Annotated in this window: 60 protein-coding genes and 2 pseudogenes; 7 read left to right on the forward strand and 55 right to left on the reverse strand. The window is 40.3% G+C overall.

The genetic code is table 11. The features are described from left to right. The first annotated feature begins 286 nt into the window (after positions 1 to 286). Entirely contained in the window at positions 287 to 406 is a 120-nt protein-coding gene (locus DXD06_RS17595) for a putative holin-like toxin (protein WP_226948254.1), read from the forward strand. A 311-nt stretch (positions 407 to 717) separates the two neighbouring features. On the opposite strand, the gene DXD06_RS14840 is transcribed toward DXD06_RS17595, so the two are convergent. The 16 genes and pseudogenes from DXD06_RS14840 to DXD06_RS14910 all read right to left on the reverse strand — a co-directional run. Further along, positions 718 to 1,104: an IS200/IS605 family accessory protein TnpB-related protein gene (locus tag DXD06_RS14840; protein WP_117832827.1), complete on the reverse strand. Its 387-nt coding sequence runs from the start codon at positions 1,102 to 1,104 to the stop codon at positions 718 to 720. A 286-nt stretch (positions 1,105 to 1,390) separates the two neighbouring features. Further along, positions 1,391 to 2,683, reverse strand: coding sequence for an ATP-binding protein (locus DXD06_RS14845; protein ID WP_117832829.1), 1,293 nt, complete (start codon positions 2,681 to 2,683; stop codon positions 1,391 to 1,393). Positions 2,684 to 2,954: 271 nt separating this feature from the next. After that, positions 2,955 to 4,058, reverse strand: a complete 1,104-nt coding sequence (gene tnpB / locus DXD06_RS14850) for an IS200/IS605 family element RNA-guided endonuclease TnpB (RefSeq protein WP_117832832.1) — start codon at positions 4,056 to 4,058, stop codon at positions 2,955 to 2,957. 67 nt (positions 4,059 to 4,125) lie between these two features. Then, entirely contained in the window at positions 4,126 to 4,275 is a 150-nt protein-coding gene (locus DXD06_RS18200) for a transposase (protein WP_442969670.1), read from the reverse strand. After that, positions 4,262 to 4,408 carry a transposase gene (locus tag DXD06_RS18205; RefSeq protein WP_442969671.1) on the reverse strand — a complete coding sequence of 49 codons (147 nt, stop codon included), beginning with the start codon at positions 4,406 to 4,408 and terminating at the stop codon, positions 4,262 to 4,264. Before DXD06_RS18205 ends, DXD06_RS18200 begins: the two co-directional genes overlap by 14 nt. 301 nt (positions 4,409 to 4,709) lie before the next feature. Beyond that, the gene (locus DXD06_RS14860) at positions 4,710 to 4,859 is read right to left on the reverse strand and encodes a Fic family protein (RefSeq protein WP_278308222.1); all 150 of its coding nucleotides are present in this window, start codon (positions 4,857 to 4,859) and stop codon (positions 4,710 to 4,712) included. A 184-nt stretch (positions 4,860 to 5,043) separates the two neighbouring features. Continuing rightward, positions 5,044 to 5,364, reverse strand: coding sequence for a type II toxin-antitoxin system RelE/ParE family toxin (locus tag DXD06_RS14865; RefSeq protein ID WP_314733830.1), 321 nt, complete (start codon positions 5,362 to 5,364; stop codon positions 5,044 to 5,046). Further along, positions 5,351 to 5,641, reverse strand: a complete 291-nt coding sequence (locus tag DXD06_RS14870; RefSeq protein ID WP_055068768.1) for a type II toxin-antitoxin system Phd/YefM family antitoxin — start codon at positions 5,639 to 5,641, stop codon at positions 5,351 to 5,353. The genes DXD06_RS14865 and DXD06_RS14870 overlap by 14 nt, the downstream gene beginning before the upstream one ends. Positions 5,642 to 6,186: 545 nt before the next feature. Next, positions 6,187 to 6,921 (reverse strand): MerR family transcriptional regulator, encoded by a 735-nt coding sequence (locus DXD06_RS14875; protein ID WP_117832834.1) that lies wholly within the window; start codon positions 6,919 to 6,921, stop codon positions 6,187 to 6,189. 127 nt (positions 6,922 to 7,048) lie between these two features. Next, entirely contained in the window at positions 7,049 to 7,246 is a 198-nt protein-coding gene (locus DXD06_RS14880) for a hypothetical protein (RefSeq protein WP_117832836.1), read from the reverse strand. 27 nt (positions 7,247 to 7,273) lie between these two features. Further along, on the reverse strand, positions 7,274 to 7,609 hold the full coding sequence (locus DXD06_RS14885; RefSeq protein ID WP_117832838.1) for a DUF3784 domain-containing protein: 336 nt from the start codon (positions 7,607 to 7,609) through the stop codon (positions 7,274 to 7,276). A gap of 59 nt (positions 7,610 to 7,668) precedes the next feature. After that, a complete protein-coding gene (locus DXD06_RS14890) occupies positions 7,669 to 8,202 on the reverse strand; it encodes a hypothetical protein (protein WP_199535233.1) in 534 nt (177 codons plus the stop codon). Positions 8,203 to 8,318: 116 nt separating this feature from the next. Beyond that, a complete protein-coding gene (locus tag DXD06_RS14895) occupies positions 8,319 to 9,407 on the reverse strand; it encodes a sensor histidine kinase (RefSeq protein WP_117832840.1) in 1,089 nt (362 codons plus the stop codon). Continuing rightward, on the reverse strand, positions 9,400 to 10,062 hold the full coding sequence (locus DXD06_RS14900; RefSeq protein ID WP_117832842.1) for a response regulator transcription factor: 663 nt from the start codon (positions 10,060 to 10,062) through the stop codon (positions 9,400 to 9,402). The genes DXD06_RS14895 and DXD06_RS14900 overlap by 8 nt, the downstream gene beginning before the upstream one ends. Beyond that, the gene (locus tag DXD06_RS14905; protein WP_117832844.1) at positions 10,062 to 10,703 is read right to left on the reverse strand and encodes a nitroreductase family protein; all 642 of its coding nucleotides are present in this window, start codon (positions 10,701 to 10,703) and stop codon (positions 10,062 to 10,064) included. The genes DXD06_RS14900 and DXD06_RS14905 overlap by 1 nt, the downstream gene beginning before the upstream one ends. 128 nt (positions 10,704 to 10,831) lie before the next feature. Beyond that, positions 10,832 to 11,134, reverse strand: a pseudogene (locus DXD06_RS14910) (DapH/DapD/GlmU-related protein); the annotation flags it as partial. Between the two features lie 339 nt (positions 11,135 to 11,473). On the opposite strand from DXD06_RS14910, the gene DXD06_RS14915 reads away from it, so the two are divergent. Continuing rightward, the gene (locus DXD06_RS14915; RefSeq protein ID WP_117832846.1) at positions 11,474 to 11,938 is read left to right on the forward strand and encodes a DUF2798 domain-containing protein; all 465 of its coding nucleotides are present in this window, start codon (positions 11,474 to 11,476) and stop codon (positions 11,936 to 11,938) included. A 141-nt stretch (positions 11,939 to 12,079) separates the two neighbouring features. Here DXD06_RS14915 and DXD06_RS14920 read toward each other — a convergent pair whose 3' ends face one another. From DXD06_RS14920 to DXD06_RS14970, 11 genes are all read right to left on the reverse strand, one after another. Beyond that, a complete protein-coding gene (locus DXD06_RS14920) occupies positions 12,080 to 12,565 on the reverse strand; it encodes a GNAT family N-acetyltransferase (RefSeq protein ID WP_055068759.1) in 486 nt (161 codons plus the stop codon). Between the two features lie 322 nt (positions 12,566 to 12,887). Further along, complete coding sequence (locus tag DXD06_RS14925) at positions 12,888 to 13,475, reverse strand: cytidylate kinase-like family protein (protein WP_117832848.1); 588 nt, start codon at positions 13,473 to 13,475, stop codon at positions 12,888 to 12,890. A 2-nt stretch (positions 13,476 to 13,477) separates the two neighbouring features. Then, entirely contained in the window at positions 13,478 to 14,857 is a 1,380-nt protein-coding gene (locus DXD06_RS14930) for an MATE family efflux transporter (RefSeq protein ID WP_117832850.1), read from the reverse strand. A 157-nt stretch (positions 14,858 to 15,014) separates the two neighbouring features. Continuing rightward, the gene (gene cytX, locus DXD06_RS14935) at positions 15,015 to 16,208 is read right to left on the reverse strand and encodes a putative hydroxymethylpyrimidine transporter CytX (protein ID WP_117832852.1); all 1,194 of its coding nucleotides are present in this window, start codon (positions 16,206 to 16,208) and stop codon (positions 15,015 to 15,017) included. Between the two features lie 51 nt (positions 16,209 to 16,259). Further along, positions 16,260 to 17,054 (reverse strand): bifunctional hydroxymethylpyrimidine kinase/phosphomethylpyrimidine kinase, encoded by a 795-nt coding sequence (gene thiD / locus DXD06_RS14940; RefSeq protein ID WP_022045137.1) that lies wholly within the window; start codon positions 17,052 to 17,054, stop codon positions 16,260 to 16,262. 250 nt (positions 17,055 to 17,304) lie between these two features. After that, positions 17,305 to 18,393, reverse strand: coding sequence for a GGDEF domain-containing protein (locus tag DXD06_RS14945; RefSeq protein WP_117832854.1), 1,089 nt, complete (start codon positions 18,391 to 18,393; stop codon positions 17,305 to 17,307). A gap of 52 nt (positions 18,394 to 18,445) precedes the next feature. Continuing rightward, positions 18,446 to 21,073: a sensor domain-containing phosphodiesterase gene (locus DXD06_RS14950; protein WP_117832857.1), complete on the reverse strand. Its 2,628-nt coding sequence runs from the start codon at positions 21,071 to 21,073 to the stop codon at positions 18,446 to 18,448. 4 nt (positions 21,074 to 21,077) lie between these two features. Further along, positions 21,078 to 22,553, reverse strand: coding sequence for a TRM11 family SAM-dependent methyltransferase (locus DXD06_RS14955; RefSeq protein WP_117832859.1), 1,476 nt, complete (start codon positions 22,551 to 22,553; stop codon positions 21,078 to 21,080). A 67-nt stretch (positions 22,554 to 22,620) separates the two neighbouring features. Further along, positions 22,621 to 23,334 (reverse strand): peptidoglycan recognition protein family protein, encoded by a 714-nt coding sequence (locus DXD06_RS14960; protein WP_117832861.1) that lies wholly within the window; start codon positions 23,332 to 23,334, stop codon positions 22,621 to 22,623. Between the two features lie 274 nt (positions 23,335 to 23,608). Beyond that, positions 23,609 to 23,788 (reverse strand): transposon-encoded TnpW family protein, encoded by a 180-nt coding sequence (locus tag DXD06_RS14965; protein WP_055263562.1) that lies wholly within the window; start codon positions 23,786 to 23,788, stop codon positions 23,609 to 23,611. A 566-nt stretch (positions 23,789 to 24,354) separates the two neighbouring features. Beyond that, on the reverse strand, positions 24,355 to 25,119 hold the full coding sequence (locus DXD06_RS14970; RefSeq protein ID WP_023924069.1) for a class I SAM-dependent methyltransferase: 765 nt from the start codon (positions 25,117 to 25,119) through the stop codon (positions 24,355 to 24,357). Positions 25,120 to 25,458: 339 nt separating this feature from the next. Between DXD06_RS14970 and DXD06_RS14975 the strand changes: the two genes are divergently transcribed. Continuing rightward, on the forward strand, positions 25,459 to 25,698 hold the full coding sequence (locus tag DXD06_RS14975; RefSeq protein WP_003505342.1) for a DUF6061 family protein: 240 nt from the start codon (positions 25,459 to 25,461) through the stop codon (positions 25,696 to 25,698). A 208-nt stretch (positions 25,699 to 25,906) separates the two neighbouring features. Here the strand turns inward: DXD06_RS14975 and DXD06_RS14980 are convergent, their stop codons facing one another. The 12 genes from DXD06_RS14980 to DXD06_RS15035 form a co-directional block, all read right to left on the reverse strand. Next, positions 25,907 to 27,148 carry an ABC transporter permease subunit gene (locus DXD06_RS14980; protein ID WP_117832863.1) on the reverse strand — a complete coding sequence of 414 codons (1,242 nt, stop codon included), beginning with the start codon at positions 27,146 to 27,148 and terminating at the stop codon, positions 25,907 to 25,909. 1 nt (position 27,149) lies between these two features. Continuing rightward, positions 27,150 to 28,037, reverse strand: a complete 888-nt coding sequence (locus DXD06_RS14985; protein ID WP_117832865.1) for an ABC transporter ATP-binding protein — start codon at positions 28,035 to 28,037, stop codon at positions 27,150 to 27,152. 140 nt (positions 28,038 to 28,177) lie between these two features. After that, on the reverse strand, positions 28,178 to 29,242 hold the full coding sequence (locus DXD06_RS14990; protein ID WP_117832867.1) for a sensor histidine kinase: 1,065 nt from the start codon (positions 29,240 to 29,242) through the stop codon (positions 28,178 to 28,180). Positions 29,243 to 29,255: 13 nt separating this feature from the next. Beyond that, complete coding sequence (locus tag DXD06_RS14995; RefSeq protein ID WP_015526351.1) at positions 29,256 to 29,765, reverse strand: VanZ family protein; 510 nt, start codon at positions 29,763 to 29,765, stop codon at positions 29,256 to 29,258. 16 nt (positions 29,766 to 29,781) lie between these two features. Next, positions 29,782 to 30,477: a VanR-ABDEGLN family response regulator transcription factor gene (gene vanR, locus DXD06_RS15000; RefSeq protein ID WP_003505360.1), complete on the reverse strand. Its 696-nt coding sequence runs from the start codon at positions 30,475 to 30,477 to the stop codon at positions 29,782 to 29,784. Positions 30,478 to 30,625: 148 nt separating this feature from the next. Next, on the reverse strand, positions 30,626 to 31,489 hold the full coding sequence (locus DXD06_RS15005) for a nucleotidyl transferase AbiEii/AbiGii toxin family protein (RefSeq protein ID WP_003505363.1): 864 nt from the start codon (positions 31,487 to 31,489) through the stop codon (positions 30,626 to 30,628). Then, positions 31,490 to 32,083 carry a type IV toxin-antitoxin system AbiEi family antitoxin domain-containing protein gene (locus DXD06_RS15010; protein WP_003505367.1) on the reverse strand — a complete coding sequence of 198 codons (594 nt, stop codon included), beginning with the start codon at positions 32,081 to 32,083 and terminating at the stop codon, positions 31,490 to 31,492. Between the two features lie 88 nt (positions 32,084 to 32,171). After that, on the reverse strand, positions 32,172 to 32,882 hold the full coding sequence (locus DXD06_RS15015; protein ID WP_117832869.1) for a DUF6040 family protein: 711 nt from the start codon (positions 32,880 to 32,882) through the stop codon (positions 32,172 to 32,174). Beyond that, positions 32,860 to 34,581 carry a MobA/MobL family protein gene (locus DXD06_RS15020; RefSeq protein WP_117832872.1) on the reverse strand — a complete coding sequence of 574 codons (1,722 nt, stop codon included), beginning with the start codon at positions 34,579 to 34,581 and terminating at the stop codon, positions 32,860 to 32,862. Before DXD06_RS15020 ends, DXD06_RS15015 begins: the two co-directional genes overlap by 23 nt. Beyond that, the gene (locus DXD06_RS17600; RefSeq protein WP_117832874.1) at positions 34,557 to 34,862 is read right to left on the reverse strand and encodes a hypothetical protein; all 306 of its coding nucleotides are present in this window, start codon (positions 34,860 to 34,862) and stop codon (positions 34,557 to 34,559) included. Before DXD06_RS17600 ends, DXD06_RS15020 begins: the two co-directional genes overlap by 25 nt. Further along, positions 34,862 to 35,176 (reverse strand): hypothetical protein, encoded by a 315-nt coding sequence (locus DXD06_RS15030; protein ID WP_041254741.1) that lies wholly within the window; start codon positions 35,174 to 35,176, stop codon positions 34,862 to 34,864. The genes DXD06_RS17600 and DXD06_RS15030 overlap by 1 nt, the downstream gene beginning before the upstream one ends. Before the next feature lie 144 nt (positions 35,177 to 35,320). Then, complete coding sequence (locus tag DXD06_RS15035) at positions 35,321 to 35,551, reverse strand: helix-turn-helix domain-containing protein (protein ID WP_003505382.1); 231 nt, start codon at positions 35,549 to 35,551, stop codon at positions 35,321 to 35,323. A 174-nt stretch (positions 35,552 to 35,725) separates the two neighbouring features. On the opposite strand from DXD06_RS15035, the gene DXD06_RS15040 reads away from it, so the two are divergent. Together DXD06_RS15040 and DXD06_RS15045 are read left to right on the forward strand one after the other, a co-directional pair. Continuing rightward, positions 35,726 to 36,355 (forward strand): helix-turn-helix domain-containing protein, encoded by a 630-nt coding sequence (locus DXD06_RS15040; protein ID WP_015520978.1) that lies wholly within the window; start codon positions 35,726 to 35,728, stop codon positions 36,353 to 36,355. A gap of 160 nt (positions 36,356 to 36,515) precedes the next feature. Continuing rightward, complete coding sequence (locus DXD06_RS15045) at positions 36,516 to 37,811, forward strand: tyrosine-type recombinase/integrase (RefSeq protein WP_117832876.1); 1,296 nt, start codon at positions 36,516 to 36,518, stop codon at positions 37,809 to 37,811. A gap of 141 nt (positions 37,812 to 37,952) precedes the next feature. On the opposite strand, the gene DXD06_RS15050 is transcribed toward DXD06_RS15045, so the two are convergent. From DXD06_RS15050 to DXD06_RS15105, 12 genes and pseudogenes are all read right to left on the reverse strand, one after another. Next, complete coding sequence (locus DXD06_RS15050) at positions 37,953 to 38,285, reverse strand: DUF3784 domain-containing protein (protein WP_109257666.1); 333 nt, start codon at positions 38,283 to 38,285, stop codon at positions 37,953 to 37,955. 66 nt (positions 38,286 to 38,351) lie between these two features. Further along, positions 38,352 to 39,170 (reverse strand): nucleoside phosphorylase, encoded by an 819-nt coding sequence (locus DXD06_RS15055; RefSeq protein ID WP_330410251.1) that lies wholly within the window; start codon positions 39,168 to 39,170, stop codon positions 38,352 to 38,354. A 125-nt stretch (positions 39,171 to 39,295) separates the two neighbouring features. Next, positions 39,296 to 39,511 (reverse strand): annotated as a pseudogene (locus tag DXD06_RS18035) (hypothetical protein); the annotation flags it as partial. A 201-nt stretch (positions 39,512 to 39,712) separates the two neighbouring features. Next, positions 39,713 to 40,495, reverse strand: a complete 783-nt coding sequence (locus tag DXD06_RS15065) for an SGNH/GDSL hydrolase family protein (protein ID WP_055238832.1) — start codon at positions 40,493 to 40,495, stop codon at positions 39,713 to 39,715. Positions 40,496 to 40,497: 2 nt separating this feature from the next. Continuing rightward, entirely contained in the window at positions 40,498 to 41,937 is a 1,440-nt protein-coding gene (locus DXD06_RS15070; RefSeq protein ID WP_055263540.1) for an MFS transporter, read from the reverse strand. Beyond that, positions 41,921 to 42,787 (reverse strand): TrmB family transcriptional regulator, encoded by an 867-nt coding sequence (locus DXD06_RS15075; RefSeq protein ID WP_055263538.1) that lies wholly within the window; start codon positions 42,785 to 42,787, stop codon positions 41,921 to 41,923. Before DXD06_RS15075 ends, DXD06_RS15070 begins: the two co-directional genes overlap by 17 nt. A 491-nt stretch (positions 42,788 to 43,278) precedes the next feature. Next, on the reverse strand, positions 43,279 to 44,187 hold the full coding sequence (locus tag DXD06_RS15080) for a radical SAM mobile pair protein B (RefSeq protein ID WP_117832878.1): 909 nt from the start codon (positions 44,185 to 44,187) through the stop codon (positions 43,279 to 43,281). Continuing rightward, on the reverse strand, positions 44,175 to 44,864 hold the full coding sequence (locus DXD06_RS15085) for a radical SAM mobile pair protein A (RefSeq protein ID WP_117832880.1): 690 nt from the start codon (positions 44,862 to 44,864) through the stop codon (positions 44,175 to 44,177). Before DXD06_RS15085 ends, DXD06_RS15080 begins: the two co-directional genes overlap by 13 nt. Further along, positions 44,861 to 45,298, reverse strand: coding sequence for a radical SAM mobile pair system MarR family transcriptional regulator (locus DXD06_RS15090; RefSeq protein WP_117832882.1), 438 nt, complete (start codon positions 45,296 to 45,298; stop codon positions 44,861 to 44,863). Before DXD06_RS15090 ends, DXD06_RS15085 begins: the two co-directional genes overlap by 4 nt. A gap of 123 nt (positions 45,299 to 45,421) precedes the next feature. Continuing rightward, positions 45,422 to 45,874: a hypothetical protein gene (locus DXD06_RS15095; protein ID WP_117832884.1), complete on the reverse strand. Its 453-nt coding sequence runs from the start codon at positions 45,872 to 45,874 to the stop codon at positions 45,422 to 45,424. A 183-nt stretch (positions 45,875 to 46,057) separates the two neighbouring features. Continuing rightward, positions 46,058 to 47,356 (reverse strand): tyrosine-type recombinase/integrase, encoded by a 1,299-nt coding sequence (locus DXD06_RS15100; protein ID WP_012744117.1) that lies wholly within the window; start codon positions 47,354 to 47,356, stop codon positions 46,058 to 46,060. Between the two features lie 84 nt (positions 47,357 to 47,440). After that, the gene (locus tag DXD06_RS15105) at positions 47,441 to 48,061 is read right to left on the reverse strand and encodes a helix-turn-helix domain-containing protein (RefSeq protein WP_005604344.1); all 621 of its coding nucleotides are present in this window, start codon (positions 48,059 to 48,061) and stop codon (positions 47,441 to 47,443) included. 175 nt (positions 48,062 to 48,236) lie between these two features. On the opposite strand from DXD06_RS15105, the gene DXD06_RS15110 reads away from it, so the two are divergent. Together DXD06_RS15110 and DXD06_RS15115 are read left to right on the forward strand one after the other, a co-directional pair. After that, positions 48,237 to 48,467: a helix-turn-helix domain-containing protein gene (locus DXD06_RS15110; protein ID WP_005604346.1), complete on the forward strand. Its 231-nt coding sequence runs from the start codon at positions 48,237 to 48,239 to the stop codon at positions 48,465 to 48,467. Between the two features lie 351 nt (positions 48,468 to 48,818). After that, complete coding sequence (locus DXD06_RS15115; protein ID WP_005604347.1) at positions 48,819 to 50,345, forward strand: MobA/MobL family protein; 1,527 nt, start codon at positions 48,819 to 48,821, stop codon at positions 50,343 to 50,345. 85 nt (positions 50,346 to 50,430) lie between these two features. Here the strand turns inward: DXD06_RS15115 and DXD06_RS15120 are convergent, their stop codons facing one another. From DXD06_RS15120 to DXD06_RS15140, 4 genes are all read right to left on the reverse strand, one after another. Next, entirely contained in the window at positions 50,431 to 51,117 is a 687-nt protein-coding gene (locus DXD06_RS15120; protein ID WP_005604349.1) for an SdpI family protein, read from the reverse strand. After that, on the reverse strand, positions 51,114 to 51,383 hold the full coding sequence (locus DXD06_RS15125; RefSeq protein WP_005604351.1) for an autorepressor SdpR family transcription factor: 270 nt from the start codon (positions 51,381 to 51,383) through the stop codon (positions 51,114 to 51,116). The genes DXD06_RS15120 and DXD06_RS15125 overlap by 4 nt, the downstream gene beginning before the upstream one ends. A 257-nt stretch (positions 51,384 to 51,640) precedes the next feature. Next, positions 51,641 to 51,880 carry a DUF6061 family protein gene (locus DXD06_RS15130; RefSeq protein WP_005604353.1) on the reverse strand — a complete coding sequence of 80 codons (240 nt, stop codon included), beginning with the start codon at positions 51,878 to 51,880 and terminating at the stop codon, positions 51,641 to 51,643. A 302-nt stretch (positions 51,881 to 52,182) separates the two neighbouring features. Then, on the reverse strand, positions 52,183 to 52,656 hold the full coding sequence (locus DXD06_RS15140) for a GNAT family N-acetyltransferase (RefSeq protein WP_055261844.1): 474 nt from the start codon (positions 52,654 to 52,656) through the stop codon (positions 52,183 to 52,185). Between the last annotated feature and the right edge of the window lie 260 nt (positions 52,657 to 52,916).

The raw sequence follows: 52,916 nt of genomic DNA on the forward strand, positions 1-52,916 counted from the left end.
GAAAAAGAAATTTTTTGCTAATTTATGGTTGACTTTTCATAGCTGGTCTCCTTCGATTTTTATTCTTATTATTAATATGTGTTTCCCATTTTTATGATAGAGCACTTTTGTTTCACTATTAATATGTGTTTTTATTTGGAAAAAATGAAAAATCACGCTGTCGAATATTGTTGAAACCCTTATGTTGGTATGATACAATTTTCTTACGGAAAGCCCATGACAGGGGTGGTAGCCTCCCGAGCTTAATGACAGTTTACTGGAATACATAAGAAGGGAGGTGGCGCATATGACAGCTTATGAAATCATTACGATTTTCATTGGGATATTAGCTTTGTTGATGTCTTTTGGTAGTTTGATTATTGCGTTTCTTACCTTTCTCGATAAGAGAAATAATAAGAAGAAATAAAAATGCCTTACCTGTCGGCAAACAGGTAAGGCTGTGCTCATAAGAGCAAAATGCATACTTGGGAGCATCCACTTTTGGAATGGATACTATCCGAACTGAAAGGCATCTGTTCCAGCAGGTGTCTTTCTTTATATTCAATATAGCATAAAGCATTTGATATTTCAAGAAATTTTGGAGACTGTTTTAAATAAAACACCTTATACAACGAGTGAACTACATCGGTAATTGAATTACCGAGCATCCGATATATATGGCTTCGCCATACAGATTCTGGGTGCGTCCATGACACCTTTACTGCTACCTTTTGGGGGTTACACAGCTACTTTTATGATCAGGGGAGAAGATAATCCGGTAACGGATATCTTTTTCTCTTTGTCGCATCCGGCAAAATATTTTCTCATAATGTTATATGCCCCTACTGCATCCGCATTATATACTGATAACTGGTCCTTATACAATCCCCTGTTCGTTCTGTTACATTTCTTTGCATATTCTTTTGTTACTTGTGGTGCATGAAGTTTTTGATTTGTCACTTTTCCCAGATTCTTATTCCTTCGAATATTTGTGATATCGCCAATAATAACCGTGTGGATATCATTTGCTTTACAATAATTCACTACTGCTCTGGTCACTTTATGAAGATAGTCGTGAATACAGTTTCGCCTGTACTTTACCGACCAAACCACATGGTAATTAATGTTGTATACGCAAGTGCGTGAATGACGCTTAGAATATTATTCACATGTAGGTTTATCCTCCGGGGATGACGGAAATAAAAATTAGAATATCATTCACTTGTAAAAAGCCACTGTAAAAGGTGGCTTTTGGTTTAGGTAAGAGATTAAATACTATAGAAGAAAGAAGGTGTCTGCTTGGCAGAATATACACTTTACATAGACGAAAGTGAAACATTTAATAAATCTTTTTCCCAGTAATAACTGGTACTGTTTTTCAAATGATTCATTTGTAGTGAAGCCTCGTATATCAAGTGCAAAATACACTATATAATGGCACAGACTTTATCCCCTTTACCATTCCAAAATTTCTTGTTGAAATCCTGATGGCATAAACCGGATCATATTTTTCCATATAAACCATCATACTTTTCGCTTTCACATGATTTCCCGCTTTACATTCAACCGGAATTACATGACTGTCTTTTTGTATCAGGAAATCTACTTCTGCCGTATTATCTGACTCCCAATAATGAAGATCATAGCCATTCGTTTTCAATGCAATCGCAACGTAGTTCTCTGTCAATATACCACGAAAATGCTCTGTTTCCTTACTCCTCAATGCTTCCAGCGTCATTCCCATTCTGGCAGACATAATACCCATATCACTATAGTATAATTTAAATGCACTCACATCCTGATATGCTGCAACCGGATAAAATCCCTGACTACATTTCATACACTTATTTACAATTCCAGCCCGAATCAGCCAGTCAATTGCATCTCCATATTGAGATGCACGCGCGCCCGATTTTATCAACTTATACTGGAACTTTTTAGCGTCTTTTGCCAACTGCGCCGGAAGGGAATCATATGCTTCAAAAATGCGCACTGTATCTGACTTATTCGCATATTTTGTCATATCCGCAATATAAGAGTTTAATAACATCTGTCTGATTTCCGTCTGCTCTATAGGACTGTCTTTTGCAAGGTCGGCTTTCACCGCTGCCGGCATCCCCCCAACAATACAATAATGATAAAATTCCTGCATAGCCTCCTCATGGAGCATCTCATTCAACGGCTGATTATTTTCATAATGTTCCCGGATCGTGTCTGTAAGCATCTGTTTCCCTTTTGCCCACAACACCTCTTCCAAATCCATTGGATACATGGTCAGCATCTGAACTTTCCCAACCGGAAATGAATATTTTTCCCGGTTCACCGCCACACCAAGCAGGCTTCCGGCAGCCATTACATGATATTCCGGAGCTTCTTCTGAAAAATATTTTAGCGAAGTTAATGCTCTTTCACACATCTGAATTTCATCAAAAATTATGAGTGTATTTTCAGGTACAATCTTTACCTGATAGTATTTTTCCAAAACAGCTATCACATGATCTGCATGAATATCTGTTTCAAAATATTTTCCAATTCTTTCGTCTGTTTCAAAATTTACATAAATCGTATTCTTGTAATATAATGATCCAAACTCACGCATTTCAAATGTTTTTCCAACCTGACGTGCACCATAAATAAGCAATGGCATTCTTCCATCTGACATATTTTTCCACTCATATAACTTAGACGTTATTTTACGTTTCATGCGTATGCATTCTCCTTTCCCAAAATATTTTGGTGTATTTTAATGTATTATATTACATCTTTTCATATGAATCAATGTGTTTTTTCACATTTTTATACAATATCACATAAATCATACTTACGCATGCGCAATAGCCTGAAACATAAATTTATCATCCCCGATTGTGTGAACTACCCATTGTCTTAAGCCAATGGGCTTCCTGCTTCATCGACCTCGTAACCTACTATCTCCACAGGCGTTAATTTGGGCAGTCCCTGCCCTATATATTTCTTTATGCTATTTGTCTTAATCCTTCTGTCAGTATATTTTTCGCGGCATTGATATCCCTGTCATGTTCTGCTCCGCATTTCGGACATATCCATGTCCTCACTGACAAATCTTTTGTATCTGGATTCTGATACCCGCAAACAGAACATAATTGACTACTAGCATAAAATGTATCTATTTTGATGTATTTCCTGCCATTCCATTTTGCCTTATACTCTAACTGTCTTGTCAGCTCATACCATGATACATCACTTATGGCTTTTGCCAGATGATGATTTTTTACCATGTTTTTTATCTGTAAATTCTCTGAAACTATCACTTGGTTTTCGCTGATAATCTCATGTGAAACTTTATGTAGATAATCTTTTCTTATATTCCTTATTTTCTCATGGCATAATGCTATCTTTTTCTTTGTTTTATAATAGTTCTTACTTCTCTTTCCTTTATGTGACAGTTGCCTTTGCAGCTTTACAAGCTGTTTCTCGTATTTTTTTATAATTTTTAGATTCTCATATACCTTCCCATCGGAAGTAATACATAAATCTTTAATTCCTAAATCGATTCCTATGTTATGATTTGTATGTGCCAGTTCCTTATGCTCCGTTTCTGCAAGTATGGACACATAGTATTTTCCACTGGAAACCTGCGAAACGGTCGCTGACTTAATCTGCCCACTATATTCCCTGTGTAACCTTGCTTTTACCGCTTTTAATTTTGGCAATTTTATCTTCCCTGTCTCAAAATCTACCGCAATATTTCCATTTGTGAAGTTTGTTGTGTATGATTTATGGTTATCGTGTTTGCTCTTGAATTTCGGATATCCTGCATGCTCCTTAAAGAATTTTTGATATGCAGCGTCCATGTTATAGATTGCGTTGGTCAGAGCAAATTTATCTATTTCTTTTAACCATTCATAGTCTTTCTTTAATTCTCTGTTACAGTAATTATTACAATCCGTTTTACTAACTGACTTTTTCTCTTTCCCGTATATTTCTTTCCGATATGCCAATGTCTGATTGTAAACAAAACGGCAACAGCCAAATGTTTTTGCAATCTGAATTCTTTGTTCGCTATTAGGATATATCCTGTATTTATATGCTTTTAACACCTACTGTCGCCACCTTCCTACCCTTGATTTTCTATATATTTTTGTGGCATCTCTTCTGAAACATTTCCTACACTGCAGACAAAATATGATATGTTGTATAACTCTTCATCAGATTTACTATTTTACTGATAGACATTGTTGGTTCTGTTTCTATCATGTAATGAATATGATCTTTATCTGTCTCCATATATCTGATAATGACTTTATCTTTTGACATATCTCATAAGAAACTGCTTTATATCATCTGATATTTGTTTTGACATCAGCAATTTCTTTCTATACTTGCATACGAAAATAATATGATACTGTAACAAATATTTGTGTCTGTTTTTTGATTTCCACGTTCCCATAACGCAAGTATCGCACAAACCTCCGCTTCCGGCTACCTTAACCCGCCGTCTAAAGCCAGTGGGATTGCGGTAGCCCTATTTCAAATATCGTACCGGATTTTTCTATGAAAAGCATAGGACTGTGATGACTATAGCTGAAAATGTCCTTGCAATCAAAGATGACCAGGCCACCCCGGCAACTCCCGCATAAGGTACAAATACACCGATACAACTGCCAATTCTCTGCCCCTGGCAGTCTGTTTCAGTTCATGGATAATACGGCTTCCCACGCATTAAAGTTCACATTTCTATATTAATCCTTTTATTTTCTCACATATCTCTGATTCCTGCTATTCGGTTTATCCGGAATTGTCATTTGCACAATTCCAAGTTCCAGCGCCGGGTTCATGTAATTCTTTCGAAATGTTTCCCTTAATTTTAGTCCTAACTTCTCCATAAGCCATATATGCATTTTTTACTTCCTGAATCTCCTGCCTGTCCCCCAAAACGATTCTTCCGTTTATAACATCTCTTACCTCTGACAGTGATAATGAATTTGCCTCTATTTTTATTCCAACATTTTATTTGTAATTGTATATGGTGGTTTATAATTCGCCATATTACTTCCTTATCTTGCTTATTATCTTACCACATTTTTATAACCCTCGTATTATATTTAAATAATCCTGTCGTTGATCTACAATAGCATATACAACTACTTTTTTATTACCCTCATCAATTTTGTAAAAAACAAGATCTTTTTCTAAAACAAGGACTTTATATCCCTGCCTCTTAAGAACCAAATATCTTGGATCTGTTCCAATATACGGATCATCTCCCAAATCAAGAATTCGTTTCTCAATCTGATCAAGCTTCTCAAGTGCAACTGTATTTCCAAAATTCTGAGCAACGTACAAGATTATTTTTCTAATGCCGGCATCCGCTGTATCAGTTCTAATTATCTCATACTTCATCATTATCCTCCTGAAGCATTTTTCTCAAGTCATCAAATGTCTCAGTTATCGGGGCTACTCTTTCATTTTTCACATCATCTTCCGCCTCGGCTAATACTTCTAATAGTTCTATTCTCGCTTTCATATTTTTGTATTCTTCATACGAAAGTGCAACGGTATCGCCTCTACCATTTACTGTAATAATAACTGCTTCTTTGTTTTCCTTACATTGCTTTGATATTTCAGCATAATGATTTCTCAAATCAGCAGATGGTCTTATAGATTCTTGTAATGTTAACATATTAGTCACCTCCGCTTATAGTATATGCAAATTATATCATAATTTACATATGGCAACAATATCTTTTTTCAAACTTAACATTCAAAATAAAATTTATTTTACGAATCACTTTACACGGAACTCCCGACGCAACCACTTCTGCTGCTGCCAAAGCCAATACAAAATGGTACTTGCCTATTTCTCTTAAATATTTGCTCGATTCTTTTGCGCTTTCTACAAATTCTGTCGAGGATGTATTCAACAACACTGATAAAGGGATGAACCAACCGCTACAAAGACCGGCTCAATCCCCTCAATGACTGCGCCCTTAAAGCTGACCGGTGACTGTCCAAGCATTGCAAAGACCAGGGATATCTGATTGTTTCAAAACCCAAACACAGCCTCAAGAAGTGCCAGGATCTTGTCACCAGGTTTAAAAATATCAATACTTGTTGTTCACCTCTTTCCTTTTACTGCAGGGCATGAAAAAAAGCACTCTAACCTGTTGTGGCTAAAGTGCTTGTAATCCTGTTATTAAATTATTTATGAGTCAGACAAACCTGAAGTTATTTTTTGCTCATATAAAATATATCAATGGCTTTACTTGCAAACTCCGCAGTGCCTGTACCACCAACATTGTCAATATTTTCCGTAAATTCTCCTCCACCAGCATACATTCTTCCAAGACCACATAAAATCTTATCAGAACATGTATAAAAATGATTCGTAATGTAATCCTGAAGTTTCTTTACCTGCAACTGCACCTGCTCATCTGCCGGGTTCATTTCCTTCATTTGTCCAAATTCAACAAATAATTGCATAAACTCATTGGCGGCAGTAGCTTCGTCATCTTTCGTCCAGTTCTTTGTTTTCTCTTCAAACTCCTTGAACTCAGAGGTTTGTCCCCATTGTTCTTTTGCTCGTTTAGAATACTCATCAATCTTTCTTGTATCAAATACTTTAAAATCCATATATTTCACTCCTATTCCTTTTATTCCTCGAGCGAAACTAATAAGATTTTCAAGATGCTCCTTTTTCATCGTAAGCAATGCAATCTGCTGCTCTAATGCTTTGTTCCTGTCAAAGTTAGGAGCATCGATTATCTTTTTAATCTCCTTAAGCGGAAATTCCAATTCTTTAAACAGTAAAATTTGTTGCAGCCTTTCCAAGGATGTATCGTCATACAACCTATAACCTGACTCTGTATATTCAATAGGTTTTAAGAGTCCAATGGTGTCGTAATACTGCAGAGTGCGTATACTCACTCCTGTTAATTTACTTACTTCATTCACCGTCATCATTGTCATTTCCTCCTCTCGATAAGCATACTCTAAACTATTACGTTACGTAGGAGTCAATAGTTTTTCAAAGAAATTTTCAAAATTAAACAGCTTGGTAAATATCGATTTTCCAGCAATACACAGGAAATTATTTATCATCTGTATTTGTTTTATTGTTTTCCTTTTTCTTATAAGCCGAACCTAAGCAAAGAAATGCGGAACCAAGGCTTAACCATACTATAGCCATAGTATTTTCATTTCCACTCGTTAAGCCTATAGCTGATACTATCAAAAACAGAGCTGATACAACATAAAATAAGATTGATTTGTTTATTCCTTTTTTCATAAATAAGCATCTCCTGCAAACAATAATTTATTTTAATAAATATTTTTTAAACGCTTTATGATTATCAAAGTGGACTTCTCTAAAAAACAGAACTAACCAAATAATATAAGTTGGTATAGCCATATACGGGGTTAAAAAGCAGGATAATATCGCTCCTACCAACATTATAACAGTCCATATGAAGCACTGATTTCTTATATCACGAGAGATCTGAGCTTTATCATACATTGCCTGTTCTTCTTTAGAAAATGAATTAAATCCTGAAACAAATTTAGCTGCTTTTCCCTTAAAAATCGCAAACAACACACCTATAATTACAAATGGTATAATCAAAATTATACATGACCAAAATCCTATATTCATAATACATACCTCCTCTTAAAATACCAATTTCTCAGTTTCAAAAACTGGAATCTGTCGTATTAGAGATACCAAACCAATCCATTTTCTGTTGCCTGAATCATTGCCCCCTTCGGTACCTTTCGCAATATGATTAAAACATCCATAAAAGAAATACTGTTGTGCGTAATCCTGATTTTATCCCCCGGCTGCAAATGATTTTTCTCCATAAAATCACCGGTTGCATATGCATGCCCCGGCTTGATCTGGGTAATCTGCTTATTCTCTTTATCAAAGAATTTAAGCCGGCTATCCTCGATGGACTGGTAAATAACAGAATTCTTTGCCTCCAGTTTTTCTCCGTGCATATCTTTCAGATTGGATTTTTCTCCGAATACAACCGGCTCAATGCGATAATCCCGGATGGATTCCATCTCATGCAGGATCTCATCGATGGACGCTTTGCTGTCCGCACCCATCGAGATGACCACATAATCGCCGATCCCCGCCTTATCCAGATAGGAATCCGTTCCGTTCATGACGGAAACAACATTGCTGATTCCGCTCGCTACGAACATCGTTGCCAGCAGAATAAAACAAAGCAATATTGCGTTCATTACTTTTTTTCTTTTCAAATCTTTTTTCAAAATACGAAAAAGCATTTTAACGTTCCTCCCCTCGTTTGATGTACTCATCTTACAGGAGAAATTATTAAACAATCCTTAAATGCACATTATGCCTTTCGCACAACAACTGTCGCGCAGAAATCATCTTCCTTAATTTCCGCAAATACTTCCCCATCCATTTTTTGCATCAACTGCCGGCTGATATACAGTCCGAGTCCCGAACCATCCGCCGAGCCGACATTGCTTCCGCGATAAAAAGAATCAAACAGATTTATGAGTTCTTCCTGCTTTAAGCTGCATCCGGAATTTCTTACCGTGATCAGTCTGCAGTCCTCTTCCTCCGAAAAGTCGATGGAAATACGCTTGCCGTCCCCGTATTTGATCGCGTTTTCCAAAAGGTTCTGCAACACCTCGATCAGCCGGTCCGCATCCCCTTTCAGCAACAGATCCGTGTAGGATGCAATCTGAAATCCGGTATGTAAATTATGCAGTTTTTCCTCATAAAGTCCCCGGATCGCATCGATCACATGGGACAGATACACTTCCCCCGGATTGACACTCAGTTGCAGGAAATCCTCTCTCGATGCAAGTGTGATCTCATTGACATACTCCTCAATCTCTTTTACGTTTTTTCCAATCCCCTGACATGCTCCGACACACTGCTCCCCGGTCGTATAAAGATCCTCTTCCAGTGCCTTCGCATACAGCCGGATCGCAGATAACGGTGTCCGGATGTCATGTGTCAGAGAAAGAACCAGCGTCTTTTTTTCTTTTTGCAACGCGAGTTCTTTTTCTTTGTTGTTCTCCAGTGTTTCGCGCAGCATATCCATTCCCCATAGGAATCTGCCTAAGAATTTGCTTTTTTCGGCTTTGATCGGCACCGAAAGATTTCCTTTCGCCAGCTCCTCGGTCAGCGATTGCATCTGTTCAAACGGCTTTATGATCTTCTTTCCGATATAACAAATCAGAAAAACAGACAGCAAAAACAGAATTCCCAAGGCAATATCCATGAGAATCCAGGTTCTGTCGTCTGTCTGTGTATAAATGATCCTGTAGATTGTTCCGGTTTTATCCTGCACACGCGAAATGCACGGTTCCTGATTATTTGCTGTCACATAATAAACGATATTCGCAAGTGCAATAATAAGCAGCTCCACTCCACAAAACTTTGCTGCAATTTTTTTGTAATTATTCATATCGGTATCCCGTTCCCCAAACCGTAATAATGTGTTTCGGCTTCTTCGAATCCTTCTCGATCTTTTCCCTCAGCCACTTGATATGTACCGTGAGCGTCTGCGGCTCCGATTCACTGTCGCTTCCCCAGATGCGGTTGAACAGGTATTCTTTCTTCAATGTCGTTCCTTTATTTTCGACCAGCAGTTTCAGCAGCTGGAATTCCTTTTCCGTGACATTGACCGGTGTTTGGTTCACGGTGAGTGTCTGCGTGACATTGTTCAATTTCAGATTGTCGCATACGATTTCGTCCAATGCATATTTTCGTTTGAAAATGCCGTTGATCTTGGCAATCAGAATATCGATATCATAAGGCTTACAGATGTAATCATCCGCGCCGATCTGCAAGCCTTTTAATGTGCTTTCCTTGTCGTCTCTTGCAGTCGCGATCATAATATGTGCGTTTGAAGTCTCCCTTATTTTGCAACAGACGGAATAACCGTCCACCCCCGGCAGACCGATGTCAATCACAACAAGATTGGCACCGTACTGCTCAAAGATCTGAAGTGCCTTCTCCCCGGTGTCCACAAGGCTCACCGTATAATTTTCTTTTCGCAGGAAATCGCACAAAAGTGTTCCGATCTCCCTGTTGTCCTCTACGATAATAATGTCCGGCATTATTTTACCTCATGTCCTGTCACGGCCTCAAAGTGATATTTTACAATTCCAAGGTCAATCCTGGAATAAAAACCACCAAGATTTTTGGCTGTTACAATTCCGTTTTTCAGTTCAAAATAAAACTTCTGCTGATTGACAGCAGTTGGTGCAAGACTTACCGCTTCCATACCTTTTTCAAAACATTCGTTCTTCTGATCCGCCTGTCCAAGTTCTGCGATACTTTTGCTTTTATGTGGAACTCCCTGTGTTTCTCCATATCCCAGTGAGATAATAATGAGTAGCTTCTGTCCTCTTTTGATCTGCGCTTTTGATTTTCCATGCGTCATTGCCACCCAGCAGGTATTAAGCCCAAGTTTCTGACATTTCAGCACAATCTTCTCGCCATAATATCCTGCCTTTTCCTGATCATTCTTATTTCCGACAATCGCGATATAATTCTTTACATTTTCAAATTTTCCGTAATGAGCCATAAATGAATCAAAACATTTCGGTTCATCGTAAAAAACCTGTATCGACAGTTTACTTTCCGCATTAACATCTTTTATCAACGCATTGATTTTTTCTCTCTTTGAAGATTCAATTGCCTGATTTTTATACTGTCTTACGCTGTGTCGCGCTTTCATGGTCTCTAATATATCCATTTTAATATCCTCGCTTTCGTTCAACTGATTAAACCGAGTATACCATATCTTTAAAAAAAAAATTCAATGGTAAAGAAAATCGAGACCATTATAACTTTTTAACTTTCTTTGTTAGTTTTATCATAGTTCTACAGATTTTCCCAGTCAATCTTTTCATTTTTATAAAAGAATTCATGATCATGTTCTCCGATTTTACGCAGCACACGACATGGATTTCCTACCGCAACAACATTATCAGGAATATCTTTTACAACAACACTTCCTGCGCCAATTACTGAATTTTTTCCAATTGTAACTCCCGGAACTATAATAGTCCCTGCGCCGATCCAGACATTTTCCCCAATATGAACGGTCTTGTTATACTGCATCGCATTTTCACGAAGTGATGGCTCAATCGGATGATTCGCAGTTGCTATCGTAACGCTTGGACCAAACCCATATGATTTTCCTCCATTGTTGCTGTTCTTATCCTCGTTACTCTTACCTCACTCCTACCAATATAGCATGCATAGAATTTATTAACAACCGGAAACGCCATAGAAAACAACCGTAAAAAATTTTTTACTTGACTTTAATTTCATTTTTCTGCTAAAATGCAAGAGTTGTAAAAACAAATTAAATACAAGACACATATCAGACAATAAATGTCACCTGTCCACTGTCAGACGGACGGGCAGCATTTGTTGTCTTTTTTTGTTGTCGGAAAGGAAACACTATGGTTATGAAACTCATTCTTGATGCGATTCAAAAATACAACGGAGGAAAAGAAAATGCCTAGAACACGAGGAGAATCCATATTTTTTACAGCGATCACCGCATGGATGATGGTCTATGTCATGACAGTCTATAACACGGTACTCGCAACAGGAAGCTTTACAAATACGACCTTTCTTATTGCATTGAAGGGAATGTGGATAGAGTATATCATCATCGGATTGCTTGCCTATTTCGTGTCCGGTCATCTCTCAAAAATGTGCACCTTCCGCGTTGTCCAGCCTGGCGACCGGCCGATTTTTATCATCTTTGCGATCCAGACTTTCACGGTAATCTGGCAGGTTGCATTCGCCAGTGTGATCGGTGTCTATCACGGACATGGATTTACCGCCAACTTTATACCGGATTATCTTATGACCTATTGCAAAAATTTTATCATGGCATTTCCGCTGCAGCTTATTTTTGTAGGACCGCTTGCAAGACTGATCTTCCGGACATTATTTATCAATCATAAGAAATAAAAAAGCACCAACGAGATTCAGAATGACGATGAGAAAATCGTTGCAAAAACAATGTAAGCTATTTATATGCAAAAGCAATCAAAAAATCAATCGTAAAAAAATACGATTGATTTTTCGATTACTTATACGCATTACAATGAATTAAAAAGTCAGCCGCATCTGATGCCACACAGCGTTTCCGTGTGTGGATTTATCGGACACGCCTTCATCAACAAAACTAAATTTTGCATAATACTTGATCAGTTTTTCCTTGCAGGTCAACACAAGACCTTTTCTGCCCTGCTCTCTTGCATCCTTGATTGCACATTGGATCAGTTGTCCTGCATATCCGTGTTTACGATAATCCGGAAGTGTATTGACACCGAATATCATCTGCCATGCACCATCCTCGTTGTGCATAGCAGCCTTCTCATACATTTCATCTGTCAAATCTGCCTCATCGGTTACAAAACCATCTACAAATGCGATCAGTTTGTCTTCCTCCAACATAATCCAGAAGTGATTTCCATAATACCGGATTCGACCGGCAAATTCTTCTTTCGTTGCAGCCTCCGCTGCTGGGAAACACTCTGCCTCTACATTTGCAATCTCGTTAAGATCATCCATGGTTGCTGTTCTTATCTTCATTTCTCATTCCCCTAATTTTCATTCTTTCCCTTAAATTTTACCGCATTTTAAGGACAAGTCAATCCAACAACACTCCCTGTGCTCCACTAATATATAAAGTGTGTATCAACGAAGCCAGTTCATCTGTTTGTTGGTTGATAAACGTTTCTCTAACTTTTATAATATTGTACAACACAGTGTTGGATAATGAAAGGAAGAGTTATATGAATGCAATTATCATTTATTATTCCCGTTCTGGAAATACTGAAAAAATAGCAAAACAACTTCCGTCAGATCTGGGTGTCACATGTATGGTATCTCTTAATTGCACATTTGTTTTCTTCTATTTCTTGCAATCCATTATGATCTTCTCACACAGATCATATCCAAGCTCGGAACTGTTCAGTGACAATGTATAATTCTTTGCCATCCCCCACTTCTGATCCGTATAAAATCGATAATTTGTCATACGCCTTTTATCGATATCTGCCATCATTTTTTCTGCTTCCTCTTCGGTAACATTATACAGTTTACAGATACGCGCCACCTTTTCCGGCATATCCCCATGTATAAAAATATTCAGCACATTATCTTTGTCTTTTAAGATAAAATCCGCATTCCGTCCTATGATCACACAGCTTTCCTTTTCCGCAATCTCCAAAATCACTTTTCTCTGCGCTTCATACACCATATCTTCCACGGATTTTCCGGTGATGTCACGTCCTGCAAACGCATAGGCAAGCAGTCCTTTCTTTGGAGACAATTCTGCCTTTTCTTCAATATATTCCGCTGAAAATCCGGACTGCTCCGCAATCTGTGCGATAATATCCTTGTCATAATACTTTATGCCAAGCTGCTTTGCCACTTCTTTTCCAATAAAACGACCACCGCTTCCGAACTCTCTGCTGATCGTAATAATTCTTTTTGCCATAATCACATCTCCCTTTCGCTTAAAACATCTACTTTTGTTTTACGGATTCTCTTTAAAAATACATAGCCGGCCAGACACGCGATAAACTCTGTGATCGGGAACGCCCACCAGATCAGCGAAACTCCCATCTGTCCGTTTCGGACGAAAATAGAGAAAATGCCTGCCAACGGCAATATAATTACAAGCTGTCTAAGCAGCGAAATCACAAGCGACTCGATGCCTCCGTCCAATGCCTGATAAATTCCCTGATATGCGACATTGATTCCTGCAAAAAGAAAACTGATAGAAATAATGTGCATTGCTCCGATAAAATATTCTCTTGACTGCCCTGCGTTGAATAAAGTTGCAAATGCACCCGGGAAAATTTCCGTGATCGCCACACCAAGAACCATAAGTACGATTGTATAAATCAGTCCGTACTTCATACCATCCTTAATTCGCTTTTTACTTCCCATCCCATAGGAAAAAGCGATGATCGGTGTGATCGCATCCCGCAGACCAAATGCAAGGAACAACACAAACTGCTGCACTTTATAAAACAATCCATATGCGGTCTGCGCCGAAGGATTAAATTTTAAGATCAGATTCATTACATAAACCATAATAGACATCAATGCCTGTGCAATGATCGCCGGAAGTCCGATCGAATAAATCTCTTTTATAATTCCACCCTCCAGTTTCATGTATTTTGTTCCATGCGCAAATTCTTTATTTAATTTCGTATGGAAAATAAAGAGTAATACTGCCGATGCAACCTGTCCGATTACCGTCGCATATGCAGCACCTTCTACTCCCATTTCAGGAACAGGTCCGATCCCGTAGATCATGATCGGATCAAGAATAATATTTACCACTGCCCCCACAACCTGACCGATTGTAGAATAAAGTGAACGTCCGGTTGCCTGTAATAACTTTTCAAACAGGGAAAAGAAGATAATTCCAAACGAAATCACACAACATATCCTGAGATAGCCGGTTCCCATCGAAATTACTTCCGGATCAACCGTCTGCGATGAAATATAGGCTTTCACTCCGAAAATTCCAAACAACAGACATACCGCATAAATAATTACTCCAAGAAATAAACTGTTTCCCGCAACTTTTGCTGCTTTTTTGCTGTTTCCCTGTCCAAGTGTCCGCGCAAGAAGTGCATTCGTCCCCACACCGGTTCCGATTCCTACCGCTACCATGAGCATCTGCACCGGAAACACCAGCGTAAGTGCATTTAAAGCGGCTTCACTTCCCTCCTTCATGTTTCCGACAAAGGCACTGTCCACAATATTGTAGACCGCCTGCAATGCCATCGACAAGATCATCGGTATTCCCATCTGTACCATGAGCTTATTGACCGGCATCTCCTTCATCCTGTTTCTTTCTGCCATCTTAACTGAATCCTCCTTTTTCTACATAAAAAAAGCATGTACTTATCTCACAAGCTGGACTTACGCTGATAAGCTACACACTTTTTCATGGCATTATAAAATTAAAAACGAGCAACAAAACTGGATTTACGCTCGTTTGCTACTCGTTTGAAAATTATTATATTTCTCTTTTTTCTTTTACTGCTGCTGCAATTTTCTCTACAATCACACAGACAATTACGGTAATCACCATATCCGGCAGCGTATTTCCAACCGGTGTATCCACATGCATCAGCACCCGGTACAATACAAAACCGACCAGCCACACCACAAGATTTCTCCACTGAAAAGCGGATTCCTCAGCATCTGCTTTCTTTAAAATGAAATAATCTGCAATCTGCACTGCAATCATCGGGGCAAATACAGAACCAATCAGATACAGGAAATTTGTAATGTTATCCATCGGATAAACAATTGCTGCCACAGTTCCAATCACGGTAACAACAATCGCTGCCCATTTCTCCTTAATTTTTGAAGAAATGGAAACACTTGAAACTCCTGCGGAATATGCATCCAGAAACGTCGTCGTAACCGTGGAAAATACAATGATGAGAAGTCCCACAACGCCAAACCCTGTTTTTAACATAATCTGCGCAATATCATATTCGCCGGTAAAAATAGCAGCCCCCATACCGATCATATACATAAAAATGCTGACCAGACTGTAGACAACCACACTGACAAGTGTTGCGGCAAACGGTTTTTCTGCTTCTCTTGTATAATCACTGATCAGTGGCAGCCAGGAAAGCGGCATTGCCACGGCAAGTTCCACAGCCGCACCAAATGTAAGACTTCCATCATCCACGACCGGAGCCGCGCTTCCGGTTCCAAAAAAGATCACTTTAAAAAGAACCAGAGATAAAATAAAAAGTGCGGTCATGGCAACCGTATTTAACTTGCCAAGATTCGTAAGTCCGACAAAAATCCAGACAACAATCAGTGCGCCGATAATGATCGCCCATACCCAGATTCCGGTATGCAAAACCCCGTCTGCCGCAAGTGCTCCGTCATAAATCATAATTGCGGTCCACCCTACAAGCTGTAACACATTTAAGACAGCAAACAGAAGGCTTCCTCTCTCGCCAAAACTCATTTTCACAGTTTCCATGGCACTTTTTCGTTCTTTCGCTCCAATCATTCCTGCTGCAAACATCATAAGTCCGCCGATCAGATGTCCCAGTAAAATTGCTGCCATGGCTTTTCCAAATCCAAGCGGTGCAAAATAAGTACCTGTCAGTATTTCCGCCAGGGATACACCTGCTCCAAACCAAATTAATCCGTTACTGAACACGGAAGTTCCTTTTTTTTCCATTTGTACACTCCTCTTAACCTATGATAAACCCGGCCTCACATTTGCCGGATACTAATATTCTCCTTCAATTGCAAATGCATGGTCCATTGGTCCGCTTCCTTTTCCAAGGTCAAGCATGGCGGCAAGTGCACCGGAAATATAATTTTTTGCATACTTCACGGACGTTTCAAGGTCTCTTCCTTTTGCAAGGTTTGATGCAATCGCAGAAGAAAGCGTACAGCCTGTCCCGTGTGTATTTGGATTGTCAATCCTCTTTCCCTCAAACCATACCGGCTCTTTACCCTTCTGGTAGAGCAGGTCATTGGCATCATTTAACTGATGACCACCTTTTAATAAAACGGCACAGCCCAATGTGTCACAAATAATTTCTGCTGCTTTTTCCATATCTGCATCGGTCTTGATCTGCATTTCGGAAAGCACTTCCGCTTCCGGAATATTTGGCGTAATCACCGTTGCAAGCGGTAATAATTTACTTTTCAATGTGCTGATGGCATCCTCACTGATCAGTCTTGCCCCACTGGTTGCCACCATGACAGGATCTACGACAATATTTTTTGCGTGATACTCTGTCAGCTTCTGCGCAATCGTCCCAATCAGTTCACCAGAAGCAACCATTCCGGTTTTAATCGCATCCGGATAGATATCCGTAAAAATACTGTCCAGCTGCTCTGCCAAAAACTTCGGGGTTACCTCCATAATATCTGTTACACCGGTCGTATTCTGGGCAGTCAAAGCCGTGATCGCACTCATTGCGTAAACATGGTTTGCTGTCATTGTCTTAATATCTGCCTGAATGCCGGCGCCTCCACTGGAATCACTTCCAGCAATTGTTAATGCTGTGTACATAACATCCTCCTTATCGTATCCCTTTGTGCATTAATTTTATATAGCGACTGAAGGTGGTGCCCCCAATCTGCCGCTGCATGTACTATATTACACACCCTCTCCGGAAATGCAAGAGGTTTTTTCATGGATCACATGCAGGACATCCCTCAAAGCCTGTTTTCTTCCCGAACCTTTGCCGGCTTCTCTTCCTTTCTGATAAAATAAATAAAAGGAACCAGCATTTGACAGATGCCGCTTCCCTGTTATAAGACTAAAAAGATTCAACCTCAGATGTCAGGCTATGTCTCTTACATAATTGTTTGTTTTCGTACATATAAGAGTCAGCCTTATCGAGCAATGTCTGAATTGTATATTCACCGTTGTTTGTGGATAATGCCCATCCATATGCATAGTCAATCAGCATTTTGTCTTCCCTGTTGTTTAACCGGTCTTTTTCGAGACATAAACATTTTAATATTTCCTCAACCTCTGTTTGGCTTGTATGATAAATAACTGCCATAAATTCATCTCCACCATATCTTCCAACAAAGTCTTTTTCCGGAATCACATTGCGCAAAAGCCGGGCAAAATTCAATATTAACTGGTCTCCTGCCGAATGTCCCATTGTATCATTTACCGTCTTTAAATTATTCAGGTCAAACATTATACATGCGGTAGGCTCACTAATTATTTCTTTATTACCAAGAAGTTCCTTACAGGCACTTTTGTTTGGCAATCCGGTATGGGCATCTGTATATGCCCTGTGTTCTAACAGCTTATTTTTCACCGCCATCTTCATTGCCATCAGGGTCTGCACAATAACCAATATCACCAGACACAGCATATCAAACGCAGACAGAATCTCTATGGTGCGAATCTTTGTGGCAATCTTTTCGGAATACTTTTCTGCTGCAAATACAGTTTCATCTGCCATCTTAAAATAAATCTCACTCATATTGACAATATCTGTATTTTCATATCCCACACTTCTTACGGCTTCAATTTCTGTTTTCAATTTTTCCCAGTAATCACTCTGAATTTTTAATTTTTCCTGATATTCTTTGTCATAGAGTTTTACCAGTTCATAATGTCCATCCTGATATCTTAACCCACTCAGAATATCATCCAAATATTTCATTAATTCTTCATTCCGGTTTTCTGTAATTTCTAATTTTACTTCACGCTGTGTAGCTCCACGTACCAGACCTGCATAATTTATTACACGCGCTGTCCCTTGTAACCAGCTAATCTGTATCATCATAAAAATAATAAGAATTACCAATACCAGGATAAGGCAGCTTTGTATAATACCAATTATATTTTTACTTTTCTTATCAGACTGTCCTTTCAGATTAAGCATTTTTCCTCCCATTGACAATCAAACCTGTTCTTCTGCATACATAGCATTCACCTTATATCAGATATTTCTTTTCAAATTCTTCAATCTTCATCGGCTTTCCATAAAAAAATCCCTGAATCATACGGATTCCCATCTTTTTTACAATATCTCTCTGGCGCTTAGTCTCCACACCTTCCACGCATACGCGTACATTGATGGCATTTGCCAGTTCCGATACCATCCGCACAAATGCATTGGAAAAGTCGTCCTCTCCAAGATGTTCAATAAAACAACGGTCAATCTTGATCACATCCAAAGGCATCTCACGGATATGATTGAGGGATGAATATCCTGTTCCAAAATCATCCAGTGCCACGCGTACACCAAGATTCCGGATCTCACTTAATATCTTCTTCATCCGGACCATATCATTAATCGCCAGGCTTTCCGTTACTTCCAATGTCAGATTCTGTGGTATGATACGGGTTTCTTCCAGAACCTTTGCAACCTTCTTTACAATGTCATTCTGCAACAGCTGTACAACCGACAAATTTACATTGACATGATACTCCGGATGCCCCATATCATTCCAGTATTTACACCGCAATGCCGCATTTCTCATGACATACTCCCCGATTGGATTGATCAGTCCCAGATATTCCGCAAGTGGAATAAAATCCGCCGGATTCACAAATCCAAGTGCACTTGAATTCCAGCGGATCAATGCTTCTGCACCACAGCATGGCTCTCCCGGCTGACAGACATCAATGATCGGCTGATAAAACACTTCAAATTCCGTGCATGCATTCATGGCTGCAGTACGCATATTTTTCTCCAGATCCAGTCTGCGGTATGAGGAAGATGCGTCCATCCCATCATAGTATTCCACGCGGTTTTTGCCCCTGCGTTTTGCCGACAACAGGGCAATATCTGCTTTACGGACAAGTTCTTCCACCGTTTCTCCATCCTTCGGGAAATATACGATCCCCATACTTATGGTGCAATAATAATCTTCTCCCTTTAAAAACCATGGTTTCTTAAATATGGATGTCACTTCCCTGACAATCCGTTCCAGCTCCGGATACACGGAATCCGGAATAATCACAACAAACTCATCCCCTCCCATGCGGTAACAGGTATTCTCAATCCCATCTATCCTGCGCAGGCTATGGGAAATCGCTTTCAACAGAATATCCCCATACTGGTGTCCCAGCCCGTCATTGATATGCTTAAAATCATCCAGTCCCATATAAAGCAACGCTCCTGTTGCATCTTTTTCCCGGGTCTTTCGTATAAACTGTCCCAGATCCTGTTCGCAGCGCATGCGATTAAACAACCCTGTCAGGAAATCATTGTTCGCCTGATTTTCAATTTCTTTCTGATAAATTTTCTTTTCGGTAATATCATAGAGTGTACACATGGCAACTTTTCTGCCATCCACCCAGTCAATCTCGGTCTTATGCACATCCAGCCAGCGTTCCTCAACAACCGAATAAATTTCCTCATAATACTGGCTGCGCTTTGTTTCCCGGTCGGAAAACAGCATTTTTTCCAGATGATTTCCCGCGATACTGCGAGAGAAAAGTTCTTTGAATTTGTGATTCATATAAAGAATTGCATGGGTATGGTAATCAACCACATATATTCCACATCCGGTATTTTCCAGAATCGCCTCTAAAGATGTATAGGAACTTGCCAGCGAATTCTTTGCAATTCTTTTAAGCATGATGCTCTGCACAACTCTTCGCACATCACTGACAAATTTGATATCTCTGTTCTCCCAGATTCTTGTTTTTTCATTATCATACACGCAAAAATACATCGCCGTGCGGTTTTGTATTTCAATCGGTTCAAAAATTCCGGCACTGATATGACAGGTTTTAAATAAATGTGCAAACGGTTCCGGCATGATGGAGTCCGATGAGATCATATAAGTTTTACCATTATAAAACGGCAGTGCACCGATCGGAATATGCTGCCCCTCTGCAAGAATGGACTTGTCTGGTTCTTTTGTATACTCGCAGATCATGTCTGCCGTATTTTCCCCTGTATTCTCGCGCAACAGACATCCACCGGAAATTTCCAGACTTTCACATGTCTCCCGCAAAATATCCTCAGCCACTTTTTCAAAACTGTTATCCGAATCCATCATCTGCAAAATTTCGGTCATTGCCCGGCTGCGGTGCAGCTGGTATTCCATCGCCAGCTCGGAAACAGAACTCTTTTCAACCGCTTTCTGCGCGATCATCTGATTTCTGCGACTCTCAAACAACTGTCCGGAAAGCAGTGATAGAAATTCTACCGATGCGTAAAACTGCTCCTCCGTCGTAATAAGCATTCCCTCCGGCAGATGAACCTCTGGTGTCAGCCGCTCCTTTATAATGCCCATAACAATCCAGACAACCTGCAGCTGATCTTCTACTTTTGTGGAAACAGCACACAATTTCATGAAATCCTGTGCTGTTTCCCGCTCCACAACCGTTTCCATCCGGTCATGCTGCATCTGGTCTACCAGTTCCATGTAGGCATGTTTATCTACCTGTGTCCGTAAAAACCCCACCTGTTCTTCTGTTCCAAACGGTTTTGTCACAACACCTTTATTCTTATCCACACACATCAGATACAAATGATCTGCACAGCAAAACTGATCCTGCAGCTGCTGTAACATTGATATATCTATCAGATTCGTATCATCGTTCATGCCATTACCTCTTTACTCCTATAATTAACAGATAACATCCTGCCTTACTCTGCATACAATATTCTTCCAAAAGAGAGAATTCCCTGTGAAGACGCAGCTGTTTCTTCACAAATCCAATCTCTCCTGTATACATTACAATCACAGCCTCCTTTTCCAGAATGGTTAATGCTTTCCGGAAAAATTTCTCATACAGACGGTCCAGCTGCTCCCGCGTCATTTTTCCCCGCACCGGCATATTGGTTACAATCTCATCAAACAAATAATCATGTTTAAAATCAAAGAAATCCCTGTGTATGAAATTGATCTGTTCTCCTGCCAGAGCCGCATTCTCCCGTGCTCCGTCAATTGCCTCCCCAAAAATATCCGTACCATATTTTTCACGTGCCGGAACACGGATATCCCGCTCAATCAGCATGGTGCCCACGCCGCAGAACGGATCAATAATCTGCGCATTCTCTTTCAGATATGGTGCTGCCAGTTCCATAATCAATGCCGCAAGGGAAGGGTGCATGGAAGCGGCAATTGCATGTTTCCGGTACGCAAACCGGTGATCCGGAATAGTATAAAATTTCAGTGCCGGGAAAAACTTTCCCTCACGATTTGCAATCAGTCGAAGTTCTACCTCATAATCCCCCGGAGAATTCACCAGTTTTCCATCCGACAACTGTTCAATGGCAGATCCAAGCTTTTTGACAAACCGGCTTCTCTGTTCCAGTGTCATTGCGGATCTGCACTCAATCCGAAAAAAGAATGGCTTGTCCTCCCGGTGGTATTTTGCACAGATTGCAAGCATTGGCTTCCACACCGTCTCTGCTGCTTTTTCCGGTTCCTGCTCCAGAAGTCCTTTGACCGGAAGTAAAAACAACATGTCCCGATATGTGCGGATCTGCAACAGCTGCAACAGATCATCCGTCTGTACAATCACACCGAGCGGATGCGCCTTTCCACCGGTCTGATTTTCCAGTATTCCGCGATGATTGCGGTTTGTCACCAAAAGTACATGATTGTTATTTTGTTTTATATCAAAATGATGGGTATCGATTCCTTCATACTGAATCAGGATTGCCCGCAGTGCCCGCAGTTCTGCTTCCCGGTGTTTCCGGTTTTCTTCGGTGACCGGCTCTCCTTCCAGCTCTGCAAGACGATCTTTCAGCTGCGAAAGGATTTCTTCTGCATGAAGTGCCTTCATGGCTTCCAGATATGCACTTTTTACGAACAGTGTCTGTTCCCGGGTATATGCTTTCCAGAGCGGCTGCAACGCATTCTGTACTGCCAGGTCTCCCAGAAGAAGTGCTGCATTCTTCCGCGTCTTTGCATCCTCTTCCTGTAAAAATCCAAACACCAGATCTTCATGCCCGCGTACAAATTCTATAGCCTGCGCTTTTTGCTCTTCCGTTGCTTCTTTCAGGCTGGCACGCAGAGCACTCAGATTACTCCTTACATTTTTCTTTTCCTGTAATTCCGTAAATAGTTGTATCAAAAATTTCTCCTCTGTTCCGTTAATTATTCAGAATACTTCCTATATTTAATTTATTGTAGATGATTTTTTATTCTTTGTCCACTCCATTTTTTTCGATGTAAGCCGCCAGATCATCATGAAAATCTTCCCATGCACTCTCATGTTCCACAAAATATTTCGGACAGTTTTTACCTGTCACATCATAATGCCGGATCACATCTTCAATTCCAAGATCATATCTTCCGATCAGCCAGGTTGTCAATTGGATCAATGACTGATACGTACTGTCATTGAATTTTCCGGTGTCATCCGGAATACAGCATTCGATTGCGATTGTATCACTGTTTCGGTTATTGGATGCATATGCGATTTCATTGCAGGGAATGCACTGTACAATTTCTCCATCCAGCCCGATCACGAAATGACTGCTTGCCTTGGTCTGGTGAGATTGTTCCAGCCCTGCGAAATAATTCCGGTTCTGGATGGCAGTCGTTCCCGGATTGGCCGTGTAATGAACGACAATTCCACGAACCTTTGTAAGTGCAAGCCCCGGACGGGAATATTCATTGACCGGAAGCAGTTCCACGTCTAATTCCGGTCTCTGGTCAACGTATTTTTTATCTGTAATATCCCAGCTGCTGTCAGACACCGTCTGTTGCGCCCGTTCCTGCTTCACTTTATGTATGATTCCCAGAATGGATCCAAGCAAAATTACGGCAATGAGAATCATTAAAATGCGCATCTGCAGCTGTTCTTTTCTTGTTCTTCGTTTTTTATATCTCTTTCGATAGGTTGAAGCCATAAATGCATATCTCCTGTATTATTTTTGCCCCTTTGTGGGGCTTATTTCTATCTTCTCACATATTGCGTATCTGTCAATGCTTTTTTCGATGCTGTGGATTTGTACAAGTGTTTTAGATATAAGTTTTCTCAAAATGACGGAAGAAGACGTATATTCTCTTTCTACAGAAAAATTTACAAAGAAAATTTGTATAAAAGATACCGTTAGGAAGCGTTTTGTCAATACAGAGAATGATAATTCATTAAAAAATGAGTTGTTTTTGTAGTGTACAGCCTTAGAAATTGCCTGCTGTCACTTCCTGACAGATTAAATTCTTCATTCTGTCCTCTATTGTTACCTTTTTTGCTTTGTTGAAGAACACCCCAACAAGGTAGGTAGTGTTTCCTATTCTCGCCTTGAAATTGCCACCATCAATATAATTTGCTTTATTTTCCGCTGTTTTCTCTTCCTGCATTCGTACCTCTCCTTTCCAAGATTCCCCCCACAAGGAAAAGGGTAACAAAAAAGGTAACATGACCGAAAAGACTTCTCAAATCACCGCTACCTATGCTTGCTATCCGTATTTTATTTATTTTTCTATTTTCTTGTTACTTTTGTTACCTACAAGAGAAAACCCAGTAAAATCAATACTTTCACTGGGTAACAGAACCAGTAACAAAAAGGTAACATCATCAATTCTGTTACTTGAATGGTATCTCTAATTCCAGTTGCTTCGGTACTGCCATAAAACCATCGCTATCCGCTTTGTCGGGGATTCCCTAAGAGAAACCGGCACGAACCCAGCCACGCTATTTGCCATAGACACCGAAATGCATGGCACCATCACTCATAATCCAGTCTGTTACCGAATTATACCCAGTACTTAGTGGCGAAACGCCACTAATTGGGCAATGGTTGCACCCTTGACCGGCTAAGGCGCTTCGCCCTTAACCCGAGCGGAGTCTTTCTCCTGCACCTTGCGTAAGGCTCTGCCTTTACAATCCAACAACCTGAAAGTTTCTTTTTCTTGATAAATGGGGATTAGTTTTCCTTTTTTCCAATCAGCAATAACCACCTATGGTCAAAGCATATTTGTCCCTCCTTGATATAGGGATTAAAACCTGTTTTATCTCCACCATTCAAATCGTATTCCATTTTATCAATAATATCTTTTTGAATATCCTCTGGTGTACTTGTCAAATCCATCCAACTTTGTAGATTTACAGGAACAAGTGTTGTTTCTTCAAGCTGAAGCTCAAAAGCATCCTCAAACAATGCTTCAAATTCTTCTCTGCTAAGTATTCTTGTATGTGAGTTATCACGCATCGTTTCAATAGCGTCATTAGTTTCACGCAATTCTTCTGTAGTCGCTACCATATCCCAAATAACAAGTTTTCCACCTTTTTTCAAAACTCGTTGCATCTCCCGAAAAGGCTTTTCAGGCTCAACAAAATGGTGCAATGAAAGTCTTGTAATCACAAGGTCAAATGTTTCATCTTCAAAAGGTAAGCATTCCGCATTCCCCGATACAAATGATATGTTCTGAATACCTTCTTGCTTTGCCAGTTTTTTTCCCTGCTCCAACATTGCTTCTGTCAAATCCAAACAAGTAATGTCCTTAACATAAGGAGCCACTGCTCTTCCACATATACAGGTTCCAGCAGCAACCTCCAATGCATGTTCATTACCCTTTGCCTGAATACTACGAATCAAATAATCGGTATATTCTGCCTTAGACATATGATATGAAGCAAATTTCTCTGCTTGTGTACCAAATGATTTTTTCACTTCATTATAGTTATTCATAAACTTTTACCTCGCTGTAAACTTCAAAGTTTCTGTTCCGTACAAACTTGAATTGAGATTTCATATATTCCAAGGGATTTAATAACTGTTATATTTTATTATCAAATATCTCTCAATCCCTTGAAAACACAAAGTTTATCGCAGGTGAGCTTTCCCTTATTGTTTCCCTTGCGTTATATCGTCCCACCAGTGTTTACGAACTCTGATAAGGGCAAAAACAAGGGCAAGAAAATTATATAAAACAGTATAACACAAAATAAAAGTGACATGGTGAACTGATTGAAATGCTTCTGATTTTTGCAACAAATGATTGATTTAACGATAAGGAGATTTGATACGATGAGAACAATATTTGCAGAATACAATCCCAAGCGCAACAGTATTGATGTTTACACCTCTGTTGGCTATATGCTCCGCATTGACTGTTGGGAAGCTGAAAAGAACTTAAAAACCACACCAGGATCAGACTGTGCATTAAACGCACTCGCCATTGATGAACCTCTTGAATATGCAAAATTATATCTTGATGGAAATTTGCAGATGTGGGTAGATGCGGAAGACTCATTAGATATTTTTTAATTTTTAAACAAATACAACAGTTTAAATCGCTATTAACCACAATATTTCCGGAAAATTCATCATAGGTTTGTGCAAATGCAAAGAAACGGCGGCTCTGAAAATCAAAGCCGCCGTTTCATAGGCGCGTGAAAATGTGTCTGCTCTGCGACGGCTTTTTTCTTTTGCCGTCGCGCTACAGATAACCTATTCGTTCTATTTTGAACTTCTTTTATGCTACCTGATGTCTGCAATAGGAATGCATCGCCAAAAATGTAAACACAAATAATTCAATTCCTGCCGAAATCAAAATAACATGCGGTGTCCAGAAACTCATTCCACCGATATTCAGATAATTGAAATCTGCAAGCTGAGAAAGGAAATTGTTCTGCATACCAATTCCGGCAGATGGAAGTATGGTAGAGAGCCATGTTGCTCCCATCGCCACATATGCAAAAAGCGGCATGAGAAGAACTACAATAGAGATCAGCAAAACTGTCAATGTGTCTTTACATTTTGCAGACAGGAACAACGTACAGCTAACCGTTGCTAATACAGAAAGTAAGCCCGCTGCTGCGAGAATTATCTGCAACTGCCCCAGATTGATGTTTGGCAGATTAATGATAGAGTATCGCATCTGAAACGATGTTTTTAAGCAATCCGTCCCGAACGCTGCATCTAAAATCAGAATGTGTACCGTGATCCCGACAAGGAAAGTAACAACGAAAAGTGTAAATGCCGCCAGAATTTTGGTAATTGCTAATTGTTTATGCCCGTATTTGGTGGTTCGCAGGATGCTGTCACCGCCCGTTTGATATTCTCCGGCGAAAGTAGGTGCTGCGATTGCCACACACAAAATAGCAAGGAACAAAATATAAAACTCAATATAATCAAATGCATCTTTAGAAATTCCAGAATGAAGATAAAATGGCGTATCAAGTTCTGAATATTTTTCAAGAGCTTTCTGCTGTGCGGTTTCGTTTTCTCTTTGCTCATTCCGCATGACATCCTGTAAATGTTCTGCGCACTTTTCATAATAGGCTCCGTCAATGTCATTCGGGTCAATATCCATTAAATCAGCACCAATGCCTGTTAATGGATCAGCAAACGCTTCGGACAGACCCATCAGCAAGTGACGGAACGGGACGATTTTTTCAATAAATACAGCCAGAGGAAAGCCCTCTTCCTCGACTGGCCCATATTCTCGAACGCAGCTTTGATAAGTTTCCAAAGCCGATTTGATCCTATCCGGGGTCACTTCACCAGCGGATGTTTTATATAAATCTTGTTTGTACTTGATAGCTGCCAAGCCATCTAATTCTGTAACCGTGCCATCTTCGTTTGGACGATTAATACCCTCAAATGAAATAGGCAGGTATGCCATGGCTACGGAAAGCAAAAGTGCGATTGCAAGTAAAATCAGGGTGCGCCGTGACTTCAAAATACGTTTTAGTTCAAGTCTAAAGAGCCGCATATTATCTGTCCTCCTTTTCCAAGTCTGTCTGCGGGAACAACCACAGATACAAATCTTCCAATCGTGGCTCCGTTGTAACAGACCCATCAATTTCCGAATGTTCGGACAGATAACGAATAGAAACCTGATTGTGATCTTCGCCTCGCTGATTGATAATGCGCAGCCGCATTTCACATTCCGGCAGCTTTGAGGTCGGAATTATGCAATTCCAAACCTTGCCCTCAATCCGCTTGACAAGTTCTGCGGTAGTTCCTACGTCAACAATTTCTCCGGCTTTCATAATGGCGTTGCGCGTAGAAATATATTCTATGTCAGATACGATATGGGTGGAAATCAACACGATTCGATCATGCGAAAACTCGGAAATGAAATTCCGCAGACGCACGCGCTCTCCGGGATCAAGTCCTGCTGTCGGTTCGTCCATGACAAGTATCTCCGGGTCGTTCAACATAGCCTGCGCAATACCAACACGACGCTTCATGCCGCCTGACAGATTGGAGATTTTTTTCTTTTTCACATCGGAGAGCGAAAGGATGTCCAACAAATGATTGATCTTTGGGGTGGTTGCCCTTGTAGGAATATCTTTCAGCGCAGCCATATACTCCAAATAATCTTTGACCGTAAAATCCCGGTGATACCCAAAATCCTGCGGTAGAAAGCCAAACTTGCTTCGGTAGACTTCACCTAACTCTCGAATGTCTTTTCCGTCATAGTAAACCGCTCCGTTGGTTGGTGTCATAATATCAGCAATCATGCGCATGAGCGTGGTTTTCCCTGCACCATTCGCTCCCAAAAGTCCCCAAATGCCTGGAGTCAACGTCAGATTGACGTCATTTACTGCTGTTTTGTCTTTGAACTGCTTGCTTAAATGCTCTATTTTCAGTTCCATGCTTACACTCCTTTCTTTTGCTTCAGCTGAACAATAAAAAGCCCTTGTTCGATAATCATTGTACCGAACAAGGGCTTTTCAATCTCAAAAATCAAACGCTTAAATTCCTAAGGTATTCCTAAGACCGCACTCTTATTTTCCTAAGCAGAGATGGGTAATGTAATCACAAAATCTATGGTTTCGTTTTGACTGGATGCAGTAATCGTTCCGCCGTGTAAATGTATAATTTCTTCCGAAATAGAAAGACCAAGTCCCGCGCCGCCTGTATTGGAAAGCCGAGCATCATCCAACCGATTAAATTTCTCAAATATACTGTTAAGCTGTTCCTGTGGAATTGTTTTTCCACGATTTTCAAAAGTAATCTGAACATCATGTTCTAACCGTTTGGCGGATATAGTGATCTCTGTCTGCGGGTAGCTATATGACGCTGCATTTCGTAAAAGGTTACTGAAAACTCTCGCCAGCTTTTCGGGATCAGCGTTCACAGATAAGTTGTCCTCCGCAGTAAATACCGCCGTGTTGCCATTTGCAGAGAGTGTCGGGTATATTTCATCTATTACCTGCGCAATCAAACAATGTAAATCTATATTTTCTTTTTTGATAATGACCGTATGTGCATTGTACTTGGTAATTTCAAAAAGTTCATTGATAAGTCTTTCAAGGCGCTCTGCTTTGTCTAACGCGACCTTTACATACTTTTCCTTTTGCTGCTCAGGCATGTCAGGGGCTTCATGGAGCAGGCTCAAATAGCCGATCACTGTTGTCAGAGGTGTGCGTATATCATGTGCCAAGTACATAACAATTTCATTTTTCTTTTCTTCTGCCTGCTTTGCAGCCTGCTTGCTTAACAGAACAGACATTTTGATCTGATTAAGCTGTTCCTCCAGTTCTTTCAGCGGATCAGACAACGATACGGTATGACTGTTCTGCTCATAGACCGTTTGGGTTGCGTTAATTACTTCATCCAGATAGTCCCACGGCTTTTTCCAATAGTAATTGAAAATACATACAAAGCCAATCATCAGATACAAAATAAAAAGCAGATCGAGCCGCCAGTAGAGCCATGCAAAAATACCGTTGTCAAATTTTGAAAAGATGTAGTCCAACATAAGGGTCAAACCATATCCAACAACGGTATAAACCAGCAATGATAGGTATAAGCGCACTTTAAGGCGCTTTTCTGTTGTCATTTCTTTCTTCGACATGAGAATACACCTCCTACCGATTAGCAAACAGAAGAAAGCCAAGCAGACCAATCACGACAACACTTACTATGCCTGCCAGAATGGAAAACAGTCTGTTTGCTTTTATTCTATTTCCGATTAACCGGGCTGCCATCGAATATACAGCAAGCCCCAAAAGACCACCTGCCGTATTTGTAAGTACATCAGTAATATCAGAACGTCCGACTGCTAAGATATACTGCATAGTTTCCAATAAAAAACTTGTTCCAGCAATCAGCATGAACTTCACATATAATTTTGTTCTTGGCAGAAGCATTTGAAGATAAATGCCCATAGGAACAAAAATCAAGAAATTTTCGAGTACCTCTGTTAAGTGAAATGCTGCGCCAACTTCTTTGTCATAGTGAAAAGGAATAAGGTTTATACTCCTTACTTTATCCAGATCACTGATTGAAAACTGTAGTTTGAACAGTATGATCCAAACCAGAAGTGCCAGATAAATTAAGAATAAAATAGTTGCCAAACAATTTGATTTTCTCTTCATAGTGTTCTCCTTTCGCTTAAATTTTGTAGCCGACACCCCAAATCGTTTTAATATACTGCGGAGTATCGGAAGTATCGTTCAGTTTCTCGCGCAGATGCCGGATATGCACAGTAATTGTGCTGCTGTTTTTAGAGTAGTATTCATCTTTCCAAACCGCATGAAACAGTTCCTCAATGCTTACAACATTTCCAGCACTTGACAAAAGGACGTGGAGAATAGAAAATTCTGTCGGGGTTAGAGAAACAGGTTCCCCGTCTAACAGACATTCATGGGTCTGCACATTCAAGCACAATTTGTTATAGGAAAGTTCCGATGGAATTTTCTCTGTGATGATACCTGGTGAATATTTCTTGTAACGTCTTAACTGCGCTTTCACTCTGGCAACTACTTCAAGTGGGCGAAAGGGTTTTGTCACATAATCGTCCGCTCCCAATGTCAGCCCCGTTATTTTATCCGTTTCCTCAATTTTAGCCGTTAGCATTATGATTGGATAAGTGTATTTCTTTCGGATAAGCTGGCAAAGTGAAAAGCCGTTCATATCCGGGAGCATAATATCCAGAATGGCAAGATCAATGTCGCCGCTTTCAATACACGACATGGCATCCGTTGCGCAGTAAAATTTATAAACGACGTAATTTTCGTTTTTCAAGTAGACCTCCAACAGATCCGCTATATCTTGCTCGTCATCTATAATCAATATCTTTTCAGACATATTTTCAACTCCTTTGCTCATATTTCCAATTAAGTATAGCAAATACAACATCTAAATTCACAATGGATTGCCTGAGAAATTATTAAGATTTTCCTAACTTTCGAATTTAGGCAACTCAAAATGCTAACGTAAATTACATATCAGTTTTTTATGTGTCATACATATTCTCCAATATACTTCCATATAATGCACAGATTGACTTCACAATTGCATGCCATGAAATATCAGCAGCATAAGAATAATTTTTTTGATATGTTTTCCATAAGGTCTCCATAACCGGACTTGATTCAATTTCATCAAATATTTCTCTTATATCCTCAGCTTCTATCAGGTCTAATGTTCCCCTTTTTTTGGCTGTAGCCACAAGTGCAGTCCATAAAACTTGTTTTTGGAGTTGTTCTCCATACAACTTTTGTAAAATATAAATATCATAAAAATCTCTCATTCGTGTATTTGTAACGTTTCGACTAACAACAGTTTCCAATTTTTCAGCCAATACCGTTTCCAGATTATATGCCCATACCTCAATAGTGCGGTCTTCAAGCATAAGATTAAATTTGTACTTGATTTCTCTTGGTGTAATTACATCCCCTGTAGAAATATCAATCTTTAATGGTGTGATTACACCATCAAATTTCGTTTCCATGCTTACACGAACACCAGGATAATCTGCTTCTTCCATGATTTCCGATATCCGTTTGACCCGAAATGAAACACCATCGTCCAGTGGAATTGATATAATTTGGGATATAATCATTTCTACATCCTCCACACTAACATTAGTGCCTTTTATGGTAGCATCCAGATCCATAGTAGCTCTGGCATCCAGACCAACCATTGCCGCCACAAGCATTCCACCTTTTAATATAAACTGGTTTTTATACTCTGATAAAGAAATTCGTTCTAAAAAACGTTCCATCATATAATTCCGCATCAAAATCTGTGCATCTGCGGATTTTTTCTTTGACATATTACGAATTAAATCCTTTAATTGTCTTGCCGTTGTTATCATCTAAAGTAACACCTCCAAATATGGTCTAAGTATGTTTTCAACATGAAACATAGCTGCGTATTTCATAAGCATCCGTAAGTTTTTATCCTTACGTTTTGCATATTGTTTCAATGCGTCTTGAAAGACCTGCATTTCAACATTTTTTCTGCTACGAAGCAGATCACAAATTGTTCTCTCCATGTCATAAACGGGAACGGAATGTCCGAATGATGTCTGCATAGCTATGATTCCTATTTCATGTAAATCCTTTTTTACTGTGTACACTTGAAAACCGTCTTCCTGCAAACGACTTGGATTATATCCAGTTCTTACTGTTATGGTGTATTTCAAAGGCTCTCTGTCCGTTAAATCATGAAAAAACAATGCAGTTTCATGAGAAAATACAGCTTGACCACAACGTAAATGCAAAAGGTACATTGCATCTGTCCACGTATCCGGCGATACATACACACCATGAGCAGCTTGTTCTAATCCTCGTTCCTTCACATATGCATAAAACACAGACTTACTAATTCCATTATTTAGAACTTGAAATGTCTGAATTGTCCCTCCACATTCACGCAACAACAAATCTAATTTTTCAAACTGAGTCATATGTTTTCTCCTTTCGTGCTAATATGATAATATATATTAGCACGAAAGTAAAGACATATAGTACCAATAAAATATCGGTATTTTTGTTTTAATGATATCCCCTTGTTTCTCTCCATCCCTTTACATACCACCTGATTCCAACATATACCAGTTGCACGAATAATAAGAGAAATAGCAGATTGATTGGCAATGTTGTCTTTATCCACTTCCCAAAGTAGATAGCTGTTGCCATGCTTATAAGTATTACCATTATGGTAATCATGTCCCAACAGCACTTCTTATATAGCCCAGTAATCTTTATTTCGATGAATGCCAAAAGTATTCCCACACCCACCAGACATCCACCGGAAATCAGTATTCTTATCATCCAGTATATAATTCCGGCAACGACAGGATTGGATATTCCATTGCTAACCTGTGCCACATTCTTCCCTGCCAGTATAGTCAATCCTGCAATGTTCTGTATAAAAGTGGCGATTGTATCAAAGAATACCACGCAATCAGAAATAAATATTTTTGACCGTATCATCTGAAAAAGAGTAGTTGATACGGAATACCATATCAGCAGAAACATCAATGCTTCATATATAGCTGTTTTTGCTTTATATCTGCCTGCCAGTTTTTCTCTCTGTGTATCATACCTTTCCTTCGCTTTCAGATAAGCTGTCTGTTTACAATTCCCGCACTTTTGATAGAGCACCGGCTTTTCAACCGGTATTTCTACTTTTTTCTGATGGGAGAGTGCATAATCCCGTTCCTGTTCTGCCTGTCTCTGCTTATCTCGACATTCCTCTATCATGGCTTGGGCGGTGTGCGTTTTCTTTTTCTCGCTCTGCAACAATTCTTTTGTTTTCCTCAAGTCGTTCTTTAAGGCTTGAATGTTCCCTGCTCTGTTCTCGCTGTTTAACCTCTCGTTCAAGGTCAGCGATTCGTCGAGCTGCACTTTCAGTTCCTCGATAGTCCGGTCTTTCTGGTCGAGTTCTTCCTGCATCTGCTCCGTCAGCAGTAGCAATTCTTCCAGTTGATCGTCGCTCTTTGAGTTTTCGTATTCTGTCATCTATATCCCTCGCTTTATCTATCTGCTGTTCAATGTCAGCAATTCGTTGTTCTGTTTCTGTAATAATCGGTTCTCGCTGTTTAATTTCTGTACTAATTCCTGCCATTGCTGATTCTCGTCTGTAAGTTGCTGTATCTGGTCTGTCTTTTCTTCCAGAAGCATCAGCAGTTCTTCTGTATCCGGCAAGATTTGAAGCAGTTCTGATAATTCGCTCTCTAATTGCTGCAATCGTTCTTCCTGCTCCTGAAAGCACATCAGCTTCTCGTCCTTTACCTGTATCTCCTGAAGCATCTCTGCCATGATATTCTGCTGTTCCTCTATCTGTGTAATCATTGCTTCCATCATGGGAATTACTTCTTTGCTTTCTGCTAATGTCATTCAACCACTCCTTCCATATTGACAATGCACCGGATACCTTACCAAAGGTTGCAATTACCTTTTGCAGCAGTGCATTTTGTTTTTTAATCATCTGGTTTTCCTCTACCTTCCATGAACCTTTCCTTATCTGTCCGGTGAGATATTTTTCCTCAATCTTTCTTGCATCCGCACCCTCATGAATCGTAGGGACTTTTAATTTGCCCTGTCTTTCATAAGAGCGGTGGTCAATCTGATTGTCTATGGATAAATGTCGGTTACACATCCTTGCCCATTCGCTTCGCCATAACTCACAATTCTTTGGATTGTTCCATCCGGTAGCATCGGTCAGAACCCGTTTCCATTGTTTTCTGTTTCTTGCCCCGACTTTCTGTACTCCGTTTTCATCAAGTACCGGAATACGGATTCCATGCCGGTCAGGATTTTTCTTATCCTGCCACCAGTCCGGGTGGGATTCATCAACTACGATATTTCCGTCAGTATCTCTGACAAAATCCCATTCCTTAACTTCTTTGCTGCCCCATGAATGGTCTGGATTGAACGGTCGCATGGTTACAAGTAAATGCACATGCGGGTTTCCATCATTCTTATCGTGTATGCTCCAGTCGGCACACATTCCCTTATCCACGAAAGTCTTTTGAATATATTCCGTTGTATAATCAATCTGTTTCTGTCTGCTCCATTCTTTCGGCAGGGAAAATTCAAATGAGCGTCCAAGCTGTGCATCTGCATTTTTTTCTATCTTCAATACCTCATTCCATAGCCGCTGTTTCTGAAATGTGATTTTAAACTTTTCCAGTGCGGCATCTTTATCATCCGCTCTTTTATAACGGATAGACAGTTGAAACCTTTTTATATTTTCTTCCGGTACATGCAGCCATTCAGGAGGTGCATTTTCGCACATCATCAGGCTGGTGTAGACGCCTTCCTTTTTGGAAGTATAGTAGCTGATCCTGCCTGTTTCCTCATTCTTCATCACATCTCCGTTAAGATATGCAGATGCGGATATGACAGATTTTCCTTTACTGCGTCCAACAATCTTTACTGTAAAATGAAATATCGCCATGTTATGATTCCCCCTTTCTGCCGTATCCGGCATTGATTTCCGACAGCATCTTCTTCTGGTTTGGCAGGAGTGAAGCTGTCAGAACACCCTCTGTGCAAGAGTGTCCCCTGCGGCATGAGCAGGTCTGGCTGAAAGCCCCGCCGACGGAACGAGCCCGGCAAGCGTAAGCGCAGACCGGTTGCCACTTGTGGCAAACTTATAAGGACGACCTCTGGTTGTCCATAAGTGAGCCCTTCATTCAAAGGCAATGAAGGGAATGGAAAACCCACTCCCTCCGCCATTACACTTCCTCCATGTCTGTAACTAATTCTTTCTGCATCGCTTTTGAGAAAAACTTCCCGTTTGTTTCCTGCCTTTTTAAGAAGCCTATCAACTTTGGTAAATCTTCCTCCTCAATCGGACAGCCAAGAACTGATTCCACCGCTCCTCCAATCTGACAGAGCCTGTGGGTTCGTTTTTTACTTTCTTCCGCTTTCTTTCTCTTTTCCAGTTCCTTCCGCTGTGCTATGAGCTTTTTTGTAGCTTCAATGCTTTCCTGTTCCTTTTTCTCTAATGCACGTATTCTTTCTTCATAAGTCTTTGTTGATTTCGCCATATCGTCTTCATCCTTTCTTTTTCCGGTAAACAACAGTTCCCGGTTGCATATCAGGAGAAGCACATGGTATAATCCTCTTGCGTGTAGGTATATCATGGCTTCGGCCTGATAGAACCTTTGGCGGTTTCGTAAGAAGCCGCCTTTTTAAGTTGCCACATTTCTTGTGACAGCTTTTACATTCCCTTTATCCCTCAGATCTCGCCCCTCGTTGGCTTCCATGAACTTTTCCAGAATGTCAGTTTTAATAAGGACTTTTCTTCCGACCTTTAATACCGGAAGCTTCTTCCATTCAACCAGCTTTCTCAAAGTGTTTCTGCCAATTCCTGTATAGTCGGCTGCTTCCTCGATGGATAATGCAATCTTTCTTTCCGTCATCTTGTCACCTCCTAGTAAATTGCATTATGCAACTTTTATTGTGCTGTTAGTATAACGGTTTTATATCGTGTTGTCAAGCATTATGAAATTTTAAAAATAATTATTATATTGCGTATTGCAATTATGTGAGGTACATGCTATAATTCATACATACCGAAAAAGGAGGCAATCAGCATGAAAGATAAAGAACTACGCAAGCTGATAGGCAGCAGGGCAAAACAGCGTCGTCTGGAATTAAATCTGACACAGCCTTATGTTGCAGAGAAGATGGGAGTTACAGCTTCCACAATCCTGCGTTATGAGAATGGTTCGATTGACAATACCAAAAAGATGGTGCTGGAAGGTCTTTCGGAAGCACTTCATGTATCTATTGAATGGCTCAGAGGTGAAACCGATGAATACGAAACCGATATTACGGATAAGAAAGAATTACAGATTCGTGATGCAATGGGCGATATTCTCAAACAGCTACCTCTCGACCTTAGTAAAAAGGAAGATGCTTTTTCAAAAGATTTACTGCTGTTAATGTTAAAGCAATATAACCTGTTTCTGGAATCATTCCAGTTTGCCTGCAAGAATTACAAGGGCAGCACGAATGAATCGGATATTGCAAAGGTAATGGGGTTTGAATCGAATGATGAATATAACGAGATTATGTTTCTCCGGGAGATCACCCATACTGTTAATGCCTTTAATGACATGGCAGATATTGTAAGGCTCTATTCCAAGAAACCGGAAATGGCAGAACAAAGGCTTGAAAATCTTTTATCAGAAGTTTTGTATGAGGATTCCGATTCGGTATAGAACGACAACCGGAGTTATGATACAATGAGCACGAGCGAGTCAGGCTGTTTACAGATTTGACGAGCGGCGAATTGGCTTATGGACTTGTCCATAAGATGCCTACACGCAAGAAGCATTTCATCAGTTCCGATTGTCTGATATCGAAAGGAGACACACGATTATGGCAAAAGGATCTGTAAGAAAAAAAGGAAAGAAATGGTACTACCGCTTCTATGTAGAAGATGCAAGCGGCAATCTGGTTCAGAAAGAATACGCTGGAACAGAAAGCAAAAGTGAAACGGAAAAACTGCTCCGTCAGGCAATGGACGATTACGAAAGCAAGAAATTCATTGCAAAGTCGGAAAATATTACAGTTGGAGAATTACTTGATATATGGGCAGAGGAAGAATTAAAGACCGGTACTCTCAGTAATGGGACAGTCCAGAATTACCTTGGTGCTATTACCAACATCAAGAAGCATCCAATTTCAGAGAGAAAGTTGAAAAATGTAACATCTGAGCATTTACAAGCCTTCTTCGATCTGCTTTCCTTTGGTGGCACTTATCCAGATGGTTCAGAAAGAAAAAGTTACAGCAAAGATTACATTCGTTCTTTCTCGGCAGTATTACAGCAGTCATTCCGGTTTGCAGTATCACCAAAGCAATATATCACTTTCAATCCGATGCAGTATATTAAGCTGAAATACCAGACGGATGAGGTTGACCTGTTTTCTGATGATGACATGGATGGCGATATACAGCCAATTCCACGAGAGGATTATGAAAGACTGATTGAATTTCTACAGGATTACAATCCACCGGCAATACTTCCAATCCAGATAGCTTATTATGCAGGACTTCGTATCGGTGAAGCCTGTGGTCTGGCATGGCAGGATGTAAATCTTGAAGAACAGTGCCTTACAATCAGACGCAGTATCCGATATGATGGTTCAAGGCACAAGAATATCATCGGACCAACCAAACGAAAAAAGGTAAGGATTGTTGATTTTGGAGATACACTGGCAGAGATTCTTCGCAATGCCCGAAAGGAACAGCTTAAAAACCGAATGCAGTACGGAGAACTTTACCACAAAAACTACTACAGAGAAGTAAAAGACAAAAACAGAGTTTACTATGAGTTCTATCATCTGGACGGAACAGAGAATGTTCCAGAAGATTATAAGGAAATATCCTTTGTCTGCTTAAGACCGGATGGAAGTTTGGAACTGCCAAGCACGTTAGGAATTGTTTGCAGGAAGATTGCTCAGAAACTGGATGGATTTGAAGGATTTCATTTTCACCAGTTGCGACACACCTACACAAGCAACCTTCTGGCAAATGGAGCAGCACCAAAGGATGTGCAGGAACTGTTAGGGCACTCAGATGTCAGTACCACCATGAATGTCTATGCACACTCTACAAGAAAAGCCAAGCGGGAATCTGCAAGGTTACTTGATAAAGTGGCAGGCAATGACTAAATAAAACTTTCCCTTATTTCCCTTACGATTATCTCATAAGGGCAAAAATAAGGGAAAATACATATCGTTTCGCTAATGCACAGGCTGGAAAGCCTGTAAAATAGGGAAAGTTAGAAATATATTTCGGCAAACAGGAATTTGTCACCTTCTACATATTGTATTTCCCAAGACAATAATTATCACTACATCAGCTAAAATAATACCCAATGCAATATACACAAAGAATGCCGGTAAAATATTTTCAAACACTCCCATAATTAATAGAAGAATTGCTATAACAGACATTCCAATTCCCATTGTTCTGCATAGTTTTTTTTCATTATATTTTGCCTTTTCTTCTTTTGAAGCTGTATTATATCCGGAAATTAACCAACTTCCATGTCCAGAAATCAAAACTATGGAAAGTACAGCAAGTATTATAAAGCCAACATATACTCCCCAGTCTGGTCCAGTTGATAAGTCTGCCAGTTTCATTTGTATAACACCTCCCACGAAATACCGATTTTCTTAATTCTACAAACTGAAATTTTGCACTCTGTTTTACAATTTCGTAACTGCATCGAGACACAGTGTAAGAGCATATTCATATGCATTACCGCCCCAATTTCGCTCATCGTATTTGTCAACATCTGCGAGACTATCTGCCGTATAAAGTATCATTCCCCAAATTGCTCCTCTGAAATTAGCACATGCAGAAAGAGCAGAACATTCCATTTCTACAACTGCACAGCCTTCACTTTTTCGATAAGCCACTTTTTCTTTGGTTTCACGATAAAATCCATCCGTTGACCAGGTAATAACCTCTTGATATTTCATACAATGTCTACGAATAGTGTCTTCGATGGCTTTTCTTGCCTTTTCACTTATTTCCATAAATCGTGAAGGTGGAGCATAGTGATAGGATGTTCCCTCATCACGCAGAGCCTTACTGGGAACAAGGAATGTGCTTTCAGGGAATTTTTCGAGAGCACCACAACTGCCTGCCGAGATAATCTCACGAACACCATATCCAATCAACCAATCCAGTAGTTGTGTCGCTGGTGCAGCCCCAACCGGAGCTTGGCAAAGTACGATTTCCTCACCTTGATACTTTGTAATGTAAATTGGATAATACTTTGTGGCACTCACAAAAGTGGACACCTGTTTGGTATTGGTCTTATTAGCATATTCATCTATGTACGCACCAAGAAAAGCAAACACACATTTCTTCGGAAGTTTCAAACCAAGGTTTTCATGAGTCGGATTAAGAACTGCCAACTGTTCTGTGTCAAACTCTAAAATTGGTAATTCATTTTTTACAATAGACATAATTAAACTTCCTCTTAAATTCCAAGTTTTTAAATTCTTTCTATGTTCCATCTTCTTGCCCTTCGGACAAGAAGCATCCCTCGCTCTAAAGAGCTCGGTCAATTCCGATTTGTAAGTTTCTTTAATCTCGCATAGACACAGTATAACACAGCTCCTGTATCTATGCGATCTCTTTTTTATTGTTTTTGCCGATAAGAACTCATCTTCTCCACAGTTACCTCCGGATAGAAGTAAGTAAGAATCGTCGCTTTCGGAACTCCTGCAGCAAGAGCCATCTTAAGCTCTTCCTTCTGCTCAGGTGTATATGACCAGTGAAGCATTCGATTTGTAATGGTATCTTCCCACTTAGGCTTTTCCCTCTCAGAATTCCTTACAGGCTTAGCACCAGTACTTTCCCTACCTATGTGGACTTTAACTTTTCATTTCAGCTAAATTATCATACAAATCGCATTTTCTTTGTCAATCATAACAGAAAGGACGAATGCTCAAATACATTCGTCCCCAAAACGGTTATATATTTAGTATAAATTGTTGTAAACTTGCAATGAAAACATCTACAAGTTTAGTTAATTGTGCATTTCAGCAAATACATACTATTTGTAATCTTTGTTTTTGAGCGACGTACCGACAAACGGTATCGTTGCAAATTCCCGAGGGTTACTACGTATAACGTAATCGATATAATTAGCCACCATCAATGCGTAAGCATAGTACCCCATCGGGTTCGGATGGAAGCCCAGCCCGAACGATTTACGCATTTCGGCATCGTATACTGGCGCATGCGCAGTCATATCCAGCAAGTATGTAAAGTCAAACATATCGCACAATTTGGCAAGTTCGCTTGCGATATAGCGAATATCTTTATCGCAGGCTTCACCGCGAAGTTGCGGAGTAACGACAAAAATACGCGCATTTGGCTCGATCGTTTTAAGTTTGCAAACGATTTTGCCCATATTGCCGAAAAACGTATCGGCGTTATCCTGCGGACATTCTGCGTTAACGTCCTTGACGCTTCCCAACGGATGTCCGCAGACAAACGAATCGTTGTTGCCCAGCGCAATGATATACGCTTGATTCCATTGCCAAAATCCGTTTGCATCCGCCCAACTTTGCATATACTCGCGCGCGGTCATTCCGCCGCGAGAATAATTGTTGTACTTCGTCCCCGTAATGCGCTCCAAAACAGCGGGCCACGAATACTCGTACATATCGGTATAAACTATGCTGCCGTTTTCGTCGTGGCTTTCGAACTCACCCGACGCCAAAGAATCCCCTATCACTCCTATTTGTTTGAATATGCCTGCAAAACCGCATGTTTCCTTGATAATATCCAACGGCTGTTCGTTTGCGCCGAGTTCAAACCATTTGTTATCCATTTTTATTCACCCTCCTGTGTTTCTTCTTTAATTTTTTTAGGCTTATCCCATTCCGTACCCGTTACCTTTTTAAGATCCAGTCCGCGAGTTTCGCCGACAAACAGCCACATTATTACGATTGCGCCCACAAGCCCCGGCACAGTCAAACCCAAGTACATATAGCCAAACATCTTTTCGGGAATGACAGGAAGCAGTATCATAGAGATAACCGTTGCAAGTCCACCCATAACTCCGTTAAGCAACGTGTTGATTACAGTTACGGACGAACGCAAGTTTGTAGGAGAAGACTCGGAGAACATTATTCCGCCGATAGTATCGCCCGCGCCCCAGTAACTGCCCATAAATCCGCCGATTGCAAAGCCTGTCAAATACGGAGTCCACTTGAACATACCGCTTAAAATAAACAGCAAATAGCACGCCAACGCTGAACAAGACATCGCAATTATAGTTATTTTGCGCCCGAATTTGTCCGACACAAAACCCGATATCAACGTAAACAGCGCGTTGCCTACGGGATACAAGAATAGAGCAAGAGTTATTTCTTCTTCCGTCATCAAAGCAGACTTTGCCATAACCGTACTGTACGTTGCCGTACCTAACGAAGCAAGATAGAAACAACAGCAGGCAATGATCAAAAAGCGTAATTGCCTGTGTCTGAATGCGAATTTTACAGCGGTCAGAATTCCGCCTTGAGCGTTTTGCTCGCACTCTTCCTTACTGCGTTGTTTGCGTTCTTCGATAGGAGTTTTTAAGTACTCTATTCTTTTTGTTAAAAACGCGTTTGTTTCCTTTGCAAAAAGCAACGCGAATAACGCCATTACAAAACCGATAATTGCCGGAACTAAATATACAACGTGCCAACGCTCGCTTACATTTTGCATAAGCGTAGCCCTAAGCAACGGAACAAGCAACGTACCCAGTATCGCCACCGCTTTTACGATTGCGTAGTTACGGGCGCGGGACTTTTCGTCGGAGCATTCCAGTATGTACACACATTGCATATCGTGCGACACCATAAAACTCATCAACGTGCCTCCTATCATGTAAACGTATATATCCTTAGATAAATACACAAGGAACAGCCCTAACCCCATACATAACGTGTTAATAACCAAAAACGGCTTACGCCCGAATTTGTCCGCAAGGGGACGGTAGAAAATAATAAGCACCGTTACCGGATAGGAAATAAAACCTATGGCGGAAAAGAGCGATAATCCCGCGCCGTATTCCATACCCATATTTTTTACGAAGAATTCCGTAACTATATTCGCCTGAAACTGAATGGATATAGTAGATGCCATTTCGTCCGTTATGTAGATGAGCGACAAAATCATAAACAAGTAAATCATATAAAACTTGTTGCGTCTTGCGCCCAACTGCTTTTCGCGGCGGATAAGTTCTTTGGCTTCGCGCGCCTGTAATCGTTCAACATTTTTTGCCATTTTGAGTTTTCTCCTTTTGAAAATTGTATACAAGAAAATTCTTGGTCATCTCGTCGGTAATGCCGTAGCGCTCCGCCAAATTGTGTATGGCTTGCAAAAAATCCGCACCGGAGCAACCCTTGGACAACAGGTTTTCTTTTTCGATAAGTTTATTCCAAAAAACATTCAAAACTATTTCGTCGGTGGCAAGAGAAACAACCGAATGATTGCGCGTATGCACGTAAACATTGCGATCGCCCTCTTCGCCGACTAAGCACTCTCCGCCGTCGATTATGATTGTTGTTCTGCGGTAGGGAAACAGAGTTGAAACGTCGTTGATATTGTACGAATACACCGTTGCGCCGGCGACCGAAATACTTTCGAAGGTAAAAATATACACCTTTACTCCACGGGATATTGCGTTTTCGATATTACTACGCAGCACCTCGAACGACTCCTGCCAAATGGACAGCGAAATTTCCGCTTGCGCGCTGTCGATAAGTTCCTTTGCCTTGGCAACGTATTTTTCTTCGCCCACTATATTCATTACATAATCGACGTCGACATTTTCCGTTGCGAGTTGTTGAAGTTCGCGTTCGGCGCAGGCAATATTCTTTTCGTTTTCTTCCTTAATGCTGCGGATAAGATCTTGATACTCGATAGGCTTGTAAAAATTAGGTTCTCCGTCTATACGGATGACCGCGCCTTTTGCAATCAAACGATTGATGACTTCATAAACCAACGAACGCGCAACGCCGGACAATTTGGCGATTTCGTAGCCGTTTAGCACTTTGTGTTTTATCAACGTGCCGTATACTTTTGCCTCGTTAGATGAAAAACCGAGTTTTTCCAAAAATTCAAAACTATTCATAGTAGTTATCCCCCACACCACTATTGTAATGCAAATCTTTCCGTTGTCAATTTCTTTTTAAAATATTTGATATTAAATTTGCTTTTTTTCGTCAATACAGACTATCGTCAAAGTACAGTTCGTTGTATAAATCGCCGTCTTTCCTATCGAAACGTTCTTGCTGCTCGGATGTAAAAGATACTTTTAACGTTTCTGGTTTACGCAACGTAAAATTGCCGATATCGCGTCTGCGCGTACGATTGATTATATGGGCAAATGTTATGAAGGCTTTCTACGTCTCCTATGGAATATATACATTCCTCTCTGTCCTTGTTATTTGTTACTATATGATTATCAGGCAATGCCTGTTGCAATGATTAATCGGGCTTTCCCCGATGCGTTGTGCCTTCAACCACCTCCTTTTATGGCATGAAAAAAGCACCTTAACCTGTTGTGGCTAAAGTGCTGTATACGTTTGTTATTAAATTGTTGTGAGTCAGATAAACTTGAAGTTAGCGATTTCTTTTTCCGGTATTCTCTGTCCCACGGATTTCCTCATGATAGAAATAATCTACGATCACCGGATGCCCCTGCGGGACTCTGCCATAAGGCATTTCATTATCCACAAAGGCACAATCATACTTCTTAGCCATTTTCTCAGCTTTTACTTCAAGTGTTTCAAAGTAGCTGCGGTTATGCTTGTTATAGATCTCGTCGTAAAGTGGTACAAGATCAGGATATTTTCCGGCGATATAATCCATAATTGTCTTTTTGAAACCGCCTCGAAGATTGAGATTTTCGAGCCAAAACAGATCGCACTGATTCTTTACCCGCTCAAAGATTGCTTCAAAATCCGTGATACCGGGGAATACCGGGGATACGAAACAGACTGTACGGATACCTGCCTCATATACCTGCTTCATAGCAGCGATACGGTGCTCAATGCTCGAAGCAGAATCCATATCGTTCTTGAAATTTTCATCTAGTGTGTTGATCGACCATGAAACGGTTACACGTCCAAGCTTCTTCAACAGATCAATATCCCGTACCACAAGATCCGACTTTGTGCAGATCAGAATATCTGCGTCACTGCCGATCAGCTGCTCCAGAAGTTTTCTGGTATTCCCGAATTGCTCCTCCTGTGGATTGTAGCCATCTGTCACAGAACCGATGACCACCCGCTGTCCGGCATATTTCTTCGGATTTTTAATTTCCGGCCAATGCTTCACATCAAGGAAAGTGCCCCATTCCTCCTTGTGTCCGGTAAAGCGCTTCATAAAAGAAGCATAGCAATACTTGCAGGCATGTGTACAGCCCACATAGGGATTGACCGAGTAACCGCCTACCGGCAGACTAGACTTAGTCATGATGTTCTTTGTTTCCACCTCACGAATGAGGATTCCATTCATTACTTCTTCCATGATTTCTGTACCTCTAACACTTTATTAAATTCTTCCGGCATTTCCTGAATCATATTTTCATCCCCTATGATAGGGACAAGGTCTTCCTTCATAAACACCGGAATGCCGAGCTTATGTGCCTGATCCGCCAGAGACCATGCCCATTCCGGCTCCGTATGAATCTTCCTGCTCTGAGCTCCGGTCATGGTGCCGACAACGATCCAATTGATTCCGGAAAGGTCAACTGTGCCGGGATCGTCGAATAACGGCTCAAAGGTAACATGGTAATGTTTTGCTCTGACGTTTTTCCGAAGGGCGTCGATACGCCACCGTTCTGCTTTCCTCGTCACCGTAACGCCAAACCATGCGTTTTTCAGATCGGTATCAAAATCCAGCAAATCAGGTCGCTTGGTAAGGAACAGGAACTGATGCTGTGGATTTTCACGGATCTTTTCAAATACCTCGTCTCTCCATTCCGGCTTCCATCCGGAGAGATCGCTCATGCCGGTAAGAAAAAAGTTCTGCGGACGTTTCTTTTCCATCATCTTGAGCTTACCCGGAAAGAATTCAGGGGCAACGAAGTCATCAATCATATGCCAGCGTTTCACGTTGTTGCGGGCATAACAATATGCACACCCCACTGTGCAGCCAATGACGATATTCATGTTCTGAATCTGATCTTTGATACAAATACTCATGACTTCTGCCACTCCTCAAGATTCTTTCTGATGCGGTCGAGGCATTCCTCAAACCGGGTAATTTCTTCCTCCGAAAAACCTTTGTAGTAAATACTGCCCATCTCATCAGATACAGAATCGTACTCGTCCTTTAAGGCATGTGCTTTCTCAGTCAGAAACAGGAGTGTTTTCCTTTTGTCCGTTTTAGACTGAACACGGCTTATCAGCCCTTGATTTTCCATTCTTTCCAGCATCGTAGTAAGAGATGTTATCGCTAATCCGCATTTAGTCGAGAGTGACTTGATTGAGATACCATCCTCCTGCCACAGCACATAAAGAATACGTCCCTGAGCTCCATTAAACGCATCAATATTCTTTTCACTGAGAATCTTCTCGAAAATCCGGTCTCCAAGCTGTTTTATTTTGGTGACAAGAAATCCTCCATTCATTTCCATACAAAAGCTCCTATATAGTAGTTTATTAAAAACATACTATATAGGAGCTTTATTGTCAAGAGTTTATATGTCTTAATAGGTAAATTCCGTTTTTTTCAATTCTCCAAATTGGAATTGTTCTGCTTAGTTTGGCAACTCGCTTTCTTCAACGGGAACTGCCTCTAAGTCAGTGTTGCTCCAATAAGAGCTAATATCTGCACTTGTAAAGTATTCAAAATTATCTGTGGAAGATTTCAGATTGCCTGTCTTTACTCCATAGCAGCCATAAATCAGTTCATAACTTGTTCCATCAGAAAGGTTAAATCTGAAACTGGTTATCTCTGCTCCAGCGGTTTCCTCTACTTCTTTGAGTTCCAGGGATAGCCCCTCAAACATATCATACAAGTTCTTTATGGTTTCTTCGGCAACAATGACCTTCTTTTCTGCTGACACAGGTGCTCCAACAAAGTGATACATTTCTATATTTTCAACATCACCTACCTCAAAAGGCAAATCAATATTGACTGTCTTGTTGTTGCACCCAACCAAGCCAAGCACACAAACCACTGCTAAAACTAATGCCATCAACTTTTTCATACAATCAACCTCCTTCGTCAAATTCCGATTTCTCAGTTTCAAAAACTGGAATTTATCTATTAACTCTCTTAACTTTCCCCTATTTTCAAGGCTTCCCGCCATTGAAAATTCTATATATGTATCCTTTTCCCTTGTTTTTGCCCTTATGGGATAATTACAAGGGAAAATTCATTATTCAGTTGTTTAATCGTTGCCTGCCACTTTATCAAGAAGTCTTGCGGAAGTCCGCTTTGCTTCCCTTGTAGCATGGGCATAGACATTCATGGTGGTACTCACGTCTGAGTGTCCTAACAGTTCCTGCACATCCTTAGGCTGAGCCCCGTTGGATAAGAGGTTTGTCGTGTAGGTATGCCTCAGTGTGTGGAAATGGAAACCTTCAAGCTCCGGTACTTTTCTTCCTGCTGTCCGGCAGGCTGTTTCTATGGTTGCCGGAAGTTCCAGACAACCATCCTCCCTTAAGCATACAAAGAAGATTTCGGTGTAATCTTCCGGCACATTCTCTGTCATTCCCAAATGATAATACTCGTAATGCACCCGATTCTTTTCCATTACTTCTCTGTAAAAATTCCGCTGGTAGAGTTCCCCATACTGAAAACGGTTTTTGTGCTGTTCCTTTTTTGCATTCCTCAAAATATCTGCGAGGGTATCGCCAAAGTCAACAACCCTGATCTTTTTCCACTTTGTCGGACCGATTTCGTGCTTATGGGTAGCACCATTGTAGCGGATGCTCCTGCGTACAGTGAGATACTGTTCTTCAAGGTTGATATCCTGCCATGTCAGACCTGCTACCTCTCCAAGTCTGAGACCTGTAAAGTATGCTATCTGAACCGGAAGAATCGCATCCCCACTTCGTTTTCCAAGCTGTTCAATCAGTTTCCGGTACATTTCAAAGGAAAGCGGTTTAACCTTGTCTCTGTCTGTGGCTGTTTCATCCGCAAACAAATCTGTTTCTTCCTTTTTATGCCTCATCACCACATACTGCATTGGATTGAAGGTAATAAACTGTTTCGGAAATACCGCAAACCGGAATGACTGTTGCAATACTGCTGAAAATGACCTTACATAATCAATGGAATATCCTTTTGATATAAAATCTCCCACAGTGCCTCCAAATGAGAGCAAATCCATAAACTCCTGCAGGTGTACCGAAGTCACCGTTTTCAGTTTCCTTTTGCTGATAGGGTGTTGTTTGATTCTCCCAATTGTCTGAAGATAATTGCCAACCGTTCCATTACTCAATGTGCCTGTCTTTAATTCTTCCTCAGCCCACAGGTCAAGCAACTCTCCGAGTGTGATGTTTTCAGCCTTTGCAACAAACCGCTTGGCTTCATAATCCTCCATTGCCTGCCTCAACAGCTTTTCCGTCTCGCTTTTGTTTTCCGTACCTGCAAATTCCTTCTGCACCAGATTACCGCTTGCATCTTCCACATAGAAGCGGTAGTACCATTTCTTGCCTTTCTTTCTTACAGAACCTTTTGCCATAATCGTTACTCCTTTCGATATCGACAATCGGAACTGATGAAATGCTTTCTGCGTGTAAGTATATCATAACTCCGGTTGTCTAATCTATACCGGTTCGGAGTCTTTCTCTGAAAGAAGATTTGCAAGCCTTACGGCTGCCGTTTCGGGATTCTTGGAATAGAGCCTTACAATGTCGCCCATGTCGTTCAGTGCGTTTACCGTATGGGTGATTTCCCTAAGGAACATAATCTCATTATATTCCTGATTGGATTCAAACCCCATTACTTTTGCAATTGTGGCATCTTCCGTATTCCCTTTAAAATTCTTACAGGCATATTGAAAGGAATCAACGAATAATTCGTATTCCTTCAACATCAGCAGCAGTAAATCTTTGGAAAAATCCGCTTCGTCTGCCTTCATATCATAAGGCAGTTTGGAGAGAATGGAAGTCATGGTATCACGAATCTGTAATTCCCTTTTATCCGTAACATCACTTGTCATTTCTTCCGTCTCGCCCTTCAGCCACTCCACTGATACATGAAGTGCTTCCGACAGACCATCCAGAACAAGCTTCTTGGTGTTGTCAATCGTTCCTGCCTCATACCGCTGTATGGTGGAAGCGGTAACTCCCATCTTTTCTGCTATATAAGGCTGGTTGACACCTAATTCCAGTCTGCGTTGTTTTGCCCTGCTACCGATTAACTTGCGTAATTCTTTATCTTTCATTCTGATACGCCTCCTTTTTCGGTATGGCTAAAGTATAACACAGTAAAAGTAGCATTGCAATATGCAAGTTAATAATTACTTTTAAAATTTCGTAACGCTTGACAAGAAGATATAAAAGTTATATAGTAGGCATAGTTACAAAATTGCATTATGCAATTCAAGAGGAGGTGTTTTAATGACAGAAGTGAAGATTGCACTGTCCATTGAGGAAGCTGCCGACTATACGGGTATCGGCAGAAATACCCTGCGGAAACTGGTAGAATGGAAAAAGCTTCCGGTATTGAAGGTAGGACGGAAAGTCCTTATCAAAACGGATATGCTTGAAAAGTTCATGACCGCCAATGAAGGCAGGGACTTAAGGGACAAAGGAAATGTCAGAGCTGTCACAAGAAATGTGACAAATTAAATAGGGACAGTCCTAAGACCATCCCTAAGGTATGTATCTGACCGAAGCCATGATATACCTACACGCAAATAGATTATACCATGTGCTTCCTCTAAGATACAACCGGAAATTTAAGAAGTGGGGAAGAAACTTTTTTATACAAGCCCTCGGCGTTTGAGAGCGAAATACACCCCTCGCACAAATCTTACGATTTGTACTCTGTGTATTTCGCCCTGCTGGGAGCTTTTCGCCGACAGGCGGATATGTTCGTAGACAGGCTACCTATGTAGCCTACTCACTTTCACATTAGAAAGTTTCCCATCCTCATTTCTTGCAGCTTCGTACTTGGCAGATACGGAAAGGAGGAAGCACATGCCAAGAAATTCATTTATTCAGATGACGAAGCTCCACAATGTCCGGGGAAGAATTTATTATATTTCAAGCCCAAAGAAGCAGGAAAATCTGTATGCGGTATATGAAACCACAGACCGTAATTTTTGGACTGACCTTGCAAAATATAATCAGGCAGAATTTAAAAAAAACGGTACGGAGGGGAAATGTATTGAGGCAAGGGAATTGATCATAGCCCTGCCGGAATCTTTTACGGAGTATCCTCCAGACAGACTGTTGCAGATATTTACAGACCATTTCAGACAGACTTACGGAACGGACTGTATCGCAGCCCTGCATCACAATAAGCGGAAAACCAACTATCACATCCATCTCATTTTTTCGGAGCGTACACTCTTGGAACAGCCCATAGAAAAGGTTGCCACCCGCAATATGTTCTATGACGAAAAGGGAAATCATGTACGCACCAAGAAAGAGATACTTGATGAAGAAGGAAATATCCGTAAAAGGTGTAAGGTGATTCACAAAGGTGAGGTATACGAAAGACAGATTTTCTCCATTAAGGATAAACACTTCAAGGCTGAAAATTTCCTTGATACCGTCAAGCAGGATTATACCAATCTTATCAATCAGTATGTGTGGGATAAAAGCCAGCGGTTAGAAGTTTTTGAGCGTGGCGGTATGTATCTTGCCACCAAAAAGATTGGTAAGAACAATCCGAAAGCCACCGAGATTGAGGCAGACAACAGTAAACGCACCTTGTGGAATCAGACTGTTGACAGAGCGATTGTAACGGGTGTTTCCAAGTCAGAAATCATGCAGATAAAAAAGGAACGGATAACGGACAAGATTGTGGAATCCGTATGGCTTTACGGAAACAGACCGAATCTGTTATCTTCCATTATCGGTACTGCCATTGCAGTATTAGAACTGTTAATCTCCAAAGTATTTCTCAAAACTCTGGAGCTTGCAGATAAAGTAATTTCCAAAGAGCTTGAAGCAAGACCGGAGAACACAGATTTCAAAGAGCAGAAAGCTGTACCAGAAGAAAGCAGAAAGCAGACAGATACACCAAAGCCTGCCATACCGCCAAGACCACAGCCATCACCGGAAGCAGTTTCTTACAAGCACTTATGCGAAATTTATCAAAAGCTGCAAGAACAGAATAAAGCAATTTTTGCACTCGAGAAACAGCGAAGTGACCTTGAAATTGAACTGTCCGACAGCAAAGGTATCTTCAAAGCAAAAAGGCGTTCCGAACTTTCAACAGAGATAGCCGGATTGGAGGAACGTATTTCCCGAATGAAAGCCCGATTATCCCATATCGTAAAGGAATACGGGTATCAGAATGCGGAAGCCTTCTACAAAGCATTTCATAAGTCAGAGACAGCTTATGGGGATTATCAGGACAGCCTTAAGAATTGGAAACAACGGTATGGAGAAAAGCCACAGTCTCTACACGATAGGCTTATATCTAAGAAACAGGACATAAAGGAGCGAGAGTTAACAAGACCATATTCTCCACCAAACCGTGGAAGGAGTAGATAACAAACGAAGGGAGGCAATTGCCTCCCTTCGTTTGTTATCTCTCCGTAAAAGACTGGAATTTCACCCTCTCGCATAAAGATACAAATTATTTTTTTATTTCCTTATCATATATCTTTTTTGAGTATACCACAGTTACAATTGTTGCTAATAATAAATAAATCAACATAAAGATTGTGCCAGTCATCCCACTTGTAAATACGGTTGTAATGATAGTCAATAACCCCGTAATAATAATACATATTGCACCAAAGCGGTTACTCTTTCTCCATGTATTATCATTGTGCATACTCCAAACGGTTCGAACTCCCACTACTGCATTTCGTTTTGCCTTTGTCATAAAATTTCCTAATACAATAAATATAATACCACACAAAATACATGAAACTTTTGCAATGTCAATAACCGCATGTTCACCACCTGCATTTGCCTGTATCCAAGAAGAATAAAGAATAAAATAATGCATAATCCCGAACATGATTGCTTGCGAAATTCCTACAACACATAATACCTTTGCAGAAGATTTTGCTTCCATCTGTTCCTTTTCTGTATTTGCATTTTTTGATTTTTTCTCAAACACATAGATTAGCAAGTGCCAAAACAGTGTAATAAACAAAATAATTACCGGAAAAATAAAGCTTTCTGTTTTACTTCCCCATCTGTCAGTGTTTCCCTCCAAGTCATGATGCATAGGTATAATATCAGGCATAAACTGTAGTACAACACTTGTAACTACAACTGGTATCATTGCTACTATCCACATTATTTTTTTCATACTTTTTTTCCTCCAAACTGGTTAACCCATATAATTAATTCATCGAAAACCGTAGTGTTGATTTCATAATAAACAAAGTTTTTCTCTTTATATTCAGATATCAAGTCTGCGTTTTTAAGTAATTTTAAATGATAAGAAAGAGCAGCCGGTGTAATCTGTAATTTTTCAGCAATCTCTCCGGCATTTAATCGTTCATTTCTCAACATAATAAGAATGTCTCTTCGCTGGCTATCTGCCAATACTTTAAAAATGTTAGTTTCTCCCATATCTTTTACCTATTTAAAACTTTCTTTAAATAGATTTTAGCATGCTATTTGTTTTTGTGCAAGAACTATTTAAAAATAATTTTAAATAGAGGGGATACACTGAAAAATCAATGTGTCCTCTCTATTTACCTTAAGGCAAAATTCAAACATCTAGAAACTTAAGATTCCTGCCTCTTATTATGGAATAACCGTACGTTCTATATATTTTTCTGGAATTTTTAGTACTAGACCTCTATCATGATATTATATTAGCAAAATCACCACGTATCTAAACGATCCTCTGCATCAACCCATACTTGCATTTCTCCATCCAAGTATAATCTTGCATATTCTAATGGATTATCAATAGCCAAAGCATTCAACGAACACTGGGAGCCGGGAGTAGTTCTCAATCCTTCCTCTGCCTTATTGCAATCAATTCTAAGCACTACATTTTCAAACGTGGTTACATCTATGCTATTACATTGCGGATTATATCTTGCATAAATCAATCTCATATCTTATCTGTCCTTTCCTTAATTTTCTAAAAGTTTTGAAAGCATTTCAATCCGTTCTTCCTGCCATTTTCATTTCATGTTATAATTTGTTACTGGATTTTCTTTCCCTTAATTTTGCCCTTGTGAGCATTCGTAACATGAGGGAAAAGGATATAACACAAGGGAAAGCGTAAGGGCAAACTCACTCGCTACAAATTTAGCATTTTCAAGGGGTTGCGGACTTCACGAGGATAAGATATAACAGTTAATAAATGTTATGAATTAAGTCAAATCAAAACTGGAAATTGTCGAGTTCTTTTCCGTTACAATTCTTTCATCATGCACAATGATTCTGGCATTGAAACATAAGGACCATAATTATCCATTTTATTAAATCCTACTTTTCGGTATACATAACACGATTCTTGTAGCAATTCTCCAGTTTCAAGAATCATTTTCCTATATCCTAGTTCTTTCGCCCACTCGATTAATTCAAGAACTAGCTTGGTTCCTATTCCTTTTCCTTGGAATTCATCTCTGACAAATACTCTTTTTAACTCGGTTGCATTGTCGATATCACCGTACTGATATTCTCTAATTGCTCCAGCACCAGCGACTTTTCCATCAACATACACAACTACAGCCTCTTTTATCTCATCAAGCTGATTATACTGTTTATATTTATCTCTTTTTATAACTCTTCCTACTCGCCTATCTAAATCCATATCTAATAACTGACAGTTCTCGATAAAGTCTTTATTTGTCCCAGTACATCTAATAAATTCAATATCGGCCATATATAAACACCTCCTATGTGAAGAAAATTGGAATTTACCAAATCGTCAAATTCCGATTGAACAAAATCGCTGCGCGATGGCCTGCCAAGGCTGTGGCGCAGTTTTATTTTTATTAAAAAGCAGTGGAATTACTTTCCATAATCCGTTATTGTTAAGTTACCACACGAAACAACTGAACTAAGAAAGCTCCACTGCCTATGATAAGAATAACATTTTTCAGTCTCTTCCGCAATCGGAATTATGACGCTAATGCACCTCCG

Origin of the sequence: Roseburia sp. TF10-5 (assembly GCF_003462365.1) — a bacterium.
GTDB classification, from domain to species: Bacteria; Bacillota; Clostridia; order Lachnospirales; family Lachnospiraceae; genus Roseburia; species Roseburia faecis.

Coding starts and splice junctions, on each gene's coding strand:
- DXD06_RS17595 (WP_226948254.1), top strand. CDS start 287: ATGACAGCTTATGAAATCATTACGATTTTCATTGGGATATTAGCTTTG.
- DXD06_RS14845 (WP_117832829.1), bottom strand. CDS start 2,683: ATGAAACGTAAAATAACGTCTAAGTTATATGAGTGGAAAAATATGTCA.
- DXD06_RS18200 (WP_442969670.1), bottom strand. CDS start 4,275: ATGTCAAAAGATAAAGTCATTATCAGATATATGGAGACAGATAAAGAT.
- DXD06_RS18205 (WP_442969671.1), bottom strand. CDS start 4,408: ATGGGAACGTGGAAATCAAAAAACAGACACAAATATTTGTTACAGTAT.
- DXD06_RS14860 (WP_278308222.1), bottom strand. CDS start 4,859: ATGCATATATGGCTTATGGAGAAGTTAGGACTAAAATTAAGGGAAACA.
- DXD06_RS14865 (WP_314733830.1), bottom strand. CDS start 5,364: ATGATGAAGTATGAGATAATTAGAACTGATACAGCGGATGCCGGCATT.
- DXD06_RS14870 (WP_055068768.1), bottom strand. CDS start 5,641: ATGTTAACATTACAAGAATCTATAAGACCATCTGCTGATTTGAGAAAT.
- DXD06_RS14875 (WP_117832834.1), bottom strand. CDS start 6,921: ATGATGACGGTGAATGAAGTAAGTAAATTAACAGGAGTGAGTATACGC.
- DXD06_RS14880 (WP_117832836.1), bottom strand. CDS start 7,246: ATGAAAAAAGGAATAAACAAATCAATCTTATTTTATGTTGTATCAGCT.
- DXD06_RS14885 (WP_117832838.1), bottom strand. CDS start 7,609: ATGAATATAGGATTTTGGTCATGTATAATTTTGATTATACCATTTGTA.
- DXD06_RS14890 (WP_199535233.1), bottom strand. CDS start 8,202: ATGAACGCAATATTGCTTTGTTTTATTCTGCTGGCAACGATGTTCGTA.
- DXD06_RS14895 (WP_117832840.1), bottom strand. CDS start 9,407: ATGAATAATTACAAAAAAATTGCAGCAAAGTTTTGTGGAGTGGAGCTG.
- DXD06_RS14900 (WP_117832842.1), bottom strand. CDS start 10,062: ATGCCGGACATTATTATCGTAGAGGACAACAGGGAGATCGGAACACTT.
- DXD06_RS14905 (WP_117832844.1), bottom strand. CDS start 10,703: ATGGATATATTAGAGACCATGAAAGCGCGACACAGCGTAAGACAGTAT.
- DXD06_RS14915 (WP_117832846.1), top strand. CDS start 11,474: ATGCCTAGAACACGAGGAGAATCCATATTTTTTACAGCGATCACCGCA.
- DXD06_RS14920 (WP_055068759.1), bottom strand. CDS start 12,565: ATGAAGATAAGAACAGCAACCATGGATGATCTTAACGAGATTGCAAAT.
- DXD06_RS14925 (WP_117832848.1), bottom strand. CDS start 13,475: ATGGCAAAAAGAATTATTACGATCAGCAGAGAGTTCGGAAGCGGTGGT.
- DXD06_RS14930 (WP_117832850.1), bottom strand. CDS start 14,857: ATGGCAGAAAGAAACAGGATGAAGGAGATGCCGGTCAATAAGCTCATG.
- cytX (WP_117832852.1), bottom strand. CDS start 16,208: ATGGAAAAAAAAGGAACTTCCGTGTTCAGTAACGGATTAATTTGGTTT.
- thiD (WP_022045137.1), bottom strand. CDS start 17,054: ATGTACACAGCATTAACAATTGCTGGAAGTGATTCCAGTGGAGGCGCC.
- DXD06_RS14945 (WP_117832854.1), bottom strand. CDS start 18,393: ATGCTTAATCTGAAAGGACAGTCTGATAAGAAAAGTAAAAATATAATT.
- DXD06_RS14950 (WP_117832857.1), bottom strand. CDS start 21,073: ATGAACGATGATACGAATCTGATAGATATATCAATGTTACAGCAGCTG.
- DXD06_RS14960 (WP_117832861.1), bottom strand. CDS start 23,334: ATGGCTTCAACCTATCGAAAGAGATATAAAAAACGAAGAACAAGAAAA.
- DXD06_RS14965 (WP_055263562.1), bottom strand. CDS start 23,788: ATGCAGGAAGAGAAAACAGCGGAAAATAAAGCAAATTATATTGATGGT.
- DXD06_RS14970 (WP_023924069.1), bottom strand. CDS start 25,119: ATGAATAACTATAATGAAGTGAAAAAATCATTTGGTACACAAGCAGAG.
- DXD06_RS14975 (WP_003505342.1), top strand. CDS start 25,459: ATGAGAACAATATTTGCAGAATACAATCCCAAGCGCAACAGTATTGAT.
- DXD06_RS14980 (WP_117832863.1), bottom strand. CDS start 27,148: ATGCGGCTCTTTAGACTTGAACTAAAACGTATTTTGAAGTCACGGCGC.
- DXD06_RS14985 (WP_117832865.1), bottom strand. CDS start 28,037: ATGGAACTGAAAATAGAGCATTTAAGCAAGCAGTTCAAAGACAAAACA.
- DXD06_RS14990 (WP_117832867.1), bottom strand. CDS start 29,242: ATGTCGAAGAAAGAAATGACAACAGAAAAGCGCCTTAAAGTGCGCTTA.
- DXD06_RS14995 (WP_015526351.1), bottom strand. CDS start 29,765: ATGAAGAGAAAATCAAATTGTTTGGCAACTATTTTATTCTTAATTTAT.
- vanR (WP_003505360.1), bottom strand. CDS start 30,477: ATGTCTGAAAAGATATTGATTATAGATGACGAGCAAGATATAGCGGAT.
- DXD06_RS15005 (WP_003505363.1), bottom strand. CDS start 31,489: ATGATAACAACGGCAAGACAATTAAAGGATTTAATTCGTAATATGTCA.
- DXD06_RS15010 (WP_003505367.1), bottom strand. CDS start 32,083: ATGACTCAGTTTGAAAAATTAGATTTGTTGTTGCGTGAATGTGGAGGG.
- DXD06_RS15015 (WP_117832869.1), bottom strand. CDS start 32,882: ATGATAGAGGAATGTCGAGATAAGCAGAGACAGGCAGAACAGGAACGG.
- DXD06_RS15020 (WP_117832872.1), bottom strand. CDS start 34,581: ATGGCGATATTTCATTTTACAGTAAAGATTGTTGGACGCAGTAAAGGA.
- DXD06_RS17600 (WP_117832874.1), bottom strand. CDS start 34,862: ATGGCGGAGGGAGTGGGTTTTCCATTCCCTTCATTGCCTTTGAATGAA.
- DXD06_RS15030 (WP_041254741.1), bottom strand. CDS start 35,176: ATGGCGAAATCAACAAAGACTTATGAAGAAAGAATACGTGCATTAGAG.
- DXD06_RS15035 (WP_003505382.1), bottom strand. CDS start 35,551: ATGACGGAAAGAAAGATTGCATTATCCATCGAGGAAGCAGCCGACTAT.
- DXD06_RS15040 (WP_015520978.1), top strand. CDS start 35,726: ATGAAAGATAAAGAACTACGCAAGCTGATAGGCAGCAGGGCAAAACAG.
- DXD06_RS15045 (WP_117832876.1), top strand. CDS start 36,516: ATGGCAAAAGGATCTGTAAGAAAAAAAGGAAAGAAATGGTACTACCGC.
- DXD06_RS15050 (WP_109257666.1), bottom strand. CDS start 38,285: ATGAAACTGGCAGACTTATCAACTGGACCAGACTGGGGAGTATATGTT.
- DXD06_RS15055 (WP_330410251.1), bottom strand. CDS start 39,170: ATGGAACATAGAAAGAATTTAAAAACTTGGAATTTAAGAGGAAGTTTA.
- DXD06_RS15065 (WP_055238832.1), bottom strand. CDS start 40,495: ATGGATAACAAATGGTTTGAACTCGGCGCAAACGAACAGCCGTTGGAT.
- DXD06_RS15070 (WP_055263540.1), bottom strand. CDS start 41,937: ATGGCAAAAAATGTTGAACGATTACAGGCGCGCGAAGCCAAAGAACTT.
- DXD06_RS15075 (WP_055263538.1), bottom strand. CDS start 42,787: ATGAATAGTTTTGAATTTTTGGAAAAACTCGGTTTTTCATCTAACGAG.
- DXD06_RS15080 (WP_117832878.1), bottom strand. CDS start 44,187: ATGGAAGAAGTAATGAATGGAATCCTCATTCGTGAGGTGGAAACAAAG.
- DXD06_RS15085 (WP_117832880.1), bottom strand. CDS start 44,864: ATGAGTATTTGTATCAAAGATCAGATTCAGAACATGAATATCGTCATT.
- DXD06_RS15090 (WP_117832882.1), bottom strand. CDS start 45,298: ATGGAAATGAATGGAGGATTTCTTGTCACCAAAATAAAACAGCTTGGA.
- DXD06_RS15095 (WP_117832884.1), bottom strand. CDS start 45,874: ATGAAAAAGTTGATGGCATTAGTTTTAGCAGTGGTTTGTGTGCTTGGC.
- DXD06_RS15100 (WP_012744117.1), bottom strand. CDS start 47,356: ATGGCAAAAGGTTCTGTAAGAAAGAAAGGCAAGAAATGGTACTACCGC.
- DXD06_RS15105 (WP_005604344.1), bottom strand. CDS start 48,061: ATGAAAGATAAAGAATTACGCAAGTTAATCGGTAGCAGGGCAAAACAA.
- DXD06_RS15110 (WP_005604346.1), top strand. CDS start 48,237: ATGACAGAAGTGAAGATTGCACTGTCCATTGAGGAAGCTGCCGACTAT.
- DXD06_RS15115 (WP_005604347.1), top strand. CDS start 48,819: ATGCCAAGAAATTCATTTATTCAGATGACGAAGCTCCACAATGTCCGG.
- DXD06_RS15120 (WP_005604349.1), bottom strand. CDS start 51,117: ATGAAAAAAATAATGTGGATAGTAGCAATGATACCAGTTGTAGTTACA.
- DXD06_RS15125 (WP_005604351.1), bottom strand. CDS start 51,383: ATGGGAGAAACTAACATTTTTAAAGTATTGGCAGATAGCCAGCGAAGA.
- DXD06_RS15130 (WP_005604353.1), bottom strand. CDS start 51,880: ATGAGATTGATTTATGCAAGATATAATCCGCAATGTAATAGCATAGAT.
- DXD06_RS15140 (WP_055261844.1), bottom strand. CDS start 52,656: ATGGCCGATATTGAATTTATTAGATGTACTGGGACAAATAAAGACTTT.